General features: G+C 45.3%; 37 protein-coding genes. 18 read left to right on the top strand and 19 right to left on the bottom strand.

Annotated elements, in window-relative coordinates:
* Positions 1-19: 19 nt before the first annotated feature.
* Positions 20-7,609, top strand: coding sequence for a tandem-95 repeat protein (locus L4D05_RS23435; protein ID WP_428795423.1), 7,590 nt, complete (start codon positions 20-22; stop codon positions 7,607-7,609).
* A gap of 143 nt (positions 7,610-7,752) precedes the next feature.
* Here L4D05_RS23435 and L4D05_RS23430 read toward each other — a convergent pair whose 3' ends face one another.
* Positions 7,753-8,841 (bottom strand): LacI family DNA-binding transcriptional regulator, encoded by a 1,089-nt coding sequence (locus L4D05_RS23430; RefSeq protein WP_428752833.1) that lies wholly within the window; start codon positions 8,839-8,841, stop codon positions 7,753-7,755.
* 278 nt (positions 8,842-9,119) lie between these two features.
* On the opposite strand from L4D05_RS23430, the gene L4D05_RS23425 reads away from it, so the two are divergent.
* The 5 genes from L4D05_RS23425 to L4D05_RS23405 all read left to right on the top strand — a co-directional run bounded on the left by L4D05_RS23425 (position 9,120) and on the right by L4D05_RS23405 (position 17,875).
* Positions 9,120-10,289 carry a glycoside hydrolase family protein gene (locus L4D05_RS23425; protein WP_428752832.1) on the top strand — a complete coding sequence of 390 codons (1,170 nt, stop codon included), beginning with the start codon at positions 9,120-9,122 and terminating at the stop codon, positions 10,287-10,289.
* Positions 10,290-10,327: 38 nt separating this feature from the next.
* Entirely contained in the window at positions 10,328-11,317 is a 990-nt protein-coding gene (gene dctP / locus L4D05_RS23420) for a TRAP transporter substrate-binding protein DctP (protein ID WP_428795422.1), read from the top strand.
* A gap of 78 nt (positions 11,318-11,395) precedes the next feature.
* Complete coding sequence (locus L4D05_RS23415) at positions 11,396-13,345, top strand: TRAP transporter large permease (protein ID WP_428752829.1); 1,950 nt, start codon at positions 11,396-11,398, stop codon at positions 13,343-13,345.
* A gap of 24 nt (positions 13,346-13,369) precedes the next feature.
* On the top strand, positions 13,370-14,086 hold the full coding sequence (locus L4D05_RS23410) for an oligogalacturonate-specific porin KdgM family protein (RefSeq protein WP_428795421.1): 717 nt from the start codon (positions 13,370-13,372) through the stop codon (positions 14,084-14,086).
* A 162-nt stretch (positions 14,087-14,248) separates the two neighbouring features.
* Complete coding sequence (locus tag L4D05_RS23405; protein ID WP_428795420.1) at positions 14,249-17,875, top strand: LamG-like jellyroll fold domain-containing protein; 3,627 nt, start codon at positions 14,249-14,251, stop codon at positions 17,873-17,875.
* Positions 17,876-17,983: 108 nt separating this feature from the next.
* Here the strand turns inward: L4D05_RS23405 and L4D05_RS23400 are convergent, their stop codons facing one another.
* From L4D05_RS23400 to L4D05_RS23385, 4 genes are all read right to left on the bottom strand, one after another.
* The gene (locus L4D05_RS23400; RefSeq protein ID WP_428795419.1) at positions 17,984-20,098 is read right to left on the bottom strand and encodes a type I secretion system permease/ATPase; all 2,115 of its coding nucleotides are present in this window, start codon (positions 20,096-20,098) and stop codon (positions 17,984-17,986) included.
* Positions 20,099-20,113: 15 nt separating this feature from the next.
* A complete protein-coding gene (locus tag L4D05_RS23395; protein WP_428795418.1) occupies positions 20,114-22,024 on the bottom strand; it encodes a bifunctional diguanylate cyclase/phosphodiesterase in 1,911 nt (636 codons plus the stop codon).
* Between the two features lie 6 nt (positions 22,025-22,030).
* The gene (locus L4D05_RS23390; protein ID WP_428752984.1) at positions 22,031-22,681 is read right to left on the bottom strand and encodes a transglutaminase-like cysteine peptidase; all 651 of its coding nucleotides are present in this window, start codon (positions 22,679-22,681) and stop codon (positions 22,031-22,033) included.
* Positions 22,682-22,749: 68 nt separating this feature from the next.
* On the bottom strand, positions 22,750-24,141 hold the full coding sequence (locus L4D05_RS23385; RefSeq protein ID WP_428752821.1) for an HlyD family type I secretion periplasmic adaptor subunit: 1,392 nt from the start codon (positions 24,139-24,141) through the stop codon (positions 22,750-22,752).
* 357 nt (positions 24,142-24,498) lie between these two features.
* Here L4D05_RS23385 and pdxH point away from each other — a divergent pair, with 357 nt between their 5' ends.
* The 3 genes from pdxH to L4D05_RS23370 all read left to right on the top strand — a co-directional run bounded on the left by pdxH (position 24,499) and on the right by L4D05_RS23370 (position 27,041).
* The gene (pdxH, locus tag L4D05_RS23380; RefSeq protein WP_428752820.1) at positions 24,499-25,137 is read left to right on the top strand and encodes a pyridoxamine 5'-phosphate oxidase; all 639 of its coding nucleotides are present in this window, start codon (positions 24,499-24,501) and stop codon (positions 25,135-25,137) included.
* A gap of 286 nt (positions 25,138-25,423) precedes the next feature.
* Positions 25,424-26,224, top strand: a complete 801-nt coding sequence (locus L4D05_RS23375) for an AraC family transcriptional regulator (RefSeq protein WP_428752819.1) — start codon at positions 25,424-25,426, stop codon at positions 26,222-26,224.
* A 148-nt stretch (positions 26,225-26,372) separates the two neighbouring features.
* Complete coding sequence (locus tag L4D05_RS23370; protein WP_428752983.1) at positions 26,373-27,041, top strand: HAD family hydrolase; 669 nt, start codon at positions 26,373-26,375, stop codon at positions 27,039-27,041.
* Between the two features lie 183 nt (positions 27,042-27,224).
* Here the strand turns inward: L4D05_RS23370 and L4D05_RS23365 are convergent, their stop codons facing one another.
* The 5 genes from L4D05_RS23365 to L4D05_RS23345 all read right to left on the bottom strand — a co-directional run bounded on the left by L4D05_RS23365 (position 27,225) and on the right by L4D05_RS23345 (position 32,311).
* Positions 27,225-27,878, bottom strand: coding sequence for a DedA family protein (locus L4D05_RS23365; RefSeq protein WP_428752817.1), 654 nt, complete (start codon positions 27,876-27,878; stop codon positions 27,225-27,227).
* Between the two features lie 62 nt (positions 27,879-27,940).
* Positions 27,941-29,032, bottom strand: a complete 1,092-nt coding sequence (locus L4D05_RS23360; RefSeq protein WP_428795417.1) for a calcium:cation antiporter — start codon at positions 29,030-29,032, stop codon at positions 27,941-27,943.
* Positions 29,029-29,931, bottom strand: coding sequence for a protein translocase subunit SecF (gene secF, locus L4D05_RS23355; RefSeq protein ID WP_428752815.1), 903 nt, complete (start codon positions 29,929-29,931; stop codon positions 29,029-29,031). Before secF ends, L4D05_RS23360 begins: the two co-directional genes overlap by 4 nt.
* A 2-nt stretch (positions 29,932-29,933) precedes the next feature.
* Positions 29,934-31,721, bottom strand: coding sequence for a protein translocase subunit SecD (secD, locus tag L4D05_RS23350; protein WP_428795416.1), 1,788 nt, complete (start codon positions 31,719-31,721; stop codon positions 29,934-29,936).
* Positions 31,722-31,897: 176 nt separating this feature from the next.
* Entirely contained in the window at positions 31,898-32,311 is a 414-nt protein-coding gene (locus L4D05_RS23345; protein ID WP_428752812.1) for a hypothetical protein, read from the bottom strand.
* Between the two features lie 507 nt (positions 32,312-32,818).
* Between L4D05_RS23345 and putA the strand changes: the two genes are divergently transcribed.
* The 3 genes from putA to putP all read left to right on the top strand — a co-directional run bounded on the left by putA (position 32,819) and on the right by putP (position 38,222).
* Positions 32,819-35,944 (top strand): bifunctional proline dehydrogenase/L-glutamate gamma-semialdehyde dehydrogenase PutA, encoded by a 3,126-nt coding sequence (putA, locus tag L4D05_RS23340; RefSeq protein WP_428795415.1) that lies wholly within the window; start codon positions 32,819-32,821, stop codon positions 35,942-35,944.
* Between the two features lie 11 nt (positions 35,945-35,955).
* Positions 35,956-36,645, top strand: a complete 690-nt coding sequence (locus L4D05_RS23335) for an aldehyde dehydrogenase family protein (protein WP_428795414.1) — start codon at positions 35,956-35,958, stop codon at positions 36,643-36,645.
* Between the two features lie 83 nt (positions 36,646-36,728).
* The gene (putP, locus tag L4D05_RS23330; protein ID WP_428795413.1) at positions 36,729-38,222 is read left to right on the top strand and encodes a sodium/proline symporter PutP; all 1,494 of its coding nucleotides are present in this window, start codon (positions 36,729-36,731) and stop codon (positions 38,220-38,222) included.
* Positions 38,223-38,296: 74 nt separating this feature from the next.
* Here putP and cydX read toward each other — a convergent pair whose 3' ends face one another.
* From cydX to L4D05_RS23285, 9 genes are all read right to left on the bottom strand, one after another.
* Positions 38,297-38,395 (bottom strand): cytochrome bd-I oxidase subunit CydX, encoded by a 99-nt coding sequence (cydX, locus tag L4D05_RS23325; protein ID WP_428752808.1) that lies wholly within the window; start codon positions 38,393-38,395, stop codon positions 38,297-38,299.
* Between the two features lie 15 nt (positions 38,396-38,410).
* Positions 38,411-39,547 (bottom strand): cytochrome d ubiquinol oxidase subunit II, encoded by a 1,137-nt coding sequence (gene cydB / locus L4D05_RS23320; RefSeq protein WP_428795412.1) that lies wholly within the window; start codon positions 39,545-39,547, stop codon positions 38,411-38,413.
* A gap of 9 nt (positions 39,548-39,556) precedes the next feature.
* Positions 39,557-41,137: a cytochrome ubiquinol oxidase subunit I gene (locus L4D05_RS23315; protein ID WP_428795411.1), complete on the bottom strand. Its 1,581-nt coding sequence runs from the start codon at positions 41,135-41,137 to the stop codon at positions 39,557-39,559.
* 62 nt (positions 41,138-41,199) lie between these two features.
* Positions 41,200-41,793, bottom strand: a complete 594-nt coding sequence (locus L4D05_RS23310) for an HvfX family Cu-binding RiPP maturation protein (protein ID WP_428752802.1) — start codon at positions 41,791-41,793, stop codon at positions 41,200-41,202.
* A gap of 1 nt (position 41,794) precedes the next feature.
* Positions 41,795-42,514 (bottom strand): HvfC/BufC family peptide modification chaperone, encoded by a 720-nt coding sequence (locus L4D05_RS23305; RefSeq protein ID WP_428795410.1) that lies wholly within the window; start codon positions 42,512-42,514, stop codon positions 41,795-41,797.
* Entirely contained in the window at positions 42,507-43,373 is an 867-nt protein-coding gene (locus L4D05_RS23300) for an MbnB/TglH/ChrH family RiPP precursor modification enzyme (RefSeq protein ID WP_428795409.1), read from the bottom strand. Before L4D05_RS23300 ends, L4D05_RS23305 begins: the two co-directional genes overlap by 8 nt.
* A complete protein-coding gene (locus tag L4D05_RS23295) occupies positions 43,361-43,675 on the bottom strand; it encodes a hypothetical protein (protein ID WP_428795408.1) in 315 nt (104 codons plus the stop codon). Before L4D05_RS23295 ends, L4D05_RS23300 begins: the two co-directional genes overlap by 13 nt.
* Positions 43,665-44,621: an MBL fold metallo-hydrolase gene (locus tag L4D05_RS23290; protein ID WP_428752796.1), complete on the bottom strand. Its 957-nt coding sequence runs from the start codon at positions 44,619-44,621 to the stop codon at positions 43,665-43,667. The genes L4D05_RS23295 and L4D05_RS23290 overlap by 11 nt, the downstream gene beginning before the upstream one ends.
* Positions 44,622-45,046: 425 nt before the next feature.
* Positions 45,047-45,766, bottom strand: a complete 720-nt coding sequence (locus L4D05_RS23285) for a TetR/AcrR family transcriptional regulator (protein ID WP_428752794.1) — start codon at positions 45,764-45,766, stop codon at positions 45,047-45,049.
* A 228-nt stretch (positions 45,767-45,994) separates the two neighbouring features.
* Here L4D05_RS23285 and L4D05_RS23280 point away from each other — a divergent pair, with 228 nt between their 5' ends.
* The 6 genes from L4D05_RS23280 to L4D05_RS23255 all read left to right on the top strand — a co-directional run.
* Positions 45,995-47,068 carry an efflux RND transporter periplasmic adaptor subunit gene (locus L4D05_RS23280; RefSeq protein WP_428795407.1) on the top strand — a complete coding sequence of 358 codons (1,074 nt, stop codon included), beginning with the start codon at positions 45,995-45,997 and terminating at the stop codon, positions 47,066-47,068.
* Positions 47,068-48,132: an efflux RND transporter periplasmic adaptor subunit gene (locus L4D05_RS23275; RefSeq protein ID WP_428795406.1), complete on the top strand. Its 1,065-nt coding sequence runs from the start codon at positions 47,068-47,070 to the stop codon at positions 48,130-48,132. The genes L4D05_RS23280 and L4D05_RS23275 overlap by 1 nt, the downstream gene beginning before the upstream one ends.
* A complete protein-coding gene (locus L4D05_RS23270) occupies positions 48,129-51,185 on the top strand; it encodes an efflux RND transporter permease subunit (RefSeq protein ID WP_428795405.1) in 3,057 nt (1,018 codons plus the stop codon). The genes L4D05_RS23275 and L4D05_RS23270 overlap by 4 nt, the downstream gene beginning before the upstream one ends.
* 339 nt (positions 51,186-51,524) lie before the next feature.
* Positions 51,525-51,758 (top strand): hypothetical protein, encoded by a 234-nt coding sequence (locus L4D05_RS23265; RefSeq protein WP_265677242.1) that lies wholly within the window; start codon positions 51,525-51,527, stop codon positions 51,756-51,758.
* 170 nt (positions 51,759-51,928) lie between these two features.
* Positions 51,929-52,420 (top strand): Lrp/AsnC family transcriptional regulator, encoded by a 492-nt coding sequence (locus L4D05_RS23260; RefSeq protein WP_428752787.1) that lies wholly within the window; start codon positions 51,929-51,931, stop codon positions 52,418-52,420.
* A gap of 295 nt (positions 52,421-52,715) precedes the next feature.
* Positions 52,716-56,195, top strand: a 3,480-nt coding sequence (locus tag L4D05_RS23255) for a VCBS domain-containing protein (protein WP_428795404.1), incomplete at its 3' end; no start/stop codon positions are given.

The raw sequence follows: 56,195 nt of genomic DNA, 5'->3' as shown, positions 1-56,195 counted from the left end.
GCCTGCTGATAAAGGCAGCCTGACGTTTAACGCCGATGGCTCGTACAGTTTCGATCCGGGCGACGACTTCCAAGGCTTGAGCAATGGCGATTCTGAAGACGTCACCTTTACTTATATCGCGTTGGATAATGAAGGTTTAGCGAGCGAGCCACAAACCATCACCATCACGGTGACAGGCATCAACGACAAGCCTGTGGCGTTGCCTGCGGATGAAATGACCGACGAAGACACCTCCATCTCTCGCAACGTGCCTGAGGCGTCAGACATTGACGGCACCATCGCCTCWTACGCCCTACAAAGYGACGTGCCTGCTGATAAAGGCAGCCTGACGTTTAACGCCGATGGCTCATACARTTTCGATCCGGGYGAAGAYTTCCAGAGCCTYAGCAATGGCGATTCCGAAGACGTCACCTTTACYTAYATYGCCTTGGATAATGAAGGKTTRGCSAGYGAGCCACAAACCATCACTATTACAGTGACGGGGATTAATGATAAGCCTGTGGCGTTGCCTGCGGATGAAATGACCGACGAAGATACGTCCATTTCACGTAACGTGCCTGAAGCCTCCGACATTGACGGCACCATCGCCTCWTACGCCCTACAAAGYGACGTGCCTGCTGATAAAGGCAGCCTGACGTTTAACGCCGATGGCTCATACARTTTCGATCCGGGCGAMGACTTCCAATCGCTTACTAGCGGCGAATCAGAAGTGGTCGAGTTTACATACTACGCGGTTGATAACGAAGGAAGCCTAAGTGAGCCACAAACGGTATCGATAACCGTTCATGGTTTAAATGACGATCCAGAATCTGAAGATTTCGCGATTACCGTGACTAACGGCGCTGCAACCCCAGTCTATTTCGATACCGGAGAAGGGCCGATAGAAGGGGGAGGATCTGATCATATTTCTGATAACGAAGATGATCGCAGTACGACGGACAGCAAAGCACTGTCTGTTGTGATCACTGAACTTCCGATCGGCGGAACCTTACTCTACAACGATGGGGTTAGCGTACGAGAGATCGTAGAGGCCGATCTTCATGTTGAGGGGGCGGTGGAAGGGACACCGTTTGATCCAAATAATATTTCATATCTTCCTGATGATAGCGCTCAAGGGTTTACTTTGGGGATTAAAGATCCGCAAGGGCTGGCAGAGGAAGAAAGTAGTCAAAGTGACTTCTTGAATTGGGGTGAGCCAGGCAATACTCCGGCAGAGCGAGTGCTGACGGTAGGTGATGACACTATTACGATTACCAGTTCAGGGGGCGATTTAACTCAATACCGTGGTGATCCTGGTGCGAATCATGTTGGCTTCGGTTTGGGTGTTGGTGGTGGCAAAGGCATTAATCAAGGTGAAACCATTACCATTGATTTCTCAGATCGACCGGCAACATCCATTAGTCTTGGTCTTGATGGATTAGGTGGCTTTTTTAATGAAAACTTAAACAATAGCAATGAGTCCTCCGTTCTTATTTCGGTTACCTTGAGTGATGGTTCCACTGTTGAGCTTGACCCATATCAGAAAAACACATCAGGTAATGGGGATTTGGACTTTGATTTGAGTATTTCTATTGCGGATATCCCCGGAGCAGAAGGCTTATTGATTGAAGCTGTTACTGTTGGCACTGAAGGTAATGGTAATTGGGAGTTGCGATATTTAGAAACTAGTTTAGACGATTCGTTTGATTATAGAGCGCTGGATTCTGATGGTGCATACAGTGAAGAATCGACAGTGACCATTGACGATCAAAGAAGTAACCAGAATCCTGATGCGGTGGATGATCCTGAGAGTTATATCCTAATCCAAGGGGATATGGGCAGTGGTGATCAAGGCTGGAGTGGCGTTGAAAGCATCGTTGCTAAGTATGATGGTGAAACGGTCAGCTACAGCATTGATGGTTCTGATCGAATCGGTATTCCTGATGGAACGACGAACGCGGGTCCGGAATCTCAAATCCAACATAACCGAGATGAAGAAGCGTCCGAGCAGCTGATTATTACGCTTAAAGAGCCTGCTGTCGACGGGGCTTTCTCGGTGACCAACCTTTTTGCTAATGAAGGTGGGGTTGGCAGCCATGAACAAGGCAAATGGTCGGCATACCTAGGAGGTACATTGGTTGCCAGTGATCATTTTTATAATGACTCTGGTCATAAAGGCAGCTTCGATATTGAAACTAATGGTTCGGCGTTTGACACTCTCGTGTTCGAATCGGTTGATTTTACTGGCGGGCCTGCTCGCGGAACGGACTCCTCAGATTACTTTTTGCAAGGCATTCAAATTGTCGGGGCCGGCGCTTATGTGTTTGACCATGACGAACCTGTCGTCATCCCACTTTCTGAAATCTTGTCCAATGACAGCGATGTGGACGGCGATAGTGTGCGTATTACTTACGTCTTTGGTGAGACCGAAGGGGATGCTCGGATTGAAGGTGATAACGTTATCTTTGATCTACCAGAAGATTTCTCTGGACGGACTGAGTTCCAATATCAAATCACGGATGATAAGGGTGGTTTTGATACTGCGACCGTTAATGTGTTAGTGAATCCAGCACCGATTGGTGTTGGAAGTGTTGAACTTAATCTTGATGCGGATAGTGTTATAGAAGGCGAAAATCTATCCTACTTAGTCACTTTAGATGGCACGACCAACGTTAAAACGTTCTTTGATATTGAATTTGGTACCAGTGGTGATACCGCCTCAATCAACGATGTTGATCCTTCCAGTATGACGTTTAGCAACGGGGTGAGTTACAACGCAGTCTCAGGAGAGCTTGAAGTTCCTGAGGGTGTGGATGAATTTACCGTTTCATTACCCACGGTTAATGATGATCGCTACGAAGGCGATGAAAGCTTTACCTTGCTCATTGATGGTCAGTCAGCGGCTGGCAGTGTCCTTGATAATGACCCTATTTCATTGTCTTTATCTGGTGGTGGTGAGGTCAGCGAAGATGCGGGTAGTATCGGCTTTGAACTGGAATTAAGCCACGCCTCAGATGTGCCGTTAACCATAGCGCTTTCGCGTTTAGATACGGATACCAATAGCGATGACTTCGGCACTACGACAGCGACTTATAACAACGGCAATGCTGATGTACCGCTTGTCATTGTGAACGGTGAGATTGAAATCCCAGTAGGGGTGACAAGTATCGATATAAACGTTGGTATTTTGGATGATGAACACTATGAGCAGGATGAAGACTTTACACTGAAAATCACCGAGCCAGCAGGGCTGACGACCAATGGGGTCGTTGGCGTTACTGCTGATGCCACGATTTCTGACGATGGCGAAATTGGCGGTGTGCCGAGTGGAGATAACGATAACAATGCACCAACGTTAGATTTAGACAGCAGTGAAGGTGGCTCGGGGTATACCGCAACCTTTACCGAAGGAGATACCCCCATTATGGTCGTTGATAGCGATATTGTTATCACTGACGATATTGATGTTATCAGCAAAGCCGAAATCAGACTCACAAACCCGCAGCCCAATGATTCGTTATCGTTAAATGGTGTGTTACCAACCGGGCTTAGCATAACGACTAGCACAGTAGGTGGGGCGTTATTACTGACTATTAGTGGTGAGGCGAACGCGGATGTTTATGAAGCGGCGCTCAAACAACTTGAATTTGAAAATGATAGTGAAGACCCAAATACGGAGCCTCGTGAGATTGAAGTGACCGTGTTTGATGATCAAGATTTAGCTTCTAACGTCGCGATTTCAACGATTGATGTTATCTCGGTAAACTCGCCTCCTGAGTCTGAAGACTTTAGCTTTACCATTTCAGGTAATGATCCGGTAGGTGTGAGTTTTGATACGGGTGTGGGCTCAATTGAAGGGGCGGGCAGCGATCATATTTCAGATATTGAGGACGATATTAATGGTGAGCAGGTAAACGTCAAAATTACCGAACTTCCTATCGGTGGGTCGCTTTATTACGACGGCGTGGAGATCACTCAAACTCAAGTGGATAACGGTGATAATTTCGACCCAACGAAAATTACTTACCAAGCGAATGAAGATGCTCAAGGGTTTATTCTAGGGACTAGAGTTATCCCGACAGACAGTGATCTTGAGAGTACTCAAGAGACATTTTATAACTGGGGTGATGAGGTCGATAACAAAAATAGATCTCTTGAGTTAGAAAATGGTGATGCGGTGACTATTAGTAGTAATCGCGGCAACCTCACGCAATACCGGGGTGACGTGCAAGATAACCATGTGGGTCATGGGATAGGTATCGGTGGTGGCCAGGGCATCAATCAGGGGGAGTTGCTTTCTATCGGCTTTGCAGACCGACCTGCAACACATATCAATTTAGGGTTAGATGGTATGGGCGGCTATTTCTATAGCGGGCTTGGCGATAGTAATGAATCAGCCGTGACGATCCAAGTGATGCTCAGCGACGGCTCTACTGTGGACTATATCCCCGATGTACAAAAAGATACATCAGGTAATGAAGAGTTATTTCACGAATTGAGCTTTTCAGTGGATGATCTGAACATTGAAGAAGGGTTGTTGATCACCGGAGTTAGTGTGGGTACTGACGGCCCAGGTAACTGGGAGCTAAGATACCTAGAGACGGCATTGAATGATCGTTTCACTTATCAAGCGGTCGATTCTGATGGTGGCGAAAGTGAAGAATCGGTGGTGACGATTGCTGACGAGCGTGCTAATAACGCAGCGCCAACCTTAGATCTTGATGCCAGCGAAGCGGGAACGGGTTTTTCCTCTTTGTTTACGGAGGGGGACAGTGCCATCGGTGTGGTCGATAATGATGTCGACGTTTTTGACGAAAATAACATCATTTCTTTGGCTGAAGTGATTCTAACTAATCCTCACTCAGGGGATAGTTTTAGTGTGGTTGCGTCTAGCAACCCACTGTTGAGCGGTATTGCTTACTCCAGTGAAACGTTGGGCTCTGGCGCGATTAAAATCTCCCTGTATGGCAATGCGAGCGCTGATGATTATGAAGCCGCACTTAAACTCATACAGTTTGCTAATGACAGTCAAATACCAGACCTTACCAATCGGGTGATAGAAATTACGACGTTTGATGAGCAAAGCCTGCCGTCTAATACCGCTATTTCAACGATTGAAATGGTCAGTGTATTAGATGTGGTTGCCGCGCCTGCGATCGGTAATGAAGACAGTAAAATCGCCCTAGCGATAAGCTTACCAACAGGCAGCGATGCGACGAAAGTCGAGATTAGTGGTATTCCTGACGGGGCGAAGATTTATGATGGCATTAATGAACTAACGGTCGTTGATAATGCTGTTATGTTGAATGAGCTTCAGTTGGCACAATTGTTTATTCAGCCAGGTTTGCATAGTGACGTTGATTTTTCTTTGCAGGTTGACGCACTTGATTCCGCCGATTTGTTGGTTGAACAGACGACCGTCGAGGTGACGGTTAAGCCAGTAACGGATTTACCAGTATTGAGTGTTTCTGGTGAAGTCATCTTAGCTTCCATTGATTTTGAGAATGTTAGCTTAGGTGGCAGCTCTTGGCGTGGAAACGTTTCTGATACTGAACTTAATGCGAATGGGTCAATCGGTATTTGGGGAACTGAAAACTCAAGTTCTGTAAGTGAGGTTGGACGAGAAGGGGTTTATTTAGGCAACCAGTCACAAGACAAAGACAACCACATTTTTGAAATTGAAGGGCGACGTAATACTGACGACTCGTTATTTACTGATTTTGAAGGTAAAGCTGGCGCATTTTATCATTTAACTTTCGATATCGCGGCAAGACAAGTCAATGGCTCACCAGTGAAAGTCTTCTTGGTCGATGATCAAGACGTTCGCAGTGAATTGTATGAATTCGACGATAGCGTTGATAGAGCGTGGAACTCGGAAAGCATTGTCTTTCAGACTCCAGAAAGTGGCAATTATCGCCTATTGTTTGAATCTGAGCAGGTCGATAGTTACGGGGCGTTGTTAGACAATATTTCCCTGAGTACTCGAAATAACTATGGGTATGAAGATAGCTATATTGATATCAGCGACATCGCGGCTTCTTTAATTGATGTGGATGGTTCAGAGTCATTAAGTTTGGTATTAAAAGGGTTACCAGAAGGTTCTATTGTGACCAATGGCATTCAAACACTCGAGGTAGGAGTGTCACTTGAAGCCGATGTCTTCCAATGGCAAAACTTGGAGGCTCTACAGGTTTTAGTTGATGATGTTGGTGTGTATCCTATTACTATTGAAGCAACGTCCTCAGAGAATGACAGCACTCATCCCACAACGGATCAAACGGTGTCGGAGGTCATTAATTTGACTGTCGTGCCGAACCCGAATGTGGTTCCTAATACTGAACCATCAGTGACAGACTTCGAGTTTTTTGCTGAAGACGACACGATTCCACTTAACTTTTCAGAATGGGTAACAGATCTTGAAGATGATGCCAGCGACGTTAAGCAAACCTTCGTGAAGATTGAAGGTGAACCCGAATTTGGGCAGCTGTATTTCTTGAGTGGTTCGGGAGACCGCTTCGACCTAGATAGTGGTGACTTGGTAGAAGATAGCGTCGATGTGTATTACGACATAGATGTGGGTTTTGATGCGACTACGGCAGAGTATGAGTCAGACTTGACCGCGCTTCTTGAGCAAGGACTAGCCATTAGTGGTGGCACTTATGGTGGTTCACAACCTCATGTGAATAGTGAACTTGAAAGTATCGCATTTGATGGTGCTGGCGCTGCTAAGCAACGAGGTTACTATACCAAGCGAGCTGATGAAAATGGCCAAGGGAAAGAGACGGAAGCTCAGGAAAAAGAGTACATGTCTATTAAGTTTACCGCAGGCTTAATGACTCGAGCCTTGGTGGGTGTTGGTAGTCTTACGGGACAATTCAGTGCTAGTGCAAATGGAGGAGGGCAGTCGAATATATTTGTCTACCTCTACGCTGGAGGCGATCTAGTCAGCAACACTCCCGTTCAGATGAACAATGATACGATAGTTGATCATCAAGCAACGATTTCCGTGTCCTCGGAGCAAGGCTTTGATGAAATGCGCATTGTCGCCGTTGACGATAACGATAAAAAAGCGGGATTTGTATTGCAGTCTGTTGAAGTGGTGGATGCCGAAGTCGCGGATCAATTTGAATACAGTGCGGTTGATTCCGACGGCTTAGCAAGTCTTGAAACGGCTACGGTTGATGTCAACATTGTTCCAAACGGCAATGTCCTTGATGCAGAGAGTGTTGATTATGCTGTGCAAGGCGGTAATGGTGTGACTGTGATAACGGGTACTGATGGTGATGATCTGATTATCGGAGGTCAGGGATCTGATGTATTAACGGGTGGTCTAGGTGACGATACTTTCAAATGGACAGAGTCAGATTTGGACGGCAGTCACGACGTGATCACAGACTTCTCTCAAGAAGCTGGAAACCGAGATGTGATTGACTTTATTGACTTGTTTGATGATGATGATACGCTGCAAAGCTTGCTTGATAATAACACCATCGCCGTGACGGAAGAGGATGGTAATACCTTCATTAATATTGATAAAGGTAATGGGAAAACGGTTACTATCGAGCTTGAGGGTGTGACGGGGGTAGATAACAGTATTTTGAGTAATATCGTTATTATCCATGATAGTTAGAGCCCGTCGTGAGTGAAGGCAAGAATATCTTTGCTTTAGTCATATTCGAATAAGTACCATTTGCATAAGTAGCATTCGCATAAGTAATACCCGAATAAGTACTATCGTTTACAAGCCGCAGAATTCTGCGGCTTTTTGCGTTGTTAACTAGGTGAAGTTGATGTGCAAAATGAGTTTTTATATTGACGACAGCTTTGTCGTGATACAAGAGAAACGGACACGCAACTTCGAGTCACGGTATCCCCTCCGTCATTGATGGCTTGAATTAGTGTATGTATTGCGACTTTGGCAATACGTTTGTGGTCGGTACGAATAGTCGTTAGTGGTGGCGTTGAAAATTCGGCAAGGTCAATGTCATCAAAGCCCAAAACGGAAATATCATCAGGTACACGAATACCTTGCGTTCTAAACGCTTCAATTAGCGTCATTGCGATCATGTCACAAATACAAAAGACAGCAGTACAGTTAGCAAAAACGCCGTTGCTGATCATTTCTGGTATCCACTTATGGGCGCCAAAGTCGGTTCCCAGTTGGGTGATTTCATCATCGTTAATGGTTTGAGCGACAATATGCTGCGCCAGGTCGATGATATGCTCGTCAGGTTGCGTTATGCCGTTCTCAAGTAAGGCTCTTTTAAACCCATCGGCACGTTGGTAGACGGTGGGTTTGATATTGGCGGTGATGCATTTAATATTTTTATGGCCGAGGGAAAACAGATAGTCTGCGGCGAGTTGCCCACCTAGGTAGTAGTCAGGTGAGACACTTGAAAATTGCATCATTGGGTCATAGCCGTTGATAAGCAATACAGGCAGGTGTGTGGCGCGTAACATGGTGAGTAACTCAGAATCGTCCATACCGAGTACGATGATAGCTTGGGCTCGAGTCAGTAATTGAGCTGAGTTGTCATGTGAAATCTGTGCACGAAGTTGCAGCTCGATAGCGATATCAAGATCATTAGCTTGTTGCTTTAAGTCTTTTAGTATGGATCCGAAAAAACTATGTGGGGAGTTGAGGTCATGTTCACCCAATACAAGGATTTTTCGGATAGGCATTGGAATCTTTAGCTTTGGCTGAGTCCGTTTGTAGCCATGCTCTTGTAGCGCGGCACGGACCTTTCGAACGACGTCGTCACTCACCAATTCACTTTGATTCATCACTCTAGAGACGGTGGCTTTTGATACTCCACAGAGTTCTGCGATATCGGTGAGAGTGGTCTTTTTCTTTCTATTCATGTTGTCTCCTTCACCGGTTAATGATGAAACGTTTCATTATAGGCGGTGGACCATTGCGGCACTAAATCGTGGTTTTTGTACCAACTTCCGACGCTATAACGTCACTATATCGTTAAGTCCCTTATTATATTCCGTTCGTTTACTAATAATGTGATCGCACCTTCAATGAAACGTTTCATAGGTTTTTGTTGTTTCAAAGGGTCATATAGTCACGGTTTATCAATAGAAAAGTTAATAATCTAGTTGGCAATGAATGGTTAATTAGGATGCAGTAGAACATGACCCTCCACTTTGAACAGACAGGTATCAATATACTGTCGAGCATTGAAAGAAACGCACCGCGTATTGGTTTAAGAAACCCTATGGTTGGCGCAGGACCCAATGACTATCAATGGCGATACCCAAAAGATATTTTTTGGACAGACTCATTTTGGACGGGCCAACTCTGGCTCGCGTATATGGTATCAGGAGAGAGTAAATACAAAAATATGGCAAGAATGCGATATGAACATTTGGATCGTATTCTCGCGACACCAATACAAATGAATCACGATCTCGGTTTTCAGTTTAGTTTGAGTGCGGTTGCGGATTATAAATTGACCGGCAATAAAGAAGCCCGAGCATTAGCGCTTCGCGCCGCTGAGGCGCTAAGAAATCGTTTTAACTGGAATGGTAATTACCTTGTTGCTTGGACGGCTGGATCCGAAGGTAAGGAGCATGCGGAGCAGATTCAAGGCAAAATTATTATTGATTGCATGGAGAACCTACCGCTACTGATGTGGGCATACTCTGAAACCAATATCGAGTCCTTTAAAACGGTGGCAATTGCCCAAGCTGAAACCACGATAAAGCACATTATCAGAGATGATTGGAGCACATATCATACGTTCGATTTTGACACGACCACCAACGAGCCAATTCGCGGCTGTAACTACCAAGGGTATGCAGATGAGTCTTGCTGGGCAAGGGGACAGGCATGGGCTATCCACGGCTTTGCTCAACTAGCGCTTATGTCGGGAGAGAAGCGTTTTGCTGATGTCAGTGCTGGGTTACTAAAGTTCGTTATGCAGCATATTAGCGACGATCTAGTGCCGATATGGGATTACCGCCTGCCTAGTCATGAAGTGCCTTATAAAGACAGTTCAGCTGGCGCAGTCACCGCTTCTGGTGCGTTATTACTTGCTCAGGTTATGGATACGTTTGGGGAGCCGGAGGCGTCGAGTCAGTACCGTGAATTTGGTATTCAGATGCTTGACGCTTTACGTAATCATTGCGATATCACAGCAGAGCCTCAGGCACAGGGTTTGCTTAACCAAGCCGCGTCATTTGTTCATGTTGCTCATGACTTAGATTTGGATTACCTAGCGAATTCGATGTTGCCCTACGGCGATTATTACTACTACGAAGCTGTGCTTCGCTCCATGGGACATAGCAAATTTTTCTGGTGATCATGGCATCACTTTACATCCAATAGGGAATATTAATTATGAAACTTAAGAGTATTGCTGCTGTTTTATTGTCGACTTTACTGGCTGTGTCGTCACAGGGGGTGGCAGCGAAAACCTATAAATTGGCATCTAACGTACCTGCTGACAGTGCCACTGGTAAGCTGCTACAAGAATTTGCACAAAATGTTACGGATCAAACGGAGAAAAGAGTTCGAATTCGAGTTTTTGCCAACGGAACCTTGGGCGGCCAAGCGCAGTATTTACAACAAATACAGAGCGGTGTGGTGGACATGGGGCTGGTGAACAGTGCGATGATGGAAAATATTGAGCCCAAATTTGGTGTTCTGAACTTGCCATTTATCTTCCGTGATTTCGAAGAATTTAAAACGGTGATGAATAGCGACTTGGTTCAAGATAAGCTCTTTAAAACGACGCAAACGAAAGGTTTTGAAGTGGTTGGTTTTATGGATACCGGGCCGCGTAGTATCTATTCAACAAAACCCGTGAATAGCATAGAGGATCTAAAAGGGCTCAAATTAAGAAGTATGTCTAGCCCAACTTATATCGAAATGTTGACCCTAATGGGGGCATCGCCAACGCCACTTGATTTTACCGAGATATATTCAGCCATGCAGCAAGGCATGATTGATGGCGGTGAAGGAGGCTTAGGAACGTTATGGGATATTAAGTTCGGTGAATACGCGAAATATGGCATTTTGACTGAACAAACACGCATGGTTGACCTGATTATTATCAATGAACGCTCGTTTAGCAAAATGTCTCCTGAAGATGTGGCAACAGTGAAACGTCTGATGAGCGAGACAAGTGAGCGCTCACTAGAGGTGATTGTTGCTGATGCCGAGGCGTCGATGGCGCTCGCTGAGAAAAACCTGGGTGTTAAGTTTGTTGAAATTGATAAACAACCGCTGATTGATTCGATGAAGCCGATTTATGAAAGAACCTTTGCTGACCCTGATAAAGGCCCGTTCCTAAAAGAAATGTTTGAGCTCCAAGAGCGCTCATTGTAAGGAAAGTAGGAGACAAAGGCTCCCCCTAGCCTTTGTCTTTTTCTAATCGACTCTACATGGGGAGTAGGAGCGAGAACCATGAGAGAGAAACTCATCACCCTCAACAACAATAATGACAACGGCTCGATAGGTCAGCGTATTGAGGCTGCGATCTATCAAGTGTGTGATTGGAATGAACGAATTCTATCTAAGGTTGTAACCTTGATATTAGCGATGATGAGTGTACTCATTATCTATCAGGTATTTACACGTTATGTATTAAGTGACCCAAGTGGTCTATCTCAAGAGCTGCTTATCTATTTAATGATTTGGCTGAGCTTTCTTGGGTCTTCTGTGTGCTTTGCTAAAGGGGCGCATTTAAGCTTGCCCATCGTTTTTGATGCTCTCTCGGAAAGGAATCAAAAATGGCTGATCATCTTCAGCGCATTACTGACGGTGGCCCTTGCAGGAATCATAGCTTATGGCGGCTTATATGCCATGGAGAAAAATGCGTCGTTTACGTCACCAATGTTGCGTCTCTCGATGTCGACGCTACAAAGTATTCTGGTGTTGTCAGGCGTGTTTTTTGTGTCAATGCAACTGAAAAGAGTCATTGAACTCGTTGGGTTAGGTCGTGAAACGCTGATCATGGCGGCATCGATCGTTGCCATGGGTATTTTGGGATTTTTACTGTGGCATGGTTTCCAGCAAACGGGTACCTATGAGTATCTAGTCGATGAACATCTGGAATTGACGTCAACCTTATTATTATTTGGTGCATTTTTCTTTTTGTTGGCGATGAATGTGCCGATTTCTGTGGGATTGGCGTTTGCTGGGCTTTGGGTGCTATCTCTGCAAATTGATAGTCATAGCCTAATGGTCACCGCGAGTGAAAAGTTGTTTGGAGGCTTAGAGAGCTTTGGATTTCTAGCATTACCTTTCTTCATTCTTGCTGGCAACATCATGAACCAAGGTGGTATTGCCCGTCGACTTATCGATCTCGCAATGCTGTTAGGGCGCAGGATTCCCGGTAATTTGTGGCAGGCCAATGTCTTGTCCAATATGCTGTTTGGCTGCTTGTCCAGCTCTGGTATCGCAGCGTCAACGGCGATAGGTGGAATTATTTCGCCAATGGCAAGAGAGAAAGGCTATGACATGTCTATCTCGACGGCGATTAATGCCGCGTCGGCACCGACAGGAATGATGATTCCTCCAACGGGCATTTTTATCATTTACTCAATGATTACCGGTGGCAGTGCTTCTATTGCGGCGATGTTTCTAGCGGGTTATTTACCCGGGATTATGATGGGACTGTCGGTGATGATCGTCGCGTATTTATATGCGAAAAAGCTCAAATACCCAGTTGATAACACGCACTATCATTGGAAACAGATTGCGCTAACGGTTTGGAAAACATTGCCGAGTCTAACCATGATATTTGTCATCATTGGTGGCATTTTGTCTGGCGTATTTACGGCAATAGAAGCGGGTGGTATTGCTGTACTTTACAGCCTTGTTTTGTCATTTTGCTATGGAACCATTAGTGTAAAAGCGCTACCCAAGGTACTTTTTGACTCGGCTTTAACGTCTTCCGTGATTTTGTTTTTAATTGCTTGTTCTGGCCTAATGAGTTGGAGCATGACGTTCGCGAGTATTCCCGATGCCATCGGTGAAATATTGATCGGAGTGACAGAAAATAAAATATTACTATTGCTATTGATGAATTTGACCCTATTGGTTGTCGGAATATTTATGGATATGGCACCGGCATTATTAATTTTTACGCCGATTTTTTATCCAGTTGCGATGACTCTCGGAATTGATCCAGTACAGTTCGGTGTAGTGATTGTATATAATTTATGTATGGGATTAATCACACCTCCTGTTGGGACTGTATTATTTGTTTCTTGTAGCGTTACGGGGGAGAAAATAACAAGCATTGTTAAACCACTATTGCCTATATTTGCGTTGCAATTTATTGGATTGATGCTTATTACCTATTTCCCATTCTTTACCATGTATTTACCGACACTATTTGGTGTTAATTAAAATCATAAACATAGGAAGTTATTAATGAATAGAAGTATTCCTTTTGTACTGTTAGCCACACTTGTTTCTGGACAAGCCGTATCGTCTTCTAGTTACTTTAATGGCAATGTGCAGTTACATGACTCATACCTTCATGGTTCAAAGTCGACATCAACTGTGGAAGTTGGGCACAACTTTGACTCAGGAACGCGGCTGTTAATGGAAATAGATGGTATTCCATTAGGAGAAATGAAAAACGGTATTGCTCCGTCTCCTGTTGTGACATTAGGGGTTGAGCAAAACCTAAACTTAGACAGTAAATTCTGGGCATCGGTGGGTTATCACAATCTCGTTCAAGCGGGAGAAACCATTCAATATAGACCTTTGATTAAGTTAGGTTATAACTTCGATAGCGGTATTTCTCTTTATCACCGTAGTCGAGCTCATATGTATGCGGATAGAGATGATCAAATACAGAGCTCAGATACGGATTATCGCTTTGATAACCAAATAGCCTATCAATTTAAAGACCACGACATTTCTATTTGGTATAAGAATATTTATGTTTTAAAGGGCAATGAAGATTTTTATGGTAATGAGAAAGTTAACACCATGGATCATGAAGTTCGATTAACCTGGACAAGAAGTGGTGTTCAACCATTTGTCGAATGGCGAAACCAAGCTAATGGCTTGAAAAATGCGGATGGAAGTAGCGCAGTTAATAATGCCCTAGTTGTTGGGTTTGGTTATGTATGGAAGTAAATAAACATTGCTAACGGGTTAGCAATATAACTAAGCTCCACTCTTATTTAAAACGACTATTATTTTTTATGCACATCTGGCTGATAATTCAGTTCGTATTGCTACATTTGAAATTAAGGGCGATTTAGTGAGGGTTGGAGCTTTAATTTTATGGAGGATGACATGAAGTATTGGTATAAAAAACGAGGCCGGGTTTTATTATGGCTCTTCTTTCCGTTGTATGCAGGAGCGGCATCGGTTTCAAATACAACCATTGCTCATTGGGAGATGGAATTGCCGCATGACTCGATAGTGAAAGATACGATTAGTACCTTCTATCGCGCTGAAAATTTGACTGCTTCCTTTCTTACCTATGGCAGTCCTCCTATTTGGTCTGAAGATGTACCGGAAAACTTGTCAGGGTATTCACTTGAATTTAATGGGTTGAGTGCCGGACTCACGATCCCTGCCAACAAGAAAATGGGTACGGCAGATTTTAGTGTGGTTTCATGGGTGCGACCTATGTCAGTGTCTGCAGGCTATCAAGCGGTATATTCGTCGCGAGGTGCAGCCCAAGGCAGTGTGATTTACATTTCTCCTCAAGGACATTGGGAGTTTTGGCTGCAAAGTCCTGAAGGGTGGTCCAAAGTGGTTGGGCCCAAAGTGGTCTTGGGGGAATGGGCGCATATTACCACGACGTTTCTTAGTGAATCTGAAGGGGATAATAACGTTCAAACCGGTATTGCATCACTTTACCTCAATGGCGTAGAGGTGGCGGAGAACCCGAGCGCTAATTATCAACCTGATACGCTTGCCAAAATTGGTGTTGGGTATAGAGGGAGCAGCAATCAGTACTTTTATCACGGTAATATCGCGCAAGTAGAGGTGTATAAAACGGCGTTATATGCCTCGGAAGTTGAGGCGCACTTCAACAGTAATACTCGCCCAGATAGCTTGTTGGCTATGTGGCAGATGAATGAGGGGACAGGCACCAAAGTTACCGAGCCCCTCTCGCAAGATCCCAACCCGGAAGATGTTCTGCAGTTTAATCATCCTGGATTGCGAATTGGTGCCCCTCATTGGTCTGAAGATACGGCCACAGGCTCTGGTTACGCTTTGGCGTTTGATGGACTAAACGATGGAGTGATGATCGAACAAAACCCCGAGCTCAATTTACAACACTTTAGCTTGTCGTTATGGGTGAAACCTGAAGGGTCGAGTACGGTGTATCAAACACCTTTTGCTTCGCGTGGGGAGAGTGGCGGTTATCAAATCTATTTAACGCCAGATAAGATGTGGCAGTTTTGGCTCAACAGTGGCGGTTCATGGTCACGAGTGGGGAGCGCTAAAGCAACATTGGGCCAGTGGCAGCACCTAGTGGCAACGTTTGAAGCGGATGACGAAATATCCCGTAGTGAGAACGAACAGAGCGCGATCGTAAGAGGTACCGCTGCGCTTTATCTAGATGGCAAGTTGCTTGAACGGTTGAATGACGTCGACTATCAGCAAAATCTTGATGCGAAAATGGGGATTGGTTACCGAGGCAGTGATAACCAGTATTTCTTTGAAGGTAAGATTGATGATGTTGAAGTGATTTCAGGTGCTTTAAGTGAAGCTGAGGTTAGAGCTAAGGCTATGATGCCTATCGCTAAATGGCACTTTTCTGAACGCGTGGGCGAGTGGGTATATGACGCTGAACACAACCATAATGGTCAGTTAAGAAATGACCCCAAACGGGTAACGGTTCGCCGTAGTGATGTTAAGTCCCTTGGCATTAAATTTAAGGGTTCGGAAGGAATAGATATTCCTATTTCACCTGCATTTTCTGCCCCTCATTTTACGATTTCTAGCTGGGTTAAAGTCAAGAAGCTTAATGGCAATAGACAGGTGGTGTGGAGCTCTACAGACGATAAACGTACTCACGAATTGTCGATTGATGAGCAGGGAAAATGGCACTTTTTAATCGGGGATGGTCAGGTATTGTCGACATTAGACGGTCCAGAAGTGACGCCTAATACTTGGACTTTTGTGACATTGACCTTCCGCGGCGAACTGGATGACGTTGATTCTGAAGTCTTGGTTGGGGAAGCAAAACTGTATTTAGATGGTCAGCTTCAAGCAACGACGAATAATATGCGTTATAGACCGAATCAATCAAGAGACTTGAGTATTGGATTTAAACGAGACAATACACAGCACTTTAGAGGCGTCATTGATGAAGTGTCCTTCTACGGCCAGTCTCTGAATGATGAGCAAATTTCGTCGCTATTTCGTGGTACTGACGACATTCTCGATCAATCTTCATGGGATAAGGGACAAGCTGAATGGGACAGTGAGCGTTGGCCTGGTGCAATACGACCAGAATCTCAGCCGTTAATTTACCCCGCACTGTATCAACGAGAGCGTGAGCTATTCGGTTATGATCCAAGATACTACCCTAATATTGTGACTTTTGATGGGCGAGGACGGCAGGTTATTGTTGCTGGTGCTTACGAGAAGAAGGATGACAACAGTACGATTTATCCATCTTATGGTTTTCCATCGGAGCAATTTATTCAGTTGAAATCAGCAAAGGGCTGGAAGTCATACTCAGTGAATGACGCTTTGCGTAGTGCATTCAATAAACCGTCATGGGATGGCAGTGTTTGGTCTGGGGCTAAGCTTATTCATGAACGCGTTGAGTTCGATAATGATGGTGATGCTTACTTACTTGCCTGTGTTAATGAGCCGATAAATGATCAAAACCATTGGGTGTTGTTGTATTCCAAGTCAGGTGAGGCGCAGTTTAAGCAGTGGCAAGGCTACACATTACCATCGCGCGCAAAAACGTGCAGTTATCAAAATGGTCACTATAACTTTCAAGCGGTGACTCCGAATACCAATCGTGATGTGCCTCCTGTGTTGATTTACGATCAAGCTAATATTGTGCCAATCGAAAAAACAGGCGATGGGCTACTCATCGACACGCCAGTTTCATTGATTTTGGAAAGTAGTGGTATCACGGAATTTATTGCCGGTTATTCACACTCTGGAGGGATGAACAGTAGTGCCACGATTGGCGATTACACTCACTTTGTTTTTGCTCGCCTAGACAGTAATTTAGGGAATAATATTACGGATACCGATATCTATTATGCTAGCTATAATCACATAAGCGGTGAGGTGACGCTACCTCAATACCTAACCTCAACGGGCAGTTGTTGTCTATCGCCGGATAACCATAATATCCCCTTTATTTTGGTCGATAGTGGTGGTGCTCTGCATGTGATGGCTGGCAGTCATCAGGCGCCATTTGTGTATCTTTCTGCTCAAACAGGAAGCAGTGGTGAGCTTGCTGGGAAGTGGAGCCATCCTGTGGAGGTGGTTTCTAAAAATGCATTGGGTCAGCCGTTTAATACCTATCCAGGTTTGGTGATTGATAGCCAAGATACGATTCATATGGTGTTTCGTAAAGTCGATGAACATGACCGATATAGCTTACATTATATGCGAAAGCATAAAGATGGGGCGTGGCAGGATGTGGGTAGCATAGTGGTGCCTGCTCTAGGTCGATATAGTGTCTTTTACCATAAGCTCTCTGTAGCCCCTAATGATGATCTTTATCTCAATTACTTTTTCTATCATCACTTCTTAAGTGACGACAATGCGAAAGAATATCGAGAACGTTGGCCACTGGAGCTGATTGAAACCGGAGGCACGGCAGAGGTCAATTTGTACTCTGGAATCAAAGCGCATAATGGTGTGATATTAAAAAGCCGTAACGGAGGAAAGTCATGGAAACTCTTCGGGTCGAGTGAAGCGCGACAGTAGAGCGTAAGCTGTGAACTAAAAAAAGGTCGACCGTGAGGTCGACCTTTTAATGTTAGCTTATGCTTTTTGTTTTAGTTTATGATTTTTGCTTTAGCTTATGGTTGCCACTTAACTGGCTGCTTTCACTTTACCTTGTCTTAAATCGTTGAGAACTTGCGCTTTCGGTCCATCAGCAATAATGGCGCCTTTTTCCATAACAATTACCCGGTCAACGACATCAAGCATTGACGTTTTATGGGTAATCAGCACCAGTGTTTCTGTCGATTTGAGCTGCTTAAGCTGCGTTTTAATGTGCAATTCAGAGCGGTTATCCATTGCACTAGTGGGTTCATCCATGATCAAAATAGGGGGGCGAGCAAGGAACGCACGTGAAATAGCGACCGCTTGTCGTTGTCCTCCAGACAGCAATAACCCCCCTTCGCCAACTTGTCGTTCTAAGCCAGCAGGATCTTGCTGGGTGAATACGGTCACACCAGCTCGGTTTGCTGCGTCCATAACGTCTCTGTCGTCGACCAGAGGGCGCCCTAGGGTAATATTGTCACGGATAGACCCAAAGAATAAGTTACAGTCCTGAGGAACACAGCCAATGTTGCGTCTCACATCAACATGGTGAAGCTGTGCAATGTCTGTGTCATCAATTCGAACGTGGCCTTCTGTGGGTTGGTAAAGCCCCATAATGAGTCGCTCTAGGGTGGTTTTACCTGAACCAATACGACCAATGATCGCCACTTTTTCTCCCGGCTCTATCGTTAGACTTAAATCTCGGATAGACGCCATAGGTGAATCTGGGTAGTGGAATGTCACGCGATCCAGTTCGATTTTTCCATGAATAATTGGGCGGTGAATATAGCGTTTGCCTTCTTCTTGTTCGTCAGGCATCGCCATGACTTGCTCGATAATCGTCATTGACGATTTGGCCTGATTGTAGCGAGTCGAAAGCAATGAGAGCTGAACTAAAGGACCAATAGCGCGGCTACTCAGCATGGTTGCGGCGATAAGCCCCCCCATAGTGAGATTGCCATCTGAAATAAGATAGACACCAAGAATCACCATGCCGACGTTACTCGATTGTTGGACAAACCCTGCGGTATTTTGGATGCCATCGGTAATACGTTTGCTCTTAATATTCCAGTTCGCCATATGCGCGACGGCTTCTTCCCAGCGATATTGATACTGGCTTTGAGCACCAAAAATTTTAACCGTCTCTAAGCCAGCTAAGCTTTCAATAAGGTTGGCGTATTTTTGTGAAGCAAGGCGTGATCCCTCTTCGATGGCTCGGCGTAGCGGTGCTTGAATAAGTAATGAATAAATAATTAAAATGACCACGCCAATAATGGGAATAATCACCAAGTTACCGGCCATTAACCAAATGAGTACTAAAAACAACAGCGCAAAGGGCAAATCAATCAGAGAGGCGATGGTTGCTGAGGTGAAGAATTCTCGGATGGATTCAAACTCTTGTAGGTGACGAGCAAAAGCCCCCACAGATGGCGGTCGCGACTCCATTCGTATTCCCATCACCTTGCTAAAAAGCTTTGATGAAATCAGAATATCGGATTTTTTCCCAGCGACATCAATAAAATAGCTGCGCATCAGTTTGAGTACAAGATCAAAACCAAAGACGATAAAAATCCCCGCCGCGAGCACCCACAAGGTTTCAAAGGCAAGGTTAGGCACCACTTTGTCATAAACTAGACGGGTAAAAAGAGGCGCGGCAACGGCGAATATGTTGATGACTAGCGATGCCATTAAGACATCGCGGTAGATGTGCTTTGATTCCCAGATCGTGCCCCAGAACCAGTGTCCTTCGCGGGTTTTGAGTACTTCTGGCGAGCGTTCGTCGTAGCGAAACTGTTTTTTTACCAGAAAGTATCGACCAATAAACTGCTCAATTAGATCGTCTAAAGGAACAGATATGGGCACTAAACCAGATTCGAGTGTGATCACTTCTGCTTCGTTGTTCTCAGAATCGATGCTGTTCAAGACACAGGCATCGCCCCCTTTTAGCAATAAAATGACGGGAAAAACAATGGACGGAATACCGTCGAGTGTTGAACGATTTTCTTTTGCGACTAGCCCAGCTCGCTCGGCGGCTCTAGGGAGCAGAAATGGCGTTAATTTACCTTCTGACAGTGGTAAGCCATTCACCAGCGCTTCGGGAGAGTTGGCAAGCCCATAGTATCGGCTGATGTAGATCAGCGAATTCAGTATTGGGTCTTTCATGCTATCGGCACCTTGTTATTTATCGACGATAAAGCCTTGGAATACATCCACAAAATGCTCAGATAGGAAATCTAACTGAGTTTGTGTTTCCACTCGAGAGGCGATAGTTTTTATACCTAAATTGTGTGCGGTTCGAGAAATTGACGTGAGCGTAAATTTCTGTTTTTCGTCATCCAATTGGTGTGTATATAGGTAGTCTAGTTTGACGTAATCAGGTCTAAATTCGCTAATATATTCCAGAGAATGGAAGTTTCGACCATAGTTATCAACACCAAATTTAGCCCCTTCATTGCGCAGGGCATTACAGAATAACGCCGTGTGATGCGGGTTATTGATGAAACACGTTTCCGGAATTTCAAAATGAAGCTTGTCATTAATGCTACGATGCTTGGCCAGCGTTTGAGATATCCAGCGTATAAAGCTCGGTTCAGCAATACTGGTTGGCGCGATATTGATGGCGATAGGATCGGACATCTCTTGTTTCTCTAGCTTATCGATTACCGAAACAATAACGTGTTCATCAAAAATGTGGCTGGCATTAAGTTGTTCAAGGGCAAGTAGATATTGATTGGCGGTAAAACGCTCACCGTCTTTTTCAATCGCAGAGAAGACCTCGCGATGATAGGTCTCGCCCCAGCTGCTATTCGCAGCCTGAAAGCGGAAAGTGACCCAATCGTTGCTAATGGCTTCTTCAACCATATTGCGCCATTGCTGCTTACCAAGAATCGCGCCAGTCGTTTCTGTGGTGACATAGCCATAATCTAGCGCGGGATCTGCTTTGGCTTTCGTCAACGCATTGTCTAACACCGATAGTAGTTGTGTTGAGTTCTTACGTTCTTCATTAAATACAACCCCTAGTGCCGATTTTGCTTTGCTCAGCCCGGTTGGATCCGAGTTGAGGTCTTGCACGCAACTTACTATGCTGCTGGCGACTAATTTGAGTTCACTTTCATCAATATTTGGGAAGACAAAACCAAATTCATCGGTAGATATCCGTGCGATCACAGCGTTGGGAATATTAATACTCAATGATAATAAATCCGCGAGCTCTTTAACTTGGCCATCCCCCGCTTCATAGCCTTCGGCTTTGTACGTTCGTTTAATAAATTCAGCGTGAAGAATTGCGACGCCACCAAGCGAGGATTCAGATAGCCATTGATTGAGCTGACCCATGTAGAAAGCACGGTTACCTAATTGTGAGACCGGGTCCATATAGGCGCGCTCACGGAGTTTTTGCGCTTCTTTAGCTTGCTGTTTAAATGACTCTTCTACGTGTGATGACATGCTGTTAATACCATCGACAACAGCGATCAGGTCTTTGGTGCTAGGGCGCTTCAAAGGAGCGCCAAATTGTTTGTGGGCAACCTGTTCCATCTTTTGAACAATGGCTCTTAGAGGGGTTAGTGCTCGTCGCAAGATGAAGGATATTGCCACAATTCCGAAGATGAAAATCACCGTGAAAGCAATGACGAGATGTTTTAGTGCGCCCCAAAGCTCCGCGTAGGCGTTACCAGGATGACTGATTATTTCCACCTCAGCGAGCTGAAGCCAGCCACTGGTGACAACTCTAGAGTCGTGGATGGGTTTGAAGATCCCTAGGTTAGTGAACCATTCAGGGACACCGTTGGGCTGAATCGGATAGCTGCGAACGATTTCCTGCTCATTCTCTAGGAAGACCAAACGGACGGTCGAGTAGGTACTGCCATCAAATAAGGCATTGATGACTGACTCGACGGCAACGGTATCTTGCGATTTCAAATACGGAGCAAGCGCTAGACCGACGGTATTGATAGTATTGTGCACCTCTGAACGTTGCTGCTGCTCAAGGAAGTTTTTTGTGGTGTTAAACTCGATGATAAACACCGACGTTAAGAGCAGAATAAATACTGCTATCATGCTAACCACTAGCTGTCTGTATAGTGTCATAATTGTTTACTCGTCGTAATTTACCTTGGGTTTCCTTAACTTCAATGAGCGCTCTCTCGAGCGCAAATCATTCCATAATTTAAGTCTCGACGACTTGCCAGCCAATTTTCCTTGTGTGGTTTTCATCACCCAAAGGTTTCGACCGTTAAAGCTGTATATCGGGAGTAGATCATTTCGCTTTGATGCGGGCTTAATCTCACCAATTAAGTTGTCTAAAATTATTGGTTGAGAGCGAGGTGTTTCGTAGTAGGCAAGTACCATATGGAACTGGTTAAGCTCAATGGCTTTAACGTAAACTAGCCGAAGTTTCTTGTCGGAAATGCCGAGCTCCAATAATGAAAAGTACTTTGCAATGGTAAAGTCTTCACAATCGCCAGCATTGCTACCTAAAAACTCCAAAGGTGTTGCCCAATAATCTTTTTTTCCCCACAAATCGATATCGTCAACAAAATTCAGTTGATTGAAAAACTGATTAACCCCCTCGAGTTGCTTCTGCTCCGACTGTCCTTGTAACTCCGCAAGGATAGTTCGCCATGTTTCGACGCGTTTGCCCGCTCGTTCGCCATAAACACTTGAAACCGTGTTAATCCAAGTTTGCTCTTGTTTCGTATAGGCCCCTGAATGTCCAGCAAGCAATAACACCGTCGTCACCGCGATACTGAGTACGCAGTGTTTAAGTTTGATTGGCAGACTCCCTGTCCGCTTATCCGTTAACACAGTCCGCTTTACTCTTTCAATGCGTTATTTTGGGCGCTGATTAACGGCTTCAATAGATAATCGAGAACCGTTCGTTTTCCTGTAATAATGTCAACCGAAGCTGTCATCCCTGGAATAATTGGCAACTCTTCACCTTGACCAAAGTTCGTTATTTCGGTCCTCACTCTAACAATATAAAAGCTATTCCCTTCTTCATCTTGCGTGGTGTCAGCACTAATGTGTTCGAGTACGCCATCTAGACCACCATACTTGGTAAAGTCATAAGCGCTGAATTTAACAATGGCATGCAAATCGGGGCGCAAAAATGCAATATCTTGTGGGGCAATTTTAGCTTCAACTAACAAGGTATCCTCGGTCGGGACGATTTCAACCAGATCCATACCGGGCTGAATGACACCACCCACGGTATTAACATTAAGCGTCTTAACGGTACCATTCACTGGAGATACCACAATGGTTCGATTGACTCGGTCTTCTAAACCAACGGCTGACTCGGTCATTGAAGAGAGTTTATCTTGCGCCTGATTGAGTTTTTCTTGCTGCTCAGATCGAAATTTCTGTGCAATATCGATTCGGCTTAACATGGACTCTTGTATAGCAGACTTGAGTGCCGGCACTTTGAGTTCGGTAGAGGTTAATTCTCGTCGGGTATCATTCACTTGACGCTGAAGCTTAAGCAGCTCAATTTTAGGGACGACCCCCTCATCGGCTAAAGGCTTGGTTATGTTAAGTTCATCTCTGGCTAGGTTATAGCCTTGTCGTAGGTTACGAACTCGTGCTTGTATTTCGATTAGGTCTTGCTGTTTTTGGCGCACTTGGTAGTCAAGAACAGAAAGCTGGTTACGTAGCTCGTTTAAGTCTTGTCTATATTCTGCCCGCTGTCGGCTAACAAGTTTTGGATAGTCGGTTTCAAAAGTAGGGGGGAAAGCTAATTTGTCGGTTTGCAAAGTGACCGACTGTTGCCAGTTTTTATTATCCACATCTTCGTTAATGACCACACTGGTTAGTGATGCGGATAATTGCAGTACATTCGCCGTCAGATTAAGGACTTGCTGTTCTCTTTCTCTAAAGTCGGAGCGGAAGCGGGTATCATCAATCAGAAGAAGCTGTTGACCTTCTTTAACGGTATCCCCTTCTTTTACTAAAATTTGCTTAACCAATCCGCCTTCCAAATTTTGGATGACTTGGATTTGGGATGATGGGATCACTTTGCCTTGACCGACGGTTACTTTGTCGATTTCAGCCCAGGACGCCCAAACGCCAGCGCAAATGAAAAAGAGCACAACCACCCACAACATGATCCGTGCGCTGGTGGGGGTATTAAGCAGCAGCGCAGCTGTTTTATCGTCGATGTAGTCGATTTCGGCGTTAGAAACTTTATTGTATTCGTTCTTATTCATGTCCTATCCGCGATTGGTATCGGATGACGCTATCCGATCGTTTAATACTATTACTACTGTTGTCAAATTGTAACTGGCGTACACTGAAGACTCGATCTACTTGGCAATAACGGTGAAGGTTATTGAGTAGCATTTAAGTAGTCGTCTTCATAGACAAGATGACATAGTAAAGTTTAGTACTACTTTTGTGAATGCAAAGTAATGATATATCGAAATATTGTCTGTTTTGTCTCGTTCTGATGACTGATACAGACAAACTAGAAGATAACCATCAAAAATCGATGATTAGTTGTCGTATCCAGGGTTGTTTTCTGCTGGCGATAAGCGCAAAATTCAGAAAAACGTTGAGGAATGGTTATGGAACTCGAAGATATCCGCCGTGAATATTCAAAGGGTGGGTTACGTCGTCAGGATTTACTCGCAGATCCTATCGATCAATTTAACGCATGGTTAGAGCAGGCTGTTGAAGCTAAGTTAACGGATCCGACTGCGATGACAGTGGCAACGGTTGATGAAACAGGCCAACCATTTCAGCGTATTGTGTTGCTTAAAAATTTTGATAAAAACGGCTTTGTTTTTTATACCAATTTGGGTAGCCGCAAAGCACAGCATATTGCCGTCAATAGCAAAGTCAGTTTACATTTTCCGTGGCATCCATTGGAACGTCAGGTGCATATTACTGGTGTGGCGGAAAAACTCAGCACATTAGAGAATATGAAGTATTTTTCTTCGCGCCCTAAAGAGAGCCAACTTGCCGCAATTGCCAGTAAGCAAAGTAGCCGAATTTCAGCTCGTGGTGTCCTTGAAGGAAAGTACCTTGAGCTAAAGAAGAAGTTTGAAAAAGGCGAAATTCCAGTGCCATCATTTTGGGGCGGCTATCGTATTCGACCAGAGTCCATAGAGTTCTGGCAAGGCGGAGAAAATCGCTTACACGATCGCTTTTTATTTACAGAAGATGGTGTGGGTCAGTGGGACATAGAGCGTTTAGCGCCTTAACTATTTCCGCTGAGCGTTAATTGTTTTTATATCTAGCCGCAATTATTGCGGCTTTTTTATATCAAAATCGTGAAATAGTTCAAATTACAACCACCGTAACTTATGGCTTCATGATCATGGTTCCGGAAGCTTGATCAAGTGAGGATCCTTTGCTGTGTTCCATAACTGCTTGAATTTAGTACTTGTGGGTGTCAATTTCGGCATTCGACCATGAATATCTTTTCAAAAATCGAGTGAAATCGCTATACTCTCGTTTTCTTCCTCGCGATGACTGGCGCCTTGAACCATGCCGAATAAATCAAACGTACCTCTTGATCATGCTTCCCCAAAACCGGCAGAAATAGTCCGTTTACCTTCTCATATGGATTCTCATGATCACCATTATTCGCAGGTAGTGATTGGTTTAAAAGGTCAGGCAGAGTTTGAAGTGGGTGGCGTGGGTAACTTAGTTGGGCCGGGTCAGGGGTGCGTTGTCACATCAGGCCTTGATCATGCTTTCGGTGGCGTGGTTGATCAACCCGATATTTTGGTGCTGAATTTACCTATTCCTAATGATGACGACCCAGTATTACTACATCGTATCAATGAGTTATCTAAGAATAAAACCTATTTCCAACTCGATACACAGATCCAAAAGCTGATACAGCTGTTGGTCGCCGAAATGAAGAATAGTCCCGATGATCTGTTATTGAGCCGCGCTTGCAATGATACGGTTGTTGCATTGCTACAACGTCATATTTCCGCATTTAAAACTGCGCTACGAGATTCTCGTTTTGATCTTGAACAGATTGATCGCTATATCGATCAGCATCTTTCCCACAAAATATCGGTATCGCAGCTAGCGGGAAGTGTATTCTTGGGGGAAAGCCAATTTCATATGTTATTCAAAGAGCAGATTGGCATTACACCGCACCAATATGTGTTAAATAAAAGGGTTGATGCCGCCAAGCGCCTGATTGAGCAAGGGCATTTGAACTTAGGTCAAGTGGCCGAGTTAACGGGGTTTTCTGGTCAAAGCACTTTTACTCATGCTTTTTCGCGTTTACAGGGGATCTCCCCTTCTCAGTTTAAGAAGCGATTTCTTTAAGTCGACGATAGCGGCTTCTTTCTCCTCCCTCCTTTTCTACATCAAATTGTCACAATGAGTGATTAGCATGATGCCCAATTTGACCGCTAATCGTTAGTGAAGACATCGCTAACGTTCTTACAATCGCTAGATGACAATGGAACGGATGATGCTTCAAGACCTCTATGTTTTCGATATGGACGAAACGCTTTTTGATGCCGACTGCGCAGTATTATGGAATGAATTTCTGATAGAAAAAGGGATTGCGACAACACCGGGTTTTCTTGAAGAGGATACGCGTTTAATGGCGCTATATGCCCAAGGTGATTTGAAGATGGAGGACTATTTGACCTTCTCGATGTCGCCGCTTAAAGGGGTACCTAAACAAGACATCGCATGCTGGGTCGAACAATGTATCGACGAGAAGATAATGCCTCGTTTTTACCCTCAGGCAAGCGATTTACTTGCGAACCTTCGACGTGATGAAGTCGATACGGTGATGATTTCGGCATCGGTCAGCTTTCTCGTTCAAGCCATAGCTAAACGTATTGGTATTGATGTTGCGATGGGTATCGATTTAGTTGAAGAAAATAACACTTATACGCCAGAGATAAATGGTATCCCAACTTATCGTGAAGGTAAGGTTAGTCGCTTGAAACAATGGCTTAAAGATGAAAGTCGAACCTATGAGGCTATTCATTTTTATACCGACTCAATTAACGATTTGCCTTTGTGTGAATACGCTGATTTTGCGTATTTAGTGAACCCCTGTCGTCGGCTGACGAAGGAAAATGAAACGTGTAATTGGCCCGTTTTGAACTGGCAATTAAGTAAATAATCCAGAGAGGGAGTCTGGTTTGTTTTGACGCTCAACTTTTTATGTCACAAACTCTATCAAGGCAGAGCCCTAGTAATTCTAGGGCTACGAGAAAGTGACAATTATCGTTTAGCCTTGTTACATCCAAGCTGTGACGTTTACTATTTAGTTTGTTGACGAATTATACCCACATGACAGTAGGCTCTAGAGATTAACGCGCTCGCTTTTTGATGTCATATAACGATAAAACAATCCAATAATAGCAGCCATCACTAATATGAGACTCATGATGACTAAACCTTTAGAAATCAGTTCTTGGTAGTCACTTAGGCTTGGATGAATCATTAACCATTTTCCTGACAGCATTAACACCAAACACCAAATTACTGAGCTGGTAATGCTGATAATGACGGTGCGACACATACTTAATTTAGACAATCCCATTAACATTGGGGTTAGGACTCTGACAAAGGGAATAAAGCGCGAAATAAACAGTGATAGGAACCCATAGTGGTGCAGCAATTCCTTGGCTCTAGGTAAAGCGTCATGGGGAAGTACGCGATCCAAAAAGGGTACCAATCGTGTTTTGTGAAGAACCCGACCTTGTAAATAGGCGTTAATGCTACCAAGTGATGCTGCCAAACAGAGTGCGCCTGCGGCAGGGTAAAAATCCACGATCCCTAGACCCACTAGCCCACCGACGAATAATACTAGACTATCTCCTGGTAAGGGTAAGAAGACAAAACTGGATTCGAGTAGCAAGATAAACGCGAGCAGAAGTAAAAATCCGTTTAATGAGCTGACTTGTTGCAGCGTCTCGAAATCGTGGTGCCAAATAGCAACAAATATATCCAACATTGGGAAGTCCCTCCGTAATATGAACTACCTTGTGCCGAGCAGCACAAGGTAGATGGGTGGTATTACTCGAACATCAAAATGATGTAGGCAATAAATAGGACGAGATGAGCAACGCCATTAAGGGAATTAGTTCGCCCGCTACTAAAACTGACACTTGTCATCACGAGTGTGGTGGCGAGTAATACCATTTCTGCGGGCGCGAGCCCCAGTTGAATCGGTTGGTGGATAATACTGGAAATAAGCAAAACCGCTGGCACCGTTAACGCGATGGTCGCAAGCACTGAACCAAAGAACAGATTCATAGCCCGCTGCAGCTGATTATTGAGCGCCGCTTTTGCCGCCCCTACGGCTTCCGGAGCTAAGATCAAAATAGCAACGATTAAGCCCCCTAATGCTGGTGGAGCACCAAGTAAGCCGACAGTGCCATCAATAGGAATGGCTAAGCTCTTAGCAAGCAAGATCACCACCAGCAGGTAACCAACGAGCATGAGGGAGTGATAGAGGTTGCTGCCTAGTGGACCGTGGAACTCATGCTCATCTTGATGATCTTCATCCATAAAAAAGTGAGTATGGCTGCTGGTTTGTATGAATAAAAATACCGCGTATAAAACGATGGAGACCAGTACTAAGGTTACGGTGAGCGTACTCGACATCGAACCTAGCTCATCCATACTGGTGAAGTTTGGCAGCACAAGACATAACATCACGAGAGGAACAATGGCAACTAGGTACGACTTTATGCCATCTAGGTTATATTTCTGCGTGTGATACTTGAGTCCTCCTATTAACAGCGTGATCCCGACGAGTCCATTTAATACCGTCATGATCACGGCAAACATAGTGTCACGTGCTAATACAGGGTTGGCGTCTCCTGTGAGCATGACGGATGAAATCATCACAACTTCAAGCAAAATAACGGAGATGGTCAGAATTAGTGTGCCATAAGGGTCACCAAGCTTAATTGCAAGTGCATCCGAATGGCGCACAACGGCAAATATCGCTGCCATGACAACCGCAAACAGTCCCGCGGTGAGTAGAAGCCCTATTGATGATCGCATTTGTGTCTGAAGTATGCCCTCTCCGCCAAATTTGAACAGTACGACCGTGAGTAGACCGAGTAAGAAAACAAACTCTTGCTTGATGAATCGTGTCATGGCGAAACCTCCTCAGGTGTTGGTTTAGCGGCGCGATAGTGCGATGGGTTAATACCAATCAGTTGAGGCAAGGTGACGCCGATAGAGATTGATGACCATGTACCACTGGCGATGCCCAAACATAACGCAATAGCGAATCCTTCAAGAGCAGGTCCGCCCAATAACCATAGGCTGGAGACAGTGACCAGCGTGGTCCCTGACGTGATGAGTGTTCTCGAAAATGTGGCTTTAACTGCCTGATTAATCAGTGTGTCGGCGGACTCTTTGGGTTTAGCTTTAAAGAGTTCACGAGCTCGGTCTGCAATGATGATTGAGTCATTCAAAGAGTACCCCAGCACTGCTAGAACAGCGGCAAGGATAGTTAAGTTGAACTCAATTTGAGTCATGGCGAAAAGCCCGAGAACCAGAATCACGTCGTAGGTTAAAGCCACGAGCGCACCCAGTGCAAGGCGCCATTCAAATCGGTAGCTCAGATATAACATCGTTAATACAAAGCACGCCAAGATCGCAACGCCGCCTTGTTCAACCATATCTTGTCCTACTTGTGGACCAACAATACTGCTATTGAGCACTTCTACATGTTGGCTGACGGATTCAAGAATAGGGGATAACGCCAGTGCTTGGTCACCTAGTTCGTTGTAGCGAAGTATCCAGCGTCCGGGCTCAGTGGAGCTGATGACTTGAACATCTTGCATTAAAGCGTGCTCAAGATAGGATTTGATGTCGGTTAAATTTAACGCCTCATCAAGGCGAACTTCTGCAACGATGCCGCCGGTAAAATCTAGCCCCCAGTTAAACCCTTGCAAGGTGATAAATAACGTAGCGGTTAAAAAGAGCAATGCTGACACTGCTGACATGCCATAGCGAACACGAGTGAGTGAGTATTGAGAGATATTCATGGCTAAACCCTTACTTCACGGCGCTGATCACGCCCCCATATGAGATTGATGATGGCGCGAGATAAAAATACTCCGGTAAACAAGCTCGTGAGCAATCCAAGTCCAAGCGTGATGGCGAACCCTTGAATAGGTCCATTGCCAATGGTGTATAGCGCAATCGCAACAATCATGGTGGTTAAGTTGGCGTCGAATATAGAGCTAAAGGCACTGTGAAAGCCTTTATCAATGCTTTGTGCAAAGGTTCTTCCTTCGCGCATCTTGTCTTTGATTCGTTCAAAAATGAGTACGTTGGTATCGACCGCCATTCCAACGGTTAATACCATGCCGGCGATGCCTGGCAGAGTCAGTACCGCTCCGGGTAGTAAAGCGATGAGCCCGAACAAACACACCATATTGGCAAGCAGGGCTACATTGGCCACCCAGCCCATACGACGGTACCAAAGTGCAATAAAGCTCAGCGTCAGTGCTAACCCTAGAGCAAGCGCGGCAAAGCCATTTTGAACATTTTCAGCTCCTAGCGATGGCCCTATGGTTCTTTCTTCGATGATGGTAACCGGTGCGGTCAGCGACCCCGCTCTCAGCAGCAGAGCGAGCTCTTGAGCATCCTGCATGCTTCCCACTCCCGTGATTCTAAAGCGGCTACCAAGTTGAGATTGAATAGTCGCGACACTAATCACTTCACTGACTTGTTGGCTTTCACCTTTCGAATCACGGCTGTACTCGTTATAGAGGGTCGCCATAGGTTGTCCGATGTTGGCTCGAGAAAATTGTGACATCTTTCGACCGCCTGCCGAGTCCAGAGAAATATTGACCTCTGCTGTACCCACGTCGCTAATGCCAGCTCTGGCATCAATAATATGCTCGCCCGCTAAAATGGCGCGTCGATTCACATTGACAGGGTGACCTTCGCTGTCGAGAAGTGAGAGCGTTTGTCGGGTCTGCGTGGCGGGCATTGCGTGAAAGGCGAGCGAAGCAGTAGCACCAATCACGTCTTTCGCTGCGGCTGGGTCTTGAACGCCCGGCAACTCGATTCGTATGCGGTTTTCACCTTGACGCTGCACTGAGGCTTCCGTAATGCCTAACTCGGCGATGCGCCCGCGCATGATTTGTAAGTTTTGCTGAACCGTGAGGTTTCGCAGCGACACCTTTTCATCATCGGATAGCGACAGTGTGACCGTGCTGCCACTGATGCGGCTGTCCCAATGGGCGAATTGGCTACGAAGTAAGGTACGTGCTGCCGTGACATCTTGATCGTTATAGAGATTGATTTGGACCGAGTCGTTAACTTCACGTCCGCGGCTAGCACGAATCTCACTAGAAAATTCATCTATAACCATTTGACGGTGGGCTTGATACACCGGCTCCATATCGACTTCTAGTAAAAACTGCACGCCACCGCGTAAGTCTAAACCAAGGGCAATAGGTGAAAACCCAGCATTAAGCAGCCACTGGGGTGCCGCTGGCTCCATCGCTAGTGCGACGGTCGTCGATTCTGGTAAGTGCTCTTTAAGCAAGACTTGAGCTTGAGCTTGCTGGGTCGCGTCATCAAAGATCATGACGGTGGTGTCACCATTTTGCTCGATACTCATAGGAGTAATGTTGGATTCCGTAAGGGTATGGGATAACAACGTGGCATCCGTCGGCTGCCCACGATGATTGATATGCAAGGCGGCATTTTCACCAAATACTGATGGCAATGCACTAAATAGCATCACTAGTAACGTCATAGCGAGCACGATGTATTTCCATTTCGCTAAGCGATTAATGGAACGCTGGGTGTGTTTTTTCAAAAGAAAATTCTCTCATTCATTTATGGTTTGAACACACAAGACCAAGCAAAGCTGCCACATAGAACTATCCCTAATATGTTGTCTTAAAATGAATTAAGAACACGACATAAAGAGAGTTGTGGTGATTGGTCTTGAGCGAGGGTGGTGCGGCTCAGGCGGTTCTGAGCATGAGAGAATCAGCTAAATCTAGCGTGTTGGTGTGAATAGAGAGTGTTGGCGTCTTTCCAGCCCGATAAGCGCGAAGGCGAAGCGCTTACGCGGCTCGTCCAGTGCATTTGAGTCGAAAGAATCGTGGTGGGTTTGGTGGCCATCTCTAGTAGAGGTGGTGGCAAAAAAGCGATGAGCAATAAGTAATCCGGTGACGTACCGTATTCTGCGCAATGGGTGTCACTGATCGCTCGGCGAGAGACCGAAAGAAAATAGGGACTAATGTTGTCATTCACTGCCGAACCATCGTCATCAGTATCCAGTGAATCTAACGTATCGTTGGCTAGTTGAGTCGAGCTTAGTTGAGTCAAATCTAGGGCAAGGGATGCACTAGCAGTCGAGTGAGGGGATGTCTCAAATGATGCGTACTCTGTCGCGCTCACAGTGTAAGAGCACACTGTAATCATTATCGCGATAAAGAGGTGATAGCAACGTTTAAGCAAAGTCAGTCGGTACTCTTGTTTTTGGCAACGATTTATATTTTTGGCAACAATTTATGTTATTAGCATCGATTTGTTCGCTGGCAGTATACCGGATGGAGGTCTCAAAATGGGCAAAAGTCCCACAAATAAGTGTTAATAGATATTGCTGGTGACGCTATAGCGTTGTCTTCGCTGCAATATTTTTGATCGTCTATTTTTTGTGAGCAATGACAACCTCACAGTAAACGTCAGTGTTAGAAACGAAACAATATGTTAATTTGATTGCAGAAAGTAACAGCTCATATTGCTTGTTGATATGTGACATTGTATTAGTTTTGTTAATAAGCGTAGGAAACAGCAAAAAGCTCGGAGTTTTTGACAAGTATTCGTCGTGCACTCACAATACACTCCCTGCCATTGTAGTACGCCTACCGCCTGTTGCGGTTGGAGCGAGATTGAGGATGACGCATGTTTACAGCAACTGATGTGCTTAAAAAAGAGTTTGCCGAGCAACCGCTTGAGCAGCTCTGGTCACTGATCTCTCCACTATACATGGTGGATGAATCACAATGGTTACAACAGCTTTTACCTTTGGCAACGCCTAGCGGTGATGAAGCCACACAAATTCCGCTGAAAACCACGCAGCTAATCGAGGCGATTCGCGCCGACAAAAATGCTATTCAAATGATTGATGCGCTGCTATTGGAATACAGCCTTGATACCCAAGAAGGGATCTTGTTGATGTGTTTGGCGGAAGCGTTAATGCGTATACCTGATTCTGCCACGGCTGATGCGCTGATTCGTGACAAACTCAGCGTTGCGGATTGGAAATCGCATCTGAAAAGTTCAGATTCCGTGTTTGTCAATGCATCTACTTGGGGCTTAATGCTCACGGGTAAAGTGGTAGGACTGGGCGATCAGGAAACACAAAGCCCTGCTAAGGCAATGAATAAGCTGGTGAATAAATTCTCTGAGCCAGTAATTCGTAAAGCAATGTACCAAGCGATGAAGATCATGGGTCATCAGTTTGTGCTTGGCCGCAGTATCAGTGAAGCGCAAAAGAACGGTAAGAAAATGCGCGACCGCGGTTTCACCTACTCTTATGACATGTTAGGTGAAGCGGCATTAACAAAAGCCGATGCAGACAAGTATTTTAAAGACTACCTCATGGCGATTGAGGCCGTAGGCGGCGATAAGTATGGACTTGATACTAGCCCAGCACCCTCAGTGTCCATTAAGTTATCGGCGCTACATCCGCGCTATGAAGTGGCGAATGAAGCACGAGTATTGACCGAGTTGTGTGACACGCTCACGCAGTTGCTAACACGAGCACGTGAGCTTGATGTGGCGATTACCATCGACGCAGAAGAAGCCGATCGTCTAGAGCTGTCGTTAAAGCTGTTTGAAAAAGTTTATCGCAGTGATGTCGCGAAAGGTTGGGGCAAGTTTGGCTTAGTTATTCAGGCGTATTCAAAACGTGCTTTGCCAGTACTGGTGTGGATTAACGCATTGGCTAAGCAGCAAGGAGACCTTGTCCCTCTACGTCTAGTTAAAGGCGCGTACTGGGACAGCGAAGTGAAGTGGTCTCAACAAGCGGGCTATGATGCTTACCCGGTTTTCACTCGTAAAGAAGCGACAGATGTGGCGTATCTAGCCTGTGCAAGATTTCTTTTAAGTGACAATGTTCGCGGTAATATCTTCCCGCAATTTGCTAGCCATAATGCGCATACGGTGACAGCGATTGCCACGATGGCACCGCACACCGATTATGAGTTCCAGCGTCTGCATGGTATGGGGGATTCTCTTTATGATCATGTGATGGATACGCATAAACAGCCGGTTCGTATTTACGCCCCGGTTGGCAGCCATAAAGATCTTCTCCCTTATCTAGTTCGTCGTTTGTTGGAAAATGGCGCGAACAGCAGCTTTGTTCATCGTTTAGTGGATGCCCGCTGCCCAGTAGAAACGTTAACGGTTCATCCTGTCGATGCGTTGAATGCCAATACTACCCTACATAATGATCAGATTGAGTTACCGCCGAGTATTTTTGCCGATCGCAAGAACTCCCTAGGCGTCAATGTCGATATCGAATCGGAAGCGAAAGAGTACGAACACAAAGTTGAAGCCTTCTTGAGTAAGCACTGGAAAGGGGCGCCGATCATCAATGGCGTCTCATTATACGAAAGCATGATCAAGGAAGGCGCGACACTGGATACGATCACGGCGCCTTATGATCGTCGTATTGTCGTGGGTCAGGTGGCGATGGCAAACTATGATCATGTTTCCGAAGCGATCCGGATCGCTGATCAAGGTTATGCCTCATGGTCTAAGGTGAGTTATCAAGAACGCAGCGCGTGTTTGTTGAAGCTTGCGGATGCACTGGAAGATAACCTGCATGAGTTGGTTGCACTTTGTCACCAAGAAGCGGGTAAGACCATTCACGACTCTATTGATGAAGTGCGTGAAGCGGTCGATTTTTGTCGCTATTACGCGAAACAGCCGCAGGTCTTTGAGCCTCAATCATTACTTGGCTTTGACGGTGAATCGAAAACCTTTACTCGTCAGGGACGTGGTGTTTTCGTTTGTATTAGCCCTTGGAACTTCCCATTGGCGATTTTCTTAGGTCAGATTTCAGCGGCATTAGTCGCCGGTAATACGGTGGTCGCGAAACCTGCTGAGCAGACGTCTTTGATTGCAGTTAAAGCTGTTGAGTTGATGCTTGAAGCGGGCTTCCCCGCGAATACGATTCAGCTTATTACCGGCTATGGCGCTGATGTTGGTCATGCATTGACCTCTCACGATGCGATTGCGGGTGTGGCATTTACGGGCTCAACACCGACGGCGCAACGTATCAACAGTACGCTCGCTGCTCGTCAAGTTGCCCCGGTTCCTTTTATTGCGGAAACCGGTGGCCAAAATGCCATGATTGTTGATTCTACCGCGCTACCGGAACAAGTGGTACGTGATGTGGTACGCAGCGCGTTTGCCTCTGCGGGGCAACGTTGTTCAGCCCTACGTGTGCTGTTCGTGCAAGACGATATTGCCGACCGTGTTGTTAACCTGATTCAAGGTGCGATGGCGGAGCTAAAGGTCGGACTGCCTTACTTATATGCAACCGATGTGGGACCTGTCATCGATACAAAAGCGAAGGAAAAGCTTCTTAGTCATATTGAATCGATGCAAATCCATGGCAAGAAAGTGGCGCAATTGTCGTTAGACAGTGAGTGTACGGAAGGGGACTTCGTGGCACCAAGTGCTTTTGAAATTGATGATATTTCTATTTTGAAAGAAGAGCAATTTGGTCCAATTCTGCATATTGTTCGTTTTAAAGCCGCCGAGTTACCCAGTGTGGTTGAGCGCATTAATGCGACTGGCTTTGGACTCACCTTGGGTATCCACAGTCGAAACGAATCCACTTACCGTTGGATAGAAAAACATACTCGTGTCGGAAACAGTTACATCAACCGTGACCAAGTAGGTGCGGTGGTGGGCGTGCAGCCATTTGGTGGTCAAGGTTTATCTGGAACCGGGCCTAAAGCGGGTGGACCACACTATTTATACCGTTTTACTGATGCTATTCAAGTATCGAAATAAGGAGAAAAATCATGGTCAATAACACAACAATTTTCTCTGATGTTTTTAATGCTTGGGAGCAATGGAACATCACTGAGTTTGCCGAGCAGCGAGAGTGCGTACTGTCACTGCAACGTAATATGAATGAAGTGAATGGGACGTTAGCGAGTGTCATGGCGTACCACATCCAGCAGGCGAATGTACTATTGGGCGCGCCTCATTTAATGCCGGGACCAACGGGTGAAACCAATGAGCTCTATGCGGCGGGTCGTGGCGTGGTGCTTACTATTGTTGAAAGCGAAGATGCGCAAGCGAGTATTGCGGCCATTGCTCAGATCACAGCCGCGTTAATTGCAGGTAATGGCGTGATTGTTAGCTCAAACAATACGACCTTTAATCAACTTTTAGTTTCGGCGGTTGAGCGTTCTCAATTGCCATCACAGCTTGTTCATATCGTTCCTTTAGAAGAAGCCAATGCCTTTATCGACTTAGATGTTCGAGTCGTAGGATTGGTCGGCTCTGAAGACACGTTATGGCAGGTCAATCATCAATTGGCAAGTCGCACTAGTGCGATTGGTTTGTTGGTGTCTGAAACGGATCTGACGTCAATGCCAACGTCACACGATCCAAACTTAGTATTGAAGTTCATTACAGAAAGAACCCGAACGATCAATATTACAGCAGTGGGGGGGAACGCTACCTTGTTAGAACTCGGTAGTTAAACGGTATTTTTGCTAATGCCCCCTATCGGCCTTCACTTTGACTATTCAGAGTGAAGGCTGAATTCTAGGATGAGGAAATAATAATGATTCAAAATAGCTTTGCTATTACCACAACTTTTATCGCGTATTTAGCGATGATGCTTGCTATTGGTGTGATTGCCTATAAGCGCACATCAAACTCAAGTGACTACTTTTTGGGCGGACGTTCATTAGGACCATGGCCTGCGGCTTTGTCGGCAGGTGCGTCTGACATGAGTGGCTGGCTATTGCTGGGTCTGCCAGGTTACGCTTATGCCGCTGGTATTGAAGCATTCTGGCTAGCTGGTGGCTTGCTGTTAGGCACATGGCTGAACTGGCTACTGTGTGCTAAACGCCTTCGTACTTACAGTATTACTACTGACGCGCTAACCTTACCGGAATATTTTTCTCGTCGTTTTAATGACAACTCGAAAATGATTCAGGTAATTTCTGCGTTCTTTATTTTGCTTTTCTTCCTTTTCTATACCAGCTCTGGTTTAGTGGCGGGCGGTAAACTGTTTGAGACGGTCTTTGGTTTGGACTACACCACAGCGGTCATTATTGGCACGGTATGTGTTGTGTCTTATACGCTATTTGGTGGCTTCCTTGCGGTGTCTTGGACGGATCTAGTACAGGGCCTGCTCATGGCTGCGGCGTTAATGATTGTCCCGGTTGCTGCGATGCAAGGTGGATTTGGGCAAGTAGTCAGCGATCTTAGAGCGATCAATCCTGAACTACTTACCCTATGGAACGACACCAAAGGTCAGCCGTTATCTGCAATCGCAATTATTTCGCTTGTGGCTTGGGGTCTGGGTTACTTTGGTCAACCACACATTCTTGCCCGTTTTAAAGCGACACGCAGTAATAAAGACTTAACAACGGCTCGTCGTATTGCTGTGGTGTGGTCGGCTCTGTCTATGGTCGGTGCAATGCTGGTTGGTGTGATTGGCCTGCTGTATGTGACAAATTCGGGTGGGGATGTGCTCGCTGATGGTGAAAAAATCTTCATGCTGCTAGTGAACGCGATGTTCCACCCTGTGATTGCCGGTATCTTACTAGCGGCTATTTTGGCTGCCATCATGAGTACAGCCGATTCTCAGTTATTGGTGTCATCTTCAGCACTAGCGGAAGATTTCTACAAGCAAGTGATCAATAAAGAAGCCACTTCAGAGCAAGTGGTTACGGTTGGTCGTGTTGGGGTTGTGGTTATTTCTATTATTGCTTTGGTGCTAGCCATGACGCCAGATAGCTCAGTTCTTGGTCTTGTCTCTTATGCATGGGCAGGTTTTGGTGCAGCATTTGGTCCTGCGGTACTGCTAAGCCTGTATTGGGCGGGTATGAACCGTAATGGTGCGATTGCCGGTATTTTGGTTGGTGGTATTACCATCGTGGTTTGGAAACAAATCACCGGTGGCATCTTCGACGTCTATGAAATTGTTCCAGGATTTATCTTGTCAACAATCGCCATCGTCGTAGTGAGTGCGCTAACGGGCGGTCCTTCGAAAGACGTACAAGATCAACATGATGTATTTGAAAAGAACTTAGTTGAACTAGACTAACCGTTCTTTATGAAGAAAGGCTCCTACTCATCGAAGAATGAGAGGAGCCTTTTTTGTTGGTTAATTAACATTTGTTAATGATGGTTACGATCCCTTTGTTCAAGCCAAAGTGCGTTAATAATACCAAATGAACATGCCAGTAAAATTCCCAGCCCCCAGCAGATATACCACATAATACTTCTCTCTCTTTAGTATAACGATGTCGTGTTTTCTTCAATAAATCTGTTGTCGATACGACCAAACATTTTGTAGTAACACCATGAGGTGTAACCCAAAATAATGGGAACGACGACGATAGCGACGATTGAAATAATACTCAGCGTTTTATAGCTCGAAGTGGCATCCCATAGCGTCAAACTATGTGATGGGTTTAGGCTGGAGGGAATGATCATGGGAAACAGCGCGGAACCGGCAGTCAAAATGATTGCCAAGACTGCAAGGCTGGAACATAAGAAAGCGCTGCCTGCTTGTTTGGCCATGGATAATATAGCGGATAACAGGAGCATGATGCTTGCGGTCAGCGGCACGATAAACAGTGCAGGAGAGTCGACAAAATTGTGGAGCAGTCCATTTTCCATCACGGTGACAGTTTTCGTCAGTGGGTTTGACACCCCATTCTTATTCATCAGACTTTGGATAATATAGCCATCTGATTGGGCGGCGAACAAACCACCCACAATGAATAATGCCAGCGATGCACAGGCACTCCAAACCGCAATACGTTGAGCTCGATTGCGCAGTGCGCCGGTTGTTTTTAGCTGAAGAAACGTCGCGCCTTGGAGTAGCGTCATCGTTACGGCAACTAAGCCACAAATTATCGGTAAAGTGGTGAATAAATCCCAAAAACCACCTTGGTAACTGATCATCAGAAATGCATTGAGCGTATAAGGAACTCCGGTAAATAAATTGCCAAAACCAACGCCAAATACTAGCGGAGGTACGATCCCGCTGACGGTGAGCGAGATATCGCAAACTTGTCGCCAACGGTCATTATCGATTTTATTGCGATAATCCATGGCGAGTGGCCGTAACCAAAGTGCCGCTAGAACCAGAACTAGCGCCAAGTAAAAGCTGGAAAATGCGGTGGCATAAATAGCGGGCCAAATAGCGAATATGGCCCCTCCTGCGGTCACAAGCCATACTTGATTGCCATCCCAATGCGGAGCGATGCTATTAATCATGACTCGGCGTTCGAGGTTGGTTTTTCCAGCCACAGGCAATAGCGCCGCGACGCCCATATCGAAACCATCGGCGATGGCAAAACCTATTAGCAAGATACCGACGATGGCCCACGTAAAAATTCTGAGTGTTTCGTAATCAAACATCACATCTCCTTATTTATAGTTATCAATGAGAGTGTCTAGAGAGGAGTGACTCTCATAGTGATAGCGGCCAGTCTTTAGCGAGCTTGGGCCGCGGCGAGAAAAGGTCACCATTAAATACATTTCTACGATGAGGAAGAGTGTGTACAGCAGATAAACAGCACCAAGTGAGATCCACAAATCACTGGCAGCTAAATCTGAAGTGGCCATATTTACCGGCAGCACTTCACCGATAGCCCACGGTTGACGGCCATATTCTGCAACGAACCAACCTGCTTCGCTGGCAATCCAAGGTAGTGGAATCGCCCACAGAATGGCGTTAAGTAACCACTTCTGCGAGCCGATTTTTTGGCGACAGACTTGGATAAACGAGAAGCCAATGATACTGAACATCAAGATGCCGCATGCCACCATAATACGGAAACTCCAGAATAGAGGCGCCACATGGGGAATGGTGTCTTGAGTGGCATTTTGTATGGATTGCTCACTGGCGTTAGGGACGTCGTCGGTGTATTTTTTCAGTAGCAGCCCATAACCAAGGTCTGTTTTTACTTCATTGAATCGACGAATATTATCTTCTGATGTTTCTCCGTTTCTTAAGCGTTCAAGTAATCCATAGGCAATCATGCCATTCCGAATTCGTTGCTCGTTGATGGACATTAAATCTTTAATACCTAGGACGGGTTTATCGATAGATCGAGTCGCGATGATGCCCATGAGATACGGGATTTTAATGGCGTATTCTGTTGTCATGGTGTCTTGATTAGGGAAACCGAATAGTGTGAATGAAGCAGGGGCTTCTTCTGTGTGCCATTCTGCTTCAATAGCGGCAAGCTTGACTTTTTGAACATCACCTAACTCATACCCTGATTCATCACCAAGTATGAGGGTAGAGAGAATCGCAGCCATACCAAATGAGGTGGCGATGGCAAATGAGCGACGAGCAAAAGGCACATCTCGATTCTTTAACAGATAGTAGGCACTGATCCCCATGATGAATAAGGCCCCTGTTGTGTATCCTGCTGCCACGGTATGAACGAATTTAACTTGAGTGACTGGGTTGAAAATAATATCGGTAAAGCTGGTCATTTCCATGCGCATGGTTTCAAAGTTAAAGTCAGCGCCCACAGGGTTTTGCATCCAGCCGTTGGCCATTAAAATCCATAACCCGGAGAAGTTTGATCCTAACGCTGTTAACCAAGTGACGGAGAGGTGCTGGCGATGACTCAGCCTATCCCACCCAAAGAAGAACATCCCAACCAGAGTTGATTCCAAGAAGAACGCGATGAGTGCTTCAATGGCAAGAGGTGCGCCAAAAATATCACCCACATAATGTGAATAGTAAGACCAGTTAGTTCCGAATTGGAACTCCATGGTTAACCCTGTTGCAACCCCAATGGCAAAGTTAATTCCAAATAGTTTCCCCCAAAATTTGGTCATGTCTTTGTAAATGGTCTTTCTCGTAATGACATAGACAGACTCCATAATGGCGAGAAGGAACGAGAGTCCGATAGTGAGTGGAACGAATATAAAATGATAGAGTGCGGTGCTGGCAAATTGCAGGCGCGACAGATCAACGACATCAGATAACATAGTATCCCCTTCCCGCTACTGATGTAGCGGGTAGAAAAAGTAAAAAACGAGAGTGATTAGGTTCAAATAGGCTTGTTTAGGAAGGGTTTTTTAAACCAGTAGTCTAGGCTTACGTAGCGCCCACCACCGTAGACAAACAACACCATAAGCATGACAAAGTATGTGGCCGCGAATTCCATACCATTGTTGAGCATCACGGGGTCACCCAATTCAGTAATGTAGTTGTAACGACCGGGGAAGTTCTCGGCGAGCCAAGTGATAAAACCGTTTAAGCGGAGGGTGGCTTCCATATCGCCAGTCGCAATAGCATCCCAACCGTGTTTCCAGTGCACCATAGCGCTTGCGGCGCTCATCATGAAAATCATCGGTATTGAGACGATGCGAGTAAACAGGCCTAAGGCAATGCATATGCACCCTGCGACTTCTGTTGCAGCGGCAAGAAAAGCAAGAAATTCAGGAAAAGGGAGGTTTAATCCGCCATCTGCTGAAGAAGCGCCGAACCAAGCGACGGTTCCGGCAAACCCTAATACTTTTGAGCGGGCGCCCACGTATATAACAGGTATCAGGTAGAGCCGGATCGAGAGTAATACCAGATAATCGATTTTTTTGCATTTACCGATAATAGTGTCGTACCAAGTAATGACTGACTTAATCATTTTAATCTCCTGAGGCTTGTAATTGCACAAGCTCTAGCGTTGTGAAGTGTTGCGTCCATTGAAGGGCGTCAAATGAGGTGAGTTGAGCTGTGGTATGTTGTTGAAAATCGAGTAAGTTCAGTTGAGATACGGGTTGAATTATTTGAATCAACGCGACATCAATCGCTCTGAGTTTTTGTGAAACCACCCGATGTTGAACGGTTCGAAAGACGCCGTAATATTGCGAATCTACATTGTTTTCTAGTAACGGGACGGCGTGCTGACTTATTTCAAACGGAAGTTTTAACAGTTGAAGCGTCGGGTTGCCGCTCAGAGTGTATGCGTGGGGTTGAGCATGGATGCTGTCGTTCCAAATTACCCCTTGTGGTGTAAAGGCTTGATCGATCTCGACACTAAATACGGCCCATTCATACTCTAATACCGAAGTACTGAGCGTATCTAATTGTTGGCTTTGCTGTGCGTACTGCACAAATTCTGTTGCGATATGATGAAACTCAGGTTCGAGAGCGCTATGTCGTAACAGAAAGTCGTCAATTAGGCGATAAAGTTTATGTTGCCCGACTTGTTCAGCAAAGTAAGGGAAAGTATTTCTTACGACACTGTGAATATTATTGCGAATAAAGCCGCCATATTGACAGTGAGAGTGCATCGCTTGTGGCGAACGAATACATTTAGCCAACGCTTCCGTTTGGCGCAGCATCAATCCCGGAGGATTACACATAGTAGGCTCCTTGGACGGATGGGGTAAACTGATGTTCAGAGGCTTTCACTTCACGATGAATATCGCGTAATTCCTCTGTGAGTACGACGAGAGGGGGCACATTATGATCCCTCTCAAGTAGTAAAGGTTTATTACCGTGGAGGTTGAAGGCGTAGTGCGCAAGCTCACGAACACACTCTGGTACTGGCTTTCCATGAGTGTCGAGGAGCGAGTTATCATCCTGCTGTAAATGCCCTGCGATGTGATAGTAGCGAATAGCATCACTTGGCAAGGTGCGTAACATTTCATACGGGCAATGATTATGGTTCACGCTATTGACGTATACATTGTTGATATCAAGTAACATTTGACAGCCGGATTGCGTTATAAGCTCAGAGAAAAACTCTCCCTCGGGCATTTCGTTAGGGTAGCGGTGGTAAAAGGAAATATTCTCCAATACCAGTGTCCGTTCAAGAAGATCTTGGACTCGTTTAATTCGTGGCGTTAGATAGGCAATATTTTCTTCCATTCGTGGTACTGGAAGTAGGTCATACAAATATCCCTGACTATCGCGGGAATAACACAGATGATCGCTGTATATCTCTATGTGAAACTCATTTAAAAAATGACCAATATCTTTTAAAAATGCTTCGTTCAACGGTAAGCAATCACCAATTGATAGGCTTAGGCCATGAGCAATGAGTGGATATTTTTGTGCGATCTCATTCAAACGTTCGCGTTTTTCTCCGCCAATGTTCATCCAGTTTTCGGGTGCTAGCTCCAAAAAATCGATGTCCGGGTGCTTGGGCATCTCGCTGAGTATATCGATGTGCTCCATACGCAGACCAATTCCTTTACTGGTGCTGGTTATTGTCCGCATACGCCACCTGTCATTTTATTGCCAACTGACATAATCGAATTGTATGGCGTATTGATACCTTGCGCCGAAAGGCCACACTTCCCATCTCTTGCACGAACCAGTTTGTCCTGTGGGTTGCTGGTCAGCTCTTGTTTTTCAAAACGCTTCTCTGTGCCACATTTTCCCGCAGCACATTTACCTCCGTGTTGCTCTGTGGGTTGTGCTTTGATTGGTGCTTCGACAGGCTGTTCACTTGCGGCCATAGCTGAGTGCAGTGAGACGAGTGATGTAATAGTGATTGAGATAACGAGTTTATTGTTCATTTGGTGTTTCCTTAAGAGATGCAACGGGGAAGCTGGAGAGATCTCGAGCGGAGAAAATCTTGCCGTTGTAGTACTTCTTCACAATGGCGACAGATTCTTTTTTGCGTTTGAGGCCTAATCCCATCCAGTGGTTTAAGATCAAGAGCTTGGGATTGACCTCTGCGGCAATTTGACCGACGACGGATGGTGTAGCGTGCATAAAGGCGGAAATGGCATCAGCTTCTTCGTGAATAGCCATTGGCATCACTAAGATGTCTGCACCTTTGGCGAAGTCTAAAAATGCGGGATTACTGCCGTTTTGGTCAGCTGAGATTACGATGACGCCTTCGTTGCTTTCAATACGGTAGGCTAAGGTCGGAACATCACCATGAGGGATGCCCAAGGCATACACGGTAAGCCCATCTAATTCGTAAACTTTTTGTGGGGTTTTTGTAGTGTAAGGGACGTCTGTGAGAGCGATTGGGAACAGTCCATCGCTGCCGTCGTATAATCCGTTTAGATAAGCGTAGGCACCGTGATCTTGGTTGAACATCGCATCGATATAACCCGTTAAGCTTGGGAACGCCGATCCTGCTTTAGGACCTGTGATATCAAGCGTATCTTCACGATTGAAGAAATAAGCCCCTTTTAATAGAGCAGGAAGATCAGCGACATGGTCTGTGTGAAAGTGGGTGATGGCGAGTAAATCAAGATCTTCAAGTTTTGCTCCAGCTTGACCAAATCTCAAGTAATTGCCGCCACCGGCATCAATCATAATTCTTGATTTTCCCTTCCACCAAATTAGCTCACCAGATGATGCCCGAAGATCATCCGAGATTGGTCCGCCAGAGCCAAGAATTTGCAGTGTAAAATCCTTGTCTAGAGGTTCCAGTTCGATGGCGTAAGATGATGCCGCTCCAAAGCCGCAGCAGAGCGCTAACACCAGTGCTTTTATCGGTTTGTTCATATTAATTACCTAACTTCTTGTGTGCCTACTTCACCTGATGACAGGATCGATATACTTAAGATGTTTGATAGGAATTCAGTGTTTTATTGATCGCTATCAAAGTAAGGGCACAAGATAAGCAAAATATAATGTTAAGTATGTATGAATTTATATAACACTACGTTTTGAAATATTGAACGTGTGAGAGATAGGTTTATGGTGTGTGAGAGTGATAAAGCATGAATGAGTTGAGGCACCTAACGGGTATAAAAGCCGAGAGTGAATAGTAGCTAGAAGGGGTGAGCAGTATCGAATCAGCTAAGGGACGCAGTGGAGAGAAAGGTATTGCAGTGGTCGCGGTTATTACTTTGAAAAGTCGTTAAGGTGGTAAATAAAGCGACAAGAGAAAGATCTTCAATCATGCCGCTAATATTCATTAAAAATGGCTAAAGTGGGGTTTCTTTCCAGCCACATTCTACTTTGTGCACTAGGTCTTCCAATTTACTCGGCGTGAGACGATCGGCCGCAGCGATGTCAAACCGGCAGGCGACTTGATTTTCAAACATCGACCAGTGCTTTACCAAACATGTATCCAAATCTTGTGTCTCTTCAGCCCATGTGGCTTTAAGCATCGGTAGCATGCACGCCGCACCGTGAGCGAACATCATCATTTGCCACTTTAGCTCCACCATATTGAGCGGAGTTTCAGGCCGGCTGACATTATAAGCATCAACTAACTTGTTGACGATACTCTCAATTTCTCCATGACTATCGATAAAGTAGTCGAAGAACTCATTTTCTTGTCGCATGGCATCAGCAATGAGCTGGATTGGCTGTCTTATGACGATGATATGAGCCAACATTTCGACTGAAAAGCGGTAGAGTTTAACGTTGGTAGGTGTGTTTTCTGGTAGTTCATCGAGTAGATGTAGGATGTATTTTTGCATATAGGCATGCAAATGGTCGCTGATGCAATACCAAATTTGTTCTTTGCTGCCAAAGTGGTGACGGATTAGGCTGTGTGATACGCCGGCCTTTTCGCTGATATTGCGAATAGACACACGTTCATATCCTAATTCACAGAACATTTCTGCGGCAACGGTCATGATGAGGTTCTTTGTCTCTTCCGCTGCCATGGCGCTACGACGCCCTTTTTTCTTCTCCACTCGATACCTTTTTTATTTTCGATGTACTGGTATAGGGTACTGCACTTTCCCGTTCAGCGACAAGGTGTTCATCAATGAGCGCTGATGATGAGGCCTATATAATCAAAATGAATGAAAGTGTGATAAAAAATTATACTGCACAATTGTGTAGTAAGTGTTGATCTGATGCAAATTATACCTATACTGCACAAGTGTAAAGTATAATTAAAACTATTAGAGATGACCACTATGACCACGTTTCGTCTATTCAAACGAAGTGCATTGATTGCGTTACCTGTATTGGCAGCCATGAGCCTGTCGGGATGTAATCAAGCTCAATCTGAAATCCATGAACCGATTATTAAACCCGTAAAGGTGCTTGAGATTCCGGCGCTTAATTTTGCACCGGTCAATAGCTACTTAGCACAAGTTGATGCAACCGACCGCGCACAGTTATCGTTCCAAGTAGGCGGGCAAGTGGCGTCAATTGATGTCAAAATGGGCGAATCGGTGAAAGCGGGAGAAATTCTAGCAACACTGGATCCTATTGATTACCAAGTCGCGCTAGACGCTCGTCAGGCAGAATTTGATTTAGCTAATTCACAGCTCAAACGAGCACAGCAACTGGTTGAGAAAAAGCTGATTAGCGCCGATAGGTTTGATCAGCAAGAAACTCAATATAAGGCAGCGAAAGCGGCACTTGAGCAAGCGAAGTCTGATCTTGGTTATACCCAGATTATTGCGCCATTTGATGGCGTCGTTTCAATGACTTACCACAAAGCGTACGAGGTAGTTGGAGAAAAACAACCGATTCTCAATTTAATCAGTAGTGATGAGTTAGATGTAACCTTTTCCATTCCCGTCCCGGTTGTGAAATCCATGACATTTGATGAACTGCAACAGCAGCAATTCTTTGTGACGTTAGACAGCCACCGTCACCAACAGATTGCAGCAACGTTTCGTGAGATTGCGATGCAGCCGGATTTAGATACCAACAGTTATACGGCGTCGGTTTCGATAAACAAGCCATCCAATATCAATATTTTATCTGGAATGTCTGGACAGGTGCATATTCAAAGCGAAGCCACTAACCGCGCGATATCGCTGCCTAAAAGTGCTTGGATAACTCAGCAAGACGGTGAAGGCCAAGTGTGGATATTTGAACCGGCTACGCAAGAAGTCCATCAGATTAAATTAGTGCTGAATGAACAAGGTGAAATCACTGCAGGCCTTCAACATGGTGATCAGATCGTGATTGCTGGTGCTGGCAATTTGATGGAAGGGCAGCAGGTTAAATTATGGACACGTGAGGGTGGTATCTAATGAAAAAGGTATTGTTCATCATGCTGGGTCTGGCGTTACTTGTTCTACAAGGCTGCAAGTCCGATGTGGCGACACGCAGTGCTGCGGAAACAACGGTGGCGTCTTTCCATGTCTCTCAACCAGTATCGAAGCAGTTTCGGGAGTTTCGTGGTCAAGTTGTGACGGCAGAGCAAACCAATCTGGCTTTTCGTATTCGTGGTGAAATATCTCACCTTCTCGTCAAGCCTGGTCAATCCGTTAAGAAAGGACAGGTTGTCGCTAAATTAGATGATAAAAAATTGCAGCAACAGTATCGAGATGCTCAAGCTCAATTTGAATTGGCGACGAAGCAACTGCGTCGAGGGACCGAATTGTTTGCTAAAGATATGATTTCCAATTCTGAACTTGATGAGTTGACGTCAAATAAGCAGTTAGCCAAAGCGAAGTATCAGAACATGCAGCATCAGCTGCAATACACCAGCTTACGAGCGCCTTTTACTGGCGTTGTAGCGGATGTATTGAAAGAGCGTTTTGAAAATACCAGCCCGGGTGAAACCATCGTGTCCGTGTATCAGGCTGACAAAGTGTACGTAAAAATAAGTTTATCTGATTACATATTGGCGTCTATTACGCCGGATGCCCAACGCAACAAGTATCAACCTTTGGCTTTTTTCTCAGACCGAGATCATGGCTTTACGATGCAATATCTAGAGCATTCGAGTGAGCCTGATGCACAGTCTCGAGCCTATGAGCTTTGGCTGCAAATGCCGCAACCTAAACAAACCATATTGCCCGGCGCAAGCGTGAGTGTGCATGTTGACATGGTGGCCGCTGGCTTGAGTTCAATTCAAGGTTATCAATTGCCGATGACGGCGCTCGAGCCGGGCACGTCTGCTTCTGAGTTTTATGTGTGGAAGCACATTGATGGCAAGGCAATGCGCAGTTTGGTGCATGTTGATCAGGTTAATAGCTTTGGTGTCATTGTGGATTCGGGCGTGACGGAAGGGGATGTATTGATTATTTCGAGTTTGAGAAAGCTTCGTGATGGTGAGTTAGTGACGCTTAAAGGGAGTGAAGAGAAATGAGTCTTACGGAATATTCAATTAAGAACCGAGTGATTAGCTGGCTCTTCATCGTTATTTTAACCGTGGGTGGTATCACATCGTTTATGGATCTGGGGCGTCTTGAAGACCCGGCATTTACGATTAAAGATGCCATGATTATTTCTACCTACCCAGGCGCCACCTCAACGGAAGTTGAAGAAGAACTGACGTATCCATTAGAGAAACAGATTCGACAGTTGCCATACATCGATAATATTAAGTCAACATCCTCAGACGGAATGTCGCAAATCATGGTCAGCATGCGGATGGATTATGGTCCAGATGAACTGCCACAAATTTGGGATGAAATGCGCCGCAAGATTAACGATTTAAAGCCGAACTTGCCAAGTGGTGTGAACTCGGTGCAAATCATTGATGACTTTGGCGATGTGTTCGGCGTGATGATCATGCTGACGGGAGACGGCTATGATTACGTGGAACTTAAACGTTATGCGGATTATTTAAGCCGAGAAATCGAGCTCGTTGATGGCGTGGGTAAAGTCGCGATTTCTGGTGATCAGCAAGAAATGTTGTTTGTTGAGCTTTCACTTAATCGCTTGTCGGCGCTTAACCTTGACATGAACACCGTAGCTGGATTGCTTAATCAACAAAACAGCGTTCAGTCTGCTGGGGAAATCATGATTAATGGTGACAACCTAGCCATTCGTCCGAACGGGAGCCTTAACTCAGTAGAATCGCTGGAAAACCTCATTATTCATGGCCGAGATACCGGCAACTTGATTCGATTAAAAGACGTCGCAAAGATATCGAAAGGTATCCAAGAAAAGCCATCAAACGTGATTACCTTTAATGGTAAACCTGCGATTAATTTAGCCATTTCGTTTACATCTGGGGTGAACGTTGTAGACGTTGGTCACGTGATTGATATGAAATTGAGCGAGCTTGAGAATATTAAACCAGCGGGCGTAAATTTAGATTATTTTTACAACCAATCGACGGAAGTCGATAAATCGGTAAAAGATTTTGTCGTCAGTTTGGCGCAAGCCGTGGCCATTGTCATAGTTGTACTACTGTTTGCCATGGGTGTACGCAGCGGTCTGATTATTGGAATCGTATTGCTCTTGACGGTATTTGGTACTTTCATTTTGATGAGTATTAATAATATCGAACTGCATCGAATTTCCCTTGGCGCTTTGATTATTGCTTTAGGGATGCTGGTGGATAACGCCATCGTTGTGGTCGAGGGGATACTAGTTGGGTTAAAACAGGGCAAAACGAAAACAGAAGCAGCGAAAGCGATTGCCAAGCAAACGCAGTGGCCACTACTCGGCGCAACCGTTATTGCTATTACCGCATTTGCACCGATTGGGCTTTCTCAAGATGCAACGGGTGAGTTTATGGGCTCATTGTTTTGGGTGCTCTGCTTTTCACTATTTTTAAGTTGGATTACGGCACTGACGTTAACGCCTTTTCTAGCAAGCCTAATGCTTAAAGAGGAGACTACCACGGCCGACTCAGAGCAGGTAGATCCGTATAAAGGCATTTTATTTACGGTATTTCGTTGGTCATTGGAGCTGGCGTTAAAACTGCGTTGGTTGACCGTTATTGGTATGGTCGCGCTACTCATTTCTGCCGTCATGGCGTTTGGCATGGTGAAACAGTCGTTTTTCCCAGCCTCCAATACGCCAATGTTTTTTGTTGACATGTGGATGCCAGAAGGCACAGATATTCGACAAACATTGAAGCAAACTGAAAAAGTGGAAGCCTATATTCGGTCGCAAGAAAACGTGGATTTTGTATCGACATCTGTAGGACAAGGTTTACAGCGATTCATGTTGACCTACCAGCCAGAAAAGAGCTATGAAGCGTATGCTCAGCTGCAGGTTCGAGCGACGAATCGTGAAGACATGTTTACGTTATTGGACAAGCTTGATCACACTTTATCGAGTGAGTTTACCGCGCCATCTTTCCAGTTGCGTTTAATGGAGTTTGGACCTTCTCCTGCTTCTAAAATAGAAGCGAGAATCATCGGACCCGATCCACAGATATTGCGCGATGTTGCCGTTCAAGTTGAAGATATTCTACTCGCTGATTCAGGGGCGCGTAATATTCGTCATGATTGGCGAGAGCGTACGAAAGAACTCGTGCCGCAATTTAACGAATCTAAGGCTCGTCGGCTTGGTATTTCAAAAGAAGATCTCTCGAATACCTTGCAGCTAGCGTTTGGTGGCAACGCCATTGGTGTGTTTCGAGATGGTACGCAGCGTCTACCGATTGTTACCCGTTTGACGGAAGAAGAGCGGGTGGATTACTCGTCCCTTCAAAACATCTCTATTTGGAGCCCTATGCTTCAGACGTATGTTCCGGTTGAACAAGTGGTGGATGATGTCACGCTAGATTGGGGGGAGCCTTTGATTCAGCGTCGTGATAGAAAACGCACACTCACTGTGCTTGCCGATCATGATGTGTTAGGTGATGAAACTGCCGCCACCCTATTTGCCAGAATTCAGCCACAAGTTGAAGCTATTGCTTTACCAGAAGGTTATACCTTGGAGTGGGGCGGCGAATATGAGTCATCAAAAGATGCGCAAGAAGGCATGTTTAAATCTCTGCCGATGGGTTATTTGCTGATGTTCATCATCACGATGTTGTTATTTAACTCATTTAAGAAGCCACTGGTGATTTGGTTGACCGTGCCATTATCCATTATTGGCGTGGCATTCGGTTTGCTGCTTTCTGGGATGCCGTTTAGTTTCACTGCATTGCTGGGTTTGCTAAGTCTCAGCGGAATGATCCTAAAAAATGGCATTGTCTTGATGGATCAAATTAATTTGGAGTTAGAAACGGGTAAGGATCCGTATCTGGCCATCATCGATAGTGCGGTAAGTCGCGTGCGGCCAGTGAGTATGGCTGCTCTAACGACCATATTAGGTATGATCCCATTAGTTTTTGATGCGTTTTTTGGTTCAATGGCAGTGACGATCATGGCTGGGCTTGGTTTTGCGACCATATTGACGTTGATTGTTGTCCCTGTGCTTTTTGCCATTTTCTTTAACATTAAGCCGATTCAGTAAAATTGATGATGTATTAATATTGTCTGGATTCCAAAGCCCGCATCTCGCGGGCTTTTTAATGTTCTCAGATCATACATGATGGGCGGTTAGCGGTTTTCTTTGCTATTTATCGCATGAATGATTCTGTGTTCGACACCGCAATTTGCTGTCAATTTCGAGAGTTGAGCGTTGAGATCGAACAATATGTAAGTAAGTTTCGACATCTTGATCAAAAATTCGCAAATAAATGACATGAATTTTGAATGTATGCCTCATTTTCTGCAATGATCGTTTTATATACACGCTGACCTTGAACACAATATGGTCAGCAAATGATCAGACTTCCAGGAGAACAGCAAAATGCCAACGAACTACTGTGCGGCGTGCAAAAAGAAAACGGCACATAAAGCGGTGATGAAACGTAGCCCAAATGACAGTGCCTCTATCTTACAAAGTTTTCAGCAGCTGATGTCACAACTAGTGAATGGCAGTGGATATTACAAATTGGAACGTCGCATTATTTGCCGAGTATGCAACCAAGAAAATCAGGTGGAAGCTAAACCTGTGATGAACCAACAAGCTAACCTTGCATAGCGTTAACGGCTAAGGTATTTGTAAAATCAATCATACTTTTGCGACTATCTGCGTTTGTCAAAAATAGGCGTGGTTAAATTAGATTAGTCGCAGAGTGTGATCCGTGGTGTTTTTAAGCTGCTAGCATTTGATTTACAATCAAGTAACAATTACTTACTTGAGATGTTATCGTGGCTCAGCTTGCTTTAGATAAAATTGATTTAGAAATACTTAGGATATTGACTCTCAAAGGTCGTATGCCGATCGTGGAATTGGCAAAGCAAGTCAATCTCACTACCTCCCCATGCTCCGACCGTGTAAAGCGACTTGAAAAAGAAGGCTTTATCCAGGGGTATCATGCTGAATTGAACCCCGAGAAATTAGGGTTGGATGTCCAAGTTTTTATCCATATTCGTCTCGATCAGACCAGTTTCTCTATTTTTGATAAATTCGCTAAAGCCGTAGATTTAATGCCTGAAATAGAAGAATGCTATTCCCTTTCTGGTGACTTCGACACCATGATTAAAGTGCGAACAAAAGATATGAAATCCTATCAATCCTTTATGTCGACTAAGCTGGGTACGCTGCCCGGTGTCATTCAAACACGCAGTGAAGTGGTGATTGAAGAACATAAAACAGGTTTTGGTGTTAACCCTGAATTACTCGATACGCTGAGTACATAGGTATATAAGTACATAGCCCTTACAAATCCTTACTCACCTCCGCTTGTAATCTCTAAAAATCCGCCTTTTTTCCTTCATATTATCGTTTGGGATTTCGTTTTTGAGAATCGCCAAAAAAAGCCTAACTCTGTGATTCATATTTGTAACTAAATCTGGTATTTAAGGTTAACTATATTAGAAAAGACATTCGATCTACCTATACTAATTATCATGTTGGTCGAAGTGGGCAAATCATTGTTTTTGGTTGATTATTCGATGGTCTCTTGTCCGAGAGTTTGGTGTAAAGGAGCGCGCTATGAGTTTTGCTGTATTTTTGGGGCTTACAAGTGTTACGGGAACGTTAGTTCTTGATAAAAAAGGTCAGCTAAAGGTCTTGGCCGAGGGTGTTGAACCTCAGCCTGGTGAAGCGGTTCTGTCAGTCGTCGACGGTCAAGATTCCAGTGAGCTTGCTGGTATTGATGTCATCGGAGAAAATGGGCAAGTTGCTAAATCCGCACGGTTGATCCCTTCGGACAATCAAGATATTGCGGACATTATTTCGCAAATTGAAACGGGCCAAGATCCAACCCAAAATGAAGACCAAGCAACTGCGGCTGGCGACGCTGTCAGTTCAAGTATTTCTCAGGCAACAACGGTAGAAGCAACTCAAGAGCAAGTTTTAGCAGCAACCTTTTTTGAAACCACTGGACTGAATAGTCAAGACCTTAACCAACCTCAAACTGATACGTTACTAGATATCCTCGCAAACTCCGCACCTGTTACCGTTTTTGATGCTCGTAATTTTGACGAAGAATCACTAGATGGCGATCTAAATTTAAGCTTTCCCACTGATGCTAACAATGACACGTTAACGCTTACTATTACCGAGCTACCTAAGCTTGGCGTGCTCACCCTTGCTGATGGCACACCTGTGAAAGTGGGGCAAGTACTCACTGAAGCCGAGTTCGAATCCCTTCAATATGATGCGCCGCAAGAATACACTGCCGGCGATGACGCGGGTCAGATTTTGTATACCGTGGATGATGGACGAGGTGCCGAAAACTCAGTTCAGACGGGCGGTGTTCTACTGACAATCAACCCAATTAATGATATCCCCGATATTATCGATGTAGGCTCTGCTGATGTTGTGGAAGCGGGCAGTTTGGATGACGGCACTAATGTCGATGGTATTGCGACAGCCGAAGGTCAAATTATAGCAACCGACGATGATACCGATGCTGTGCTTAGTTACGGTGTTGAAAATGTGAGTAATGAGTACGGTACGCTGTCAGTAGATGCATTGACTGGCGAATGGGTGTTTACCTTAGACAATAATGCCCCTGCAACACAAGCTCTCAAAGAAGGTGAATCAGTCGATACGACGTTCACTATTACTGTCACCGATGATAAGGGTGCGCAGGTTACTCAAACCCTGCCCATAACCATTGAAGGCACCAATGATGTTCCAACCTTTGGTGCGAGTGGCGATACAACAGGAATGGTGACCGAGTCGGGAGATGGCGCGGCAAGTAATTCAGTAGCAACAGGTGTATTGGCGGCGACAGATGTCGACGCTGACGCCATATTGGATTATCAAGTTATCGATGGCCTCACTGATTTCGGAGAAATGACGTTTGATGACGAAGGTAAATGGACGTTTACCCTCGATAATGAATCGAATGCGACGCAAGCATTAACCGAAGGCGAAATAAAACAACTGGACTTTGTCGTTACCGTCACCGATGAGTATGGCGCGGTAAGTCGTGAAGTCGTTTCGATTACCATAACAGGCACTAATGATACGCCTGTTATTGATGATTTAACGGGTACGACGGGTTTAGTGACGGAAGCTGGTCATTTAGATGATGGCACAGTAGTCACTGGAACTGCGACGGCAAGTGATACCATTAATGCATCAGACGTCGACGGTACCATTACCTTTACCTATCAAGGACAAAGTGATTTTGGCTCCTTTGAAATAGACGCTCAAACTGGAGTGTGGAGTTTCCAGCTCGATAATGATTCTGCGGCTGCTCAAGCGCTGCGAGAGGGACAAGAAACCTCTGTGGTGTTTGATGTTATTGCGACGGATGAAATCGGTGCGTTCGTTACCCAACCTGTGACAATTACAATTGTTGGCACCAATGATCAGCCAACCATTTTATCAAGTAGTGATTTACAAGGTTCCGTAACAGAGTCTGGTCACCTTGATGATGGCACGCTGGTAGATGGAGTCGCTACCGCAACGGGTACGTTGATTGGCTCGGACGTAGATGCCAGTGCAAATCTGACATTCTTTATTGAAGATGGTAATAGTGATTTTGGTACTATGACCGTTGATCCTGATGGGACATGGGAGTTCACTCTAGACAACGAGACCTCTCAATCTCAATCCCTCAAAGAGGGAGAAGTGCACAATGAGACCTTTACGGTAACGGTGCGTGATGAATTTGGGGCGGTAAACACTGAAGTAATCACGATAGCTATCACAGGAACTAACGATCAACCAGTATTTACCTCAAGTAGTACATTGACGGGTGAAGTGACAGAATCGGGTCATAATGATGACGGGACCGAAGTCGCCGGAACCCCGACTGCGTCTGGGGTTCTATTTGGCTCTGACGTTGATAGTGATGCATTGCTAACGTTTTCGACCGATGATGGCAGCAGTGATTACGGTGACCTCAGCGTGGCTGCAGATGGTACGTGGTTATTTACACTCAATAATGACTCAGCACAGACTCAAGCCTTAAAAGAAGGACAGAAGCAAGACGTTAACTTTTCTGTCAAAGTAACCGATGAGTTTGGTGCTGTGAATACTGAAATGGTCACCATTACGATTACGGGCACCAATGATGTTCCAGTGATTGAAGACTCCAGTGTCGTAACTGGATCTGTCATCGAAGCGGGTGATGATAATGTTCCTGGTGTTGATATTGCCACAGGTAATATTGTTGCAACTGACGTTGATGCGGATTCAGTAGCAAGTTTCTCATACAGCGGTGAGAGTGACTTTGGGACGTTTGTGATTGATCCCGTGTCTGGTGATTGGACATTTACATTAGATAACGATGCTGATGCGACTCAAGCATTGAAAGATGGTCAAGTTCAGGACGTTACGTATACGGTTAGTGTGACGGATGATAAAGGAGCCGTCACTAGCCAAGACGTCGTGATTACGATTACGGGTAGCAATGATTCAGCAACCGTCATCAGTGGTGACAGTGATGAACTCACCGAAGACGTCGCGGTTGTGGGCAATAACCTCATCGCCTCTGAGCAACTGGTGATCAGCGATGAAGACGCCGGTGAAAATGTCTTTAACGCAGGCGCGGGAGCCTCAGTTGGCACCACGTTAGGTAGCCTATCTATTTTGGCTGACGGCACCTGGACGTACACCATTGATAACACCTTAACGCAGGTGCAAGCCCTCGATGTCGGTGACACCTTAGTCGAGTCCTTTATCGTTACCTCCGCCGATGGCACCGAGCACACGATTAGCGTGACAGTGAATGGCGCGGAAGATGAAACTTTCATCACCAACTACGTGCCAGACAGTGTCAAAGAAGACACCGGCGAAGTGGCGGGTGAGTTACTCGGTGGCGGTAAGCTCGATATTGCCGATTTGGACGCGGGAGAAGCGGCGTTCAACACCACAGTGACTAGTCTAAACAATGATCAAGGTCAGTCGCCACTAGGCACACTGACCATCTTAGCGGACGGCACGTGGACCTACAAAGTCGATAATAGCCTCACTGGCGTGCAAGAGTTGGGCGCGGGTGATACACGTATTGAG

The sequence above is a fragment of the Vibrio nomapromontoriensis genome, from assembly GCF_050337205.1.
GTDB lineage: Bacteria > Pseudomonadota > Gammaproteobacteria > Enterobacterales > Vibrionaceae > Vibrio > Vibrio nomapromontoriensis.
This window is presented reverse-complemented; position numbering and strand designations above follow the sequence as displayed.

What these genes read in the sequence shown, in the direction of transcription:
- L4D05_RS23430 (WP_428752833.1), bottom strand. Translation starts at nt 8,841, where the DNA reads ATGAATAGAAAGAAAAAGACCACTCTCACCGATATCGCAGAACTCTGT.
- L4D05_RS23425 (WP_428752832.1), top strand. Translation starts at nt 9,120, where the DNA reads ATGACCCTCCACTTTGAACAGACAGGTATCAATATACTGTCGAGCATT.
- dctP (WP_428795422.1), top strand. Translation starts at nt 10,328, where the DNA reads ATGAAACTTAAGAGTATTGCTGCTGTTTTATTGTCGACTTTACTGGCT.
- L4D05_RS23415 (WP_428752829.1), top strand. Translation starts at nt 11,396, where the DNA reads ATGAGAGAGAAACTCATCACCCTCAACAACAATAATGACAACGGCTCG.
- L4D05_RS23410 (WP_428795421.1), top strand. Translation starts at nt 13,370, where the DNA reads ATGAATAGAAGTATTCCTTTTGTACTGTTAGCCACACTTGTTTCTGGA.
- L4D05_RS23405 (WP_428795420.1), top strand. Translation starts at nt 14,249, where the DNA reads ATGAAGTATTGGTATAAAAAACGAGGCCGGGTTTTATTATGGCTCTTC.
- L4D05_RS23400 (WP_428795419.1), bottom strand. Translation starts at nt 20,098, where the DNA reads ATGAAAGACCCAATACTGAATTCGCTGATCTACATCAGCCGATACTAT.
- L4D05_RS23395 (WP_428795418.1), bottom strand. Translation starts at nt 22,024, where the DNA reads ATGACACTATACAGACAGCTAGTGGTTAGCATGATAGCAGTATTTATT.
- L4D05_RS23385 (WP_428752821.1), bottom strand. Translation starts at nt 24,141, where the DNA reads ATGAATAAGAACGAATACAATAAAGTTTCTAACGCCGAAATCGACTAC.
- pdxH (WP_428752820.1), top strand. Translation starts at nt 24,499, where the DNA reads ATGGAACTCGAAGATATCCGCCGTGAATATTCAAAGGGTGGGTTACGT.
- L4D05_RS23375 (WP_428752819.1), top strand. Translation starts at nt 25,424, where the DNA reads ATGCCGAATAAATCAAACGTACCTCTTGATCATGCTTCCCCAAAACCG.
- L4D05_RS23370 (WP_428752983.1), top strand. Translation starts at nt 26,373, where the DNA reads ATGCTTCAAGACCTCTATGTTTTCGATATGGACGAAACGCTTTTTGAT.
- L4D05_RS23365 (WP_428752817.1), bottom strand. Translation starts at nt 27,878, where the DNA reads ATGTTGGATATATTTGTTGCTATTTGGCACCACGATTTCGAGACGCTG.
- L4D05_RS23360 (WP_428795417.1), bottom strand. Translation starts at nt 29,032, where the DNA reads ATGACACGATTCATCAAGCAAGAGTTTGTTTTCTTACTCGGTCTACTC.
- secF (WP_428752815.1), bottom strand. Translation starts at nt 29,931, where the DNA reads ATGAATATCTCTCAATACTCACTCACTCGTGTTCGCTATGGCATGTCA.
- putA (WP_428795415.1), top strand. Translation starts at nt 32,819, where the DNA reads ATGTTTACAGCAACTGATGTGCTTAAAAAAGAGTTTGCCGAGCAACCG.
- L4D05_RS23335 (WP_428795414.1), top strand. Translation starts at nt 35,956, where the DNA reads ATGGTCAATAACACAACAATTTTCTCTGATGTTTTTAATGCTTGGGAG.
- putP (WP_428795413.1), top strand. Translation starts at nt 36,729, where the DNA reads ATGATTCAAAATAGCTTTGCTATTACCACAACTTTTATCGCGTATTTA.
- cydX (WP_428752808.1), bottom strand. Translation starts at nt 38,395, where the DNA reads ATGTGGTATATCTGCTGGGGGCTGGGAATTTTACTGGCATGTTCATTT.
- cydB (WP_428795412.1), bottom strand. Translation starts at nt 39,547, where the DNA reads ATGTTTGATTACGAAACACTCAGAATTTTTACGTGGGCCATCGTCGGT.
- L4D05_RS23315 (WP_428795411.1), bottom strand. Translation starts at nt 41,137, where the DNA reads ATGTTATCTGATGTCGTTGATCTGTCGCGCCTGCAATTTGCCAGCACC.
- L4D05_RS23310 (WP_428752802.1), bottom strand. Translation starts at nt 41,793, where the DNA reads ATGATTAAGTCAGTCATTACTTGGTACGACACTATTATCGGTAAATGC.
- L4D05_RS23305 (WP_428795410.1), bottom strand. Translation starts at nt 42,514, where the DNA reads ATGTGTAATCCTCCGGGATTGATGCTGCGCCAAACGGAAGCGTTGGCT.
- L4D05_RS23300 (WP_428795409.1), bottom strand. Translation starts at nt 43,373, where the DNA reads ATGCGGACAATAACCAGCACCAGTAAAGGAATTGGTCTGCGTATGGAG.
- L4D05_RS23295 (WP_428795408.1), bottom strand. Translation starts at nt 43,675, where the DNA reads ATGAACAATAAACTCGTTATCTCAATCACTATTACATCACTCGTCTCA.
- L4D05_RS23290 (WP_428752796.1), bottom strand. Translation starts at nt 44,621, where the DNA reads ATGAACAAACCGATAAAAGCACTGGTGTTAGCGCTCTGCTGCGGCTTT.
- L4D05_RS23280 (WP_428795407.1), top strand. Translation starts at nt 45,995, where the DNA reads ATGACCACGTTTCGTCTATTCAAACGAAGTGCATTGATTGCGTTACCT.
- L4D05_RS23275 (WP_428795406.1), top strand. Translation starts at nt 47,068, where the DNA reads ATGAAAAAGGTATTGTTCATCATGCTGGGTCTGGCGTTACTTGTTCTA.
- L4D05_RS23270 (WP_428795405.1), top strand. Translation starts at nt 48,129, where the DNA reads ATGAGTCTTACGGAATATTCAATTAAGAACCGAGTGATTAGCTGGCTC.
- L4D05_RS23265 (WP_265677242.1), top strand. Translation starts at nt 51,525, where the DNA reads ATGCCAACGAACTACTGTGCGGCGTGCAAAAAGAAAACGGCACATAAA.